We start from the raw sequence: 53,443 nt of genomic DNA on the forward strand, positions 1-53,443 counted from the left end.
GACCGGAAGCGGTCGGGGGCCAACTGGAACAGCCTGGGGGAGTGGGATCAGTCCTTGAGGACGACCACGCGCCGCGAGGGCTCGGCGCCCTCGCTCTCGCTCGACACGCCCTCGACGCTAGCGACCGCGTCGTGCACGATCTTGCGCTCGAACGGCGTCATCGGCGAGAGGGACTCACGGTCGCCCGACTCGAGCACCCGCTTGGCCGCAGCCAGACCGATCTCGGTCAGTTCGGCGCGGCGGCCGGCCCGCCAGCCCGCGATGTCGAGCATCAGGCGGCTGCGCTCTCCGGTGGACTGCTGCACGGCCAGCCGCGTCAGCTCCTGCAGGGCATCGAGCACCTCGCCCTTGCGGCCCACCAGCTTGCTCAGGTCGTCTCCGCCGTCGATGCTCACGATCGCCCGATCGCCCTCGACGTCGAGATCGATGTCGCCGTCGAAGTCCAGGACGTCGAGCAGCTGCTCGAGATAGTCGCCGGCGATCTCGCCCTCCTCGACCAGCTCGTCCTCGACATCGTCGGTGTCCGGCTCGACGTTCACCGTCTCCGCCTTGGTTTCGACCGCCACGACCTCGTCGTCTCCGTCCCGTCCGGTATCCGGATCATTCGCCATCGTCGTTCTCTTTTCCTTGAGTCAGCGTTGCGTCGGTCAGCGCCGCTTGCGCTTGGGGTTCTTGCCCCGGTTGGCCGCGGGGCGCGCCCCGGGCTTCGGCGTCTGACCCGGACTGTCGTCCTCGGTCTCCACGACCTCCGCGGGGGAGTCGTCGGCAGCCGCCGCCGCGGGCGTCGCCTTACGCTTCTTCGCCTGATCCGGGCGAGCCCCGGGCTTCGGCGCATTCTCCGCGCGTCGCTCGAGTGCGAGCTTCTTCTTCTCCTCTTCCTCGGCGTCGATGCGGCGGAAGACGAGATGCTGCTGCGCGTAGGTCCAGATGTTGTTGGCCACCCAGTAGAGCAGGATCGCGATCATCAGGAACGGGCCACCGACGAGCACGCCGAGCGGGAAGACCCACAGCGCGAGCTTGTTCATGATCGCCGACTGCGGGTTCGCGGCCGCGGCGGCGCTCTGGCGGGCCACCGACGCACGGGAGTTGAAGTGGGTCGCGATCGACGCGATCACCATCAGCGGAATCGCGACCGCGGCGATGGTCCACACCGTCGGGATCGGCTGACCGAAGGCCTCGAGCTGGGCCTTCGGCGTGGTCATCGCCGCGGAGATCGGGGCACCGAACAGTCGGGCGTCCAGGAACGACTGAACGTCCGCCACGCTGAAGAAGTAGTTCGGGGTGTTGGCGTTCTGTTCGATCGACATGCCGAGCTGACCCACGCCGGTACCGGTGCGGTTGAACGAACGCAGCACGTGGAACAGGCCGATGAACACGGGGGCCTGCAGCAGCACCGGCAGGCAACCCATGACCGGGTTGAAGCCGTGCTCCTTCTGCAGCTTCTGCATCTCGAGCGCCATCCGCTGGCGGTCGTTGCTGTACTTCTTCTGCAGGGCCTTGATCTGGGGCTGCAGTTCCTGCATCTGGCGGGTGGTGCGCACCTGCTTGACGAAGGGCTTGAAGAGGATGGCGCGCAGGGTGAACACAAGGAACATCACCGACAGTGCCCAGGTGATGCCGCTGTTCGGCCCGAGGAACGGAATCGCACCGAAGACCTTGTGCCAGACCCAGAGGATCCCGGACACCGGATAGTAGATGAAGTCGAGCACGGCTCTAGGTACTCCTCTGTTCGTTCACGTCCACCAGAGCGTGGGGTTGCTTGCCAGTATCCCTACCGGCTCGCTCGGCGTCGGCGGCGCGGTGGTCGTGGCCGCGACGGGACTTGCGCGGCGGTACCGGATCCCAGCCTCCAGGGTGCCACGGTGCGCACTTGAGGAGGCGCACAACGGTCAACCCGAGGCCGATCACGACGCCGCGCTCGCGCAGTGCATCGACGGCGTACTCGCTGCAGGTCGGTGTGAATCGGCAGGTCGGAAGGCGCAGCGGTGAGACGTAGGAGCGGTAGAGCTCGATACAGAAGATCAGCGCACGGGCCGGGGCGCGTCGAATCGACGCCGCCAACCCGGACGGCACCTCGCCGCGACTGTCACTCATACCCGATTGCCCACGGGGACAAGGAGATCGAGCTTGCGAAGACCGGACCGAAGTTGCCGGTCCAGGTCCTTCGACGACGCCGTGGCGGCGCCGGGCAGAGCACGAATGACCACGTTGGTGCCCTCGGGCACCTCGGGTACGAGGCTCACACAGATATGACGAAGCCGGCGTGCGACTCGATGTCGAATCACCGCCGGCCCGACAGCTTTGCTTACCACCAAACCGAAACGCGGACCCGGGTCGCTGATCAGCGACTCGTCCTGAGTTCCCGCCAAGGCATGGACGACCATGTCCCGGCGGGCCGCACGGTGGCCGCGACGAACGGTGGACGAGAAGTCCGACCGTCGACGCAACCGGTGCGGCTCAGGCAACACCCCGAGCTCCCGCGCCCGGAATCAGGCGGTGAGGGAGGCGCGGCCCTTTTGGCGACGCGCCGAAACGATGGCGCGACCCGCACGGGTACGCATCCGGAGACGGAAGCCGTGAACGCGCGCGCGGCGGCGATTGTTCGGCTGGAACGTCCGCTTGCCCTTGGCCACGGTCAACACTCCTCGAGATCATCGGCGCCGTTCGACGCCATCTGTAGCTGAAAATTGGTGGTCCCCGACGAACTCGCGACGACTCCGCTGACGCCGACAGAATTCAGCCAGCACGAAACCGCCACCTCGAATTCAGGTGACTGTACGAGAGTACGCAGCGCCGTCGGTGAGGTCAAACCAGGATGCCCACGGACACGCGAGGTGTGCCGTGGTGCTTGCTTCCGGCCACCGATTGTGCCGCACCGGCCGAGCTGTAAGCCGGGTAACAGTCGCGGCGACCACCGCGGCAACCGGCCGATCGCCCCGAGGACACCATCGCGGGGTCCGTCTTCGCAGGTGAACCGCGTGACACCGCGTTCCCGGCACTCGAGTCGGCAGGTCGACTGACATCCCTGTGCTTTATCCACACATGTGGATAATTGTGTGGAAATACAGATCAGGTGGCATATTCGTAGCCTTGTGCGGGGAAGTTATCCCCAGGGGTGGAGACCACGGCCAGCTGACGTGACCGAGAGCTGTCCGGACTTCGCTCTGCTGCACTGACCTGGGAGGACCGACGTTGAACGAGGAATCAAACACCCTGGCAGAGGTATGGGTGGATGTCCTCGCTGAGCTGACGGCCGCCGAGTCCGGACCACCGCTGACCAAGGCGCAGAAGGCGATGCTCGCGCTGGTGCGCCCGCTCACCCTCGCGCAGGGCTTCGCGCTGCTGTCCGTCCCCTCCTCCTTCGTCCAAGAGGCGATCGAACGCGACCTGCGCGAGCCGATACTTCAGGCTCTCAACCGACACCTCACTGAGGACGTCGAAGGACTCGGGGTGCGGATCGCGCCGCCCGCCGACGAGGTTCTCGACCCGGAACCGGTCGCGGTCGCGACGCGTCCTCCCGAGCAGTCGTTCGCCGAGCCCTCCGCCGCGAGTCGTCCGACCTTCCGGCGCCGCCGGCCCGGAGCAGGCGACGCCGACCTGCCGGAACCGGAACCGGTCGACCACGAGGAGATCGACGAGGACCGCGAGGCGATCGCCAGCGTGCACGAGTCGTGGCCCTCGTACTTCACCAAGCCGCCCACCACCACGCCGGCCGCGTCCGGCGGCAACAGCCTCAACGCGAAGTACACCTTCGACACGTTCGTCATCGGCGCCTCGAACCGCTTCGCCCACGCCGCCGCGGTCGCCATCGCCGAGGCCCCGGCACGGGCGTACAACCCGCTGTTCGTCTGGGGCTCATCGGGTCTCGGCAAGACACACCTGCTGCACGCCGCCGGGCACTACTCGCAGCGGCTGTTCCCCGGCATGCGCGTCAAGTACGTCTCCACCGAGGAATTCACCAACGACTTCATCAACAGCCTCCGCGACGACCGGAAGGTCGCGTTCAAGCGCCGGTACCGCGAGACGGACGTGCTGCTCGTCGACGACATCCAGTTCATCGAGGGCAAGGAGGGCATCCAGGAGGAGTTCTTCTACACCTTCGAGGCCCTGCACAACGCCAACAAGCAGATCGTGATCACCTCCGATCGCCCGCCCAAGCAGCTCGCGACCCTCGAGGAGCGCCTGCGCACCCGCTTCGAGTGGGGCCTGATCACCGATGTCCAGCCGCCCGAGCTGGAAACGCGCATCGCGATCCTCAGCAAGAAGGCACGGATGGATCGGCTCGACGTGCCGCACGACGTGCTCGAGTTGATCGCCAGCCGGATCGAACGCAACATCCGCGAACTCGAGGGCGCCCTCATCCGCGTCACCGCGTTCGCCTCGCTCAACCGCCAGGCCCTCGACCTCACCCTCGCGGAGGTCGTGTTGCGGGACCTGATGCCGGACTCGTCGACCCTCGAGATCAACGCCGCGACGATCATGGCCGTGACCGCGGAGTACTTCACCACCAGCATCGAGGACCTCTGCGGCCCCGGAAAGGCCCGCCCGCTCGCGCAGGCCCGGCAGATCGCGATGTACCTGTGCCGCGAGCTCACCGACCTGTCGCTGCCGAAGATCGGCCAGACCTTCGGCCGCGACCACACCACCGTGATGTACGCGGACAAGAAGATCCGCAAGGAGATGACCGAGCGCCGGAAGGTCTACGACCAGGTGCAGGAGTTGACCGCGCGGATCAAGCAGCGATCCAAGCGCTGATCCGGTCGAACCCGACGTCCCGTGTCGTGCGAACGCACGACACTCCGCGTGGGGTCGCACTCGCGGCTCCCGCCGCATAGCCGTCCGGACCTGCGACGACGCCTCGAGCGGCACCCGGGATGCACGGCCGATCGCGACGACCGGTGCGACAGGGTCCGCCGATGCGACCACCATGTAGCCAGAGGTGGGGGCGTGCGTCGCAGGGGGTCGCACGCCCCCACCTCTGCTCCGTGCACTCGTGAGTGACGGCGTCCGCGCGAACACTCATCCGATCCGCGCGCCACCGAATCGGGCCACTTCTGTGATTCCTCGAAACCTATACACATCTGTGGATAACCATGTGGACAACCCGAACAATCTGTGGATGACTCGAGGATCGTCGCGAACGACAACTTCTTCGTCCACAGCGACGCCGATCTGTCCTCGAGCCGCTCCTCGAGCGATCCCCACGCCGCCACACCGACGGACCTGCGAATTGTCGGCTTGGTCCACAGAATCCACAGTGCCTATTACTACTGCTGATCTCTACTTGTAATTAATCCTCTGAAAACAGGTCCTGTGGACTGCGGCTGTTCACACCCGACCGGGGCCGCTACCGCGGCCGCCGTTTCGGCTTTCAACTTCGGCCCTGAGGGCATACGGTGTGCTTCTGCCGCCTGTTCACACAGGCGCGGCATGTCGTCGATGCCTACGGAGAGGATCAACCCAGCGATGGAGCTCGGGAGTATGAAGTTTCGGGTCGCTCGGGAAGATTTCGCGGATTCCGTCGCGTGGGTGGCCCGAAGCCTTCCGTCCAGGCCTCCCGTGCCAGTTCTCGGTGGCGTCCTCATCTCGGCCGACGAGCAGGGTTTGACCGTTTCCGGATTCGACTACGAGGTGTCCGCGCAGGTCCGGATCTCGGCGGAGGTCTCCACTCCCGGTCAGGCCCTCGTCTCCGGCAAGCTCCTCGCGGACATCACCCGATCGCTGCCCGCCAAGCCCGTCGACGTGACCGTCGACGGCACCCGCGTGCTGATCGCCTGCGGCAGCGCCAAGTTCTCGCTGCCGACGATGCCGGTCGAGGACTATCCCCAGCTCCCCGAGCTTCCCCAGCAGACCGGCTCGCTTCCCGGCGACGTCTTCTCCGAGGCGATCGGCCAGGTCGCCGTCGCTGCCGGCAAGGACGACACGCTGCCCATGCTCACCGGTATCCGGGTCGAGATCGAGGGCACCAACGTGGTCCTCGCGGCCACCGACAGGTTCCGTCTTGCGGTTCGCCAGATCGAGTGGACGCCCGCCAACCCGGATACCAGCGCCGCCGTTCTCATTCCCGCCAAGACGCTCTCCGAGTCTGCGAAAACCCTTGGTAGCGGATCGAATTCGCCGGTGGAGCTCGCGTTCGGTTCGGGTTCGTCGGTCGGTTCGGACGGCCTGCTCGGCATCGTCGGAGAGGGCAGGCGCACCACCACGCGACTCCTCGACGCCGAGTTCCCGAAGTTCCGTCAGCTGCTGCCGCCCGAGCACACCGCCATCGCAACGGTCGAGGTCACCCCGCTGGTCGAGGCGATCAAGCGCGTCGCCCTGGTCGCCGAGCGCGGCGCCCAGGTCCGGATGCAGTTCTCCGAGGACGGGCTGCTGCTCTCCGCCGGTGGCGAGGACGCCGGTCGCGCCGAGGAAGCCCTCGAGGCGCAGTTCCAGGGCGAGGCTCTGACCATCGCGTTCAACCCTGCCTACCTGACCGAGGGGCTGAGCTCGCTGCACAGTGACCGGGTCACCTTCGGGTTCACCACCCCGAGCCGGCCCGCGGTCCTGCGGCCCGCCGCCGAGGAGGAGCCCCAGCCCGGCGAGAACGGCACCTTCGCCGCACCCGACAGCGACTACACCTACCTCCTGATGCCGGTCCGCCTCCCCGGCTGACCCTCGAGCGCCACACCCGTCTTTCCGAGCGAAGGGACTTCCACATCATGCAACTGGGACTGGTCGGCCTCGGCAAGATGGGCTTCAACATGCGCGAGCGCCTGCGCGCGCACGGTCACGAGGTGGTCGGGTTCGACCCGCGACCCGAGGTCACCGACGTCGGGTCGCTGGCCGATCTCGCCGGTGCCCTCGAGGGCCCGCGGGTGGTCTGGGTGATGGTCCCGTCCGGACACATCACCCGTGACACGATCGCCGAACTCGCGACCGTCCTCGAGGCGGGCGACCTCGTCATCGACGGCGGAAACTCGCGTTTCACCGAGGACAAGCCGAACGCGGACCTGCTCGCGCAGCACGGGATCGGCTATCTCGACTGCGGCGTCTCCGGCGGTGTCTGGGGCCTCGAGAACGGATACGGCCTGATGGTCGGCGGGTCCGAGGCCGACGTGGCGAGGGCCATGCCGATCTTCGACGCGCTGCGTCCCGAGGGCGACCGGGCCGACGGTTTCGTGCACGCGGGCCCGGTCGGAGCCGGCCACTACGCCAAGATGATCCACAACGGCATCGAGTACGGGCTGATGCACGCCTACGCCGAGGGCTACGAGCTGCTCGAGGCGGAAGACCTGGTGACGGACGTGCACGGGGTGCTGCGCGCCTGGACGAAGGGCACCGTGGTGCGGTCCTGGCTGCTGGACCTGTTGGTCAAGGCGCTGGCCGAGGACCCCGAGTTCGCCGACATCTCCGGGTACACACAGGATTCCGGCGAGGGCCGCTGGACCGTGGAGGAGGCCATCAACCACGCCGTGCCGGCTCCGGTGATCTCCGCCGCGCTGTTCGCCCGGTTCGCCTCCCGGCAGTCGGACTCGCCCGCCATGAAGGCGGTGTCCGCACTGCGCAACCAGTTCGGTGGGCATGCGGTGCAACGGGTTTCGGAATCAGGCTAAGTGTTCGTTCGAAAATTCTCGCTCCGGGACTTTCGGTCCTGGGATGCCGTCACCCTCGAGCCGGGCCCCGGGACCACGCTGTTCCTCGGCCCGAACGGGCACGGAAAGACCAACCTGCTCGAGGCGCTCGGCTACCTCGCGACGCTGTCCTCGCACCGGGTCTCGACCGACGCGCCCCTGATCCGGGCCGGCGCGGGTCAGGCCCAGATCGGTGCCGTGGTCGTCAACGACTCCCGCGAGCTGGCGGTCGACATCGAGATCAACGACGGCAGGGCCAACCGGGCCCGGATGAACACCTCGCCGGTGCGCCGCCCCCGGGAGATCCTCGGCGTGTTGCGCGCGGTGCTGTTCGCGCCCGAGGACCTGTCGCTGGTTCGCGGCGATCCGGGCGATCGACGCCGCTTCCTGGACGAACTGCTGTGTTCACGAATTCCGCGGATGGCCGCGGTCCGGGCGGACTACGAGAAGGTGCTGCGGCAGCGCTCGGCCCTGCTCAAGACCGCCGGTGGCGCGTTGCGTCGCGGCACCAGGTCCAGTGACGGCACGAGTGCTCTTGCGACACTTGATGTCTGGGACGGTCATCTGGCCGCACACGGTGCCGAGTTGCTCGCCGGGCGACTGCGTCTGGTCGACGAGCTCGGGCCGCACGTGGCGAGCTCCTATGCCGACATCGCGCCGGAGTCGCGCCCGGCGTCGATCGGCTACCGCAGCAGCCTGGGCGGGTCGCTGCCGCCGGAACTGCTCGAGCGGGGCCGCGCCTGGGTGCGCGAGGACGTCGAGCTGCTCGAGGCGAGTTTCCTGGTCGAGCTCGCGCAGGCCCGCCAGCGCGAGATCGACCGCGGCGTCTGTCTGGTCGGCCCGCACCGCGACGACCTCGAGCTGCGACTGGGCGATCAGCCGGCGAAGGGGTTCGCCAGCCACGGCGAGTCGTGGTCGTTCGCCTTGTCGCTGCGGCTGGCCGCGTTCGCGCTGCTGCGCTCGGACGGCACGGACCCGGTGCTCATGCTCGACGACGTGTTCGCCGAGCTGGACCGCAAGCGCCGCCGCGCGCTGGCCGTGGTGGCCGCGGACGCCGAACAGGTGCTGATCACGGCGGCGGTGGCCGAGGACGTGCCGCCGGAACTCGAGGCGGCACGATTCTCCGTCGAGGCGGTCGACACCCCGTCCGGACGGATCTCCAAGCTCGGCTGACCGGATCTATCATCGAGCCGGACCGAAGGGAACGCGAATGGCAGACGAGCCGACGGGCGGTACCGCGCCCGAACCGGAGCTTCGCGGTATCGACCTCGCCCGGCGTGCCCTCGAGGAGGCGCGGGCCGCGGCGAAGGCCAGCGGCAAGTCCGTCGGTCAGGGTCGTTCCTCGCCGCGGGCCAAGCTGCGCAGCGGCGGCAACCGGCGCAGCTGGTCGGGAGCCGGTCCGGACGGTCGTGACCCGCAGACACTCGGGTCCCTGACCGGTGCGGTCGCCAAGAGCCGGGGCTGGTCGCCGAGGGTGTCCGAGGGCACGGTGCTCGGTCGCTGGCACCAGGTGGTCGGCGAGGACATCGCCTCGCACGCCGAGCCGATCGGGCTGCGCGACGGGGTGCTGAGCATCTCCGCCGAATCGACCGCGTGGGCCACCCAGCTGCGGATGATGCAGTCCCAGATCCTCGCGAAGATCGCGGCCGCGGTCGGGAACGGCGTGGTGACGAGCCTGCGGATCACGGGACCGAGCGCGCCGAGCTGGCGCAAGGGCGAGCGGCACATTCGTGGCCGCGGGCCGCGGGACACGTACGGCTGACCACCCTGGATTTACCTATAACCCCGTGTTACGGTTACCTCCGTTCTTGTGAGTGAACCGTGTCACAGGCGACCGGTCGGTCCGGGCGCCGGAGGGGAAATCCGATGTCGACGGAAGCCGCCCACGCGCCCGCGGAGCCGGACCACATCCTGTTGCAGGCCCGTGACGTCGAATTCGACTGGTCCGGCCTGCCGATGCACTGGGTCGAGGGAGATCCGTTCACGACCCACGTCTTCAACGTGATGCACATCCTGCTGCCGGCAGGGGAGGACTGGTTCGTCGAGACCTTCAAGGAGGCGCTCCCCCTCATCGAGGACGAGAAGCTGCGCGACGACGTCGCAGGCTTCATCGGCCAGGAGGCGATGCACTCGCATGCGCACTCCGGCGTCCTCGGGCACCTCGCGGCGAAGGGCCTGGACACGACCCCGTACACCGACCAGATGAACTGGCTGTTCACCACGCTGCTCGGGCCCCGCCCCCTGACCGCTGGACGGAGCGAGAACTACCTGGTCGAACGCCTCGCGCTGATCGCGGCGATCGAGCACGTCACGGCGTTCCTCGGGGACTGGGTGCTCAACGCCCGGGCACTCGACACCGCCGGCGTGCACCCGACGATGCTGGACCTGCTCCGTTGGCACGGTTCCGAGGAGGTCGAACACCGCTCGGTGGCCTACGACGTGATGCGGTACTTCGACAAGCGGGAAAGCCGCCGGCTGCGCACCCAGCTGGTGGCGACCCCCGTCCTCGTATACCTGTGGATCCGGGGCACCCGGTTCCTCATGGCCAACGATCCCGAACTCGCGCACTGGGCGCCGTCCCGGCGCCGTCCGCGCCTGTCGGACTTCCGGGCCGCCGGGCGACGGGGCGTGCTGCCGACATCGACCGACCTGGTCAAGCGGATGAGCCGGTACTTCCGGCGGGACTACCACCCCTCCCGCGAGGGGTCGACCGCGCAGGCCGTGGCGTACCTCGCGTCGTCGCCCGCCGCGCAGGCCGCGCTCCGCTGACCTCGACATCAGGAAACGAAAATCCATGCTGCCAACCATGATTCGTCGACCCCGCCAGTCCCGCGCCGCGGTTCCCACCGATCTGCGCGGCCGACCTCGACGGGACCGGGTGATGACCGCGCTCGAGGCATTCGCGGACCGGTACGTCGGCGCAGTCGCCCGCCACGACTACGACCCGGGCCACGCGGGCCACAACCCGGACTCCGCGATGACCCTCGTGGTGACCGACCGGACCATCGTGGCCGAGGACGAGAACGTCGCCGCGCTGACCTTCGGCGCCCCGGACGGCGGTGAACTGCCTGCCTGGCAGCCGGGGTGTCATCTCGACTTCCACCTGCCCTCGGGCCGCCGACGGCAGTACTCGCTGTGTGGGGACCCCGCCGACCGCAGCCACTACCGGATCGCGGTCCGGTCCATTCCGGACGGCGGCGGCGGGTCGATCGAGATGCACGGACTGCAGCCGGGCACGACGGTCAGCGTCCGCGGACCGCGCAACGGTTTCCCCTTCGTCGGGCACGGCAGCGCGTTGTTCGTCGCCGGTGGCATCGGCATCACCCCGATCCTGGCGATGGTGCGCGCCGCCCGCGCGGCCGGGATGGACTGGCAGTTCGTCTACTCGGGGCGCTCCCGTGAGTCCATGCCCTTCCTCGAGGAGATCGAAACCTGGGAGCAGGAAAGGGTTTTCGTCCGTCCGGACGACGAGTTCGGCGTCCCGACCGCCGACGACCTGCTCGGCCGGGCGGCGGCGGGGGGCGCCGTGTACTGCTGCGGGCCGAGCCCGATGCTGGACCTGGTGCGGGAGAACTTCCCGGCCACGCCGGCCACCGCGTTGCACTTCGAAAGGTTCGGTGCCCCACCGGTTCTCGACGGGACCGAGTTCGAGGTCGAACTGGCGAGCACCGGTGAGGTGCTCACCGTGCCCGCCGACGAGTCGGCCCTGTCGGTGATCAAGGAACTGCTGCCCGGCGTCGGGTACTCCTGCCAGCAGGGCTTCTGCGGTACCTGCAAGGTCCGGGTGCTCGCCGGCGAACCGGACCATCGCGAGACCCGGTTGACCCCGGCCGAACGCGAGACCGAGATGTTGATCTGCGTGTCCCGCTCCGCCGGGCCGCGACTGGTCCTCGACCTGTGACCCGTGAAGGAAGAGCGAATGAACAACAGCACCAACAGTTCCCGATCCGATACGCCGGCCGTCGCGACCACCGTCGTCAACGGCGATGTCAGCCTCGCCGTGTTCGAGCAGGGCAACCCGACCGGTCCGACGCTGGTGCTGGTGCACGGCTGGCCCGACACCCACCAGCTCTGGGATCGGGTGGTCCCGCTGGTGTCCGACAAGTTCCGGGTGATCAGGTACGACAGCCGCGGCGCAGGCCAGTCCACGGTGCCGGCGGCGGTCGCGGACTATCGGCTCGCGCTGCTCGCCCAGGACCTGTTCGCGGTGATCGATGCGGTCAGCCCGGGGGAGCCGGTGCACGTGCTGGCGCACGACTGGGGATCGGTGGAGGCATGGGAGGCGGTGTGCGAGCCGGACGCGCGCCGCCGCATCGCCTCGTTCACCTCGGTCTCCGGACCGAATCTCGACCACCTCGGTACCTGGACCCGGCGGGGGTTCGTCGACCCCACCCCGGGCAAGGTGTGGAAGCGGCTCACCCAGGCGGTGGCCTCGGCGTACACGGTGCTCTTCCAGACGCCGGTGCTCGGACCGCTGCCCTTCCGGCTCGGCATGGACCGGATCTGGCCGCAGTTCCTGCGCTTCTTCGAGGGCCAGGATCCGAAGGCGGTGCACTCGGCGCCGACGCTGCGGGCGGACATGGTCAACGGTCTCAAGCTGTACCGGGCGAACATCCGGGCGAAGCTGGGCAACCCCGCGCAGCGACGCACCGACGTCCCGGTGCAGCTGATCCTCGGACTGCACGACAAGGCCGTGCGCCCGGTCGGATACGAGGACACCGAGGAATGGGTCAGTGACCTGCGGCGACGGGAGATCCCGTCGGGCCACTGGTCGCCGATCTCGCACCCCGAGGACCTCGCTCGGCTGACCACCGAGTTCGTGACCTCGGTGATCGAGCGCGGCGCGAGCGAGGAGTCCGCCGCCATTTCCTGACGGGCGCGGGCAGGTCCGGACCTACCCGGGCGGCCGAAATCGCGTCTACGGCCAGCTCAGGGGTGTCGTACACGTCCTCGGTCTCGTCCGTGCCAGTAGGATGGGCAGGTACCTCGCGGCCGCTCGACCGGCCGCGATCGCCATGCCGATGAGACCGTCGTGCAGATGAGAAGGAGAGCACCCCTCCCGTGGCTGCCCAGAAGTCAGACAAGAGCACTGGAAACAAGGAGTACGGCGCCTCCTCGATCACCGTCCTCGAGGGTCTCGAGGCGGTCCGCAAGCGGCCCGGCATGTACATCGGTTCCACCGGCGAGCGAGGACTGCACCACCTGATCTGGGAGGTCGTGGACAACTCCGTCGACGAGGCGATGGCCGGCTACGCCACCACGGTCGGGGTCACGATGCTCGCCGACGGCGGCATCCAGGTCGTCGACGACGGCCGTGGCATCCCGACCGGCATGCACGCCTCCGGTGTCCCCACCGTCGAGGTCGTCATGACCCAGCTGCACGCGGGTGGCAAGTTCGACTCCGACGCGTACGCGGTCTCGGGTGGCCTGCACGGCGTCGGCATCTCGGTGGTCAACGCGCTGTCCACCAAGGTCGAGGTCGAGATCGACAACGACGGACACCACTGGAATCAGACCTACACCAACGCGGTGCCCGGTGAGTTGGTCAAGGGCGAGGCGACGAACCGGACCGGCACCACCGTCCGATTCTGGGCCGACCCGGACATCTTCGAGACCACCACCTACAACGCGGAGACCGTCGCCCGCCGCCTGCAGGAGATGGCGTTCCTCAACAAGGGCCTGACCATCACCCTGACCGACGAGCGGATCACCGACGAGGAGGTGGCCGCGGACGCCGAGTACGAGACGGGCGAGACCAAGACTCCTGAGGTCCAGTCGGTCCGCACCCGCACCTACCACTACCCCGGCGGCCTCGAGGACTACGTGCGGCACATCAACCGCACCAAGCAGTCGATCCACAACTCGGTGGTCGGGTTCACCGCGAAGGGCACCGGGCACGAGCTCGAGGTCGCGATGCAGTGGAACTCCGGGTACTCGGAGTCCGTGCACACCTTCGCCAACACCATCAACACCCACGAGGGCGGCACCCACGAGGAGGGCTTCCGCGCGGCCCTCACCGCGACCGTCAACAAGTACGCGCTCGACAAGAAGCTGCTCAAGGACAAGGACCCGAAGCTCACCGGCGACGACATCCGCGAGGGTCTCGCGGCGATCATCTCGGTAAAGGTCAGCGAGCCGCAGTTCGAGGGCCAGACCAAGACCAAGCTCGGCAACACCGAGGTCAAGTCCTTCGTGCAGAAGTCCTGCAACGAGCACCTCGGGCACTGGTTCGAGTCCAACCCGGCCGACGCGAAGACCATCGTGAACAAGGCCGTCTCCTCGGCGCAGGCCCGCGTCGCGGCCCGCAAGGCCCGCGAGCTGGTCCGTCGCAAGAGCGCCACCGACCTCGGTGGCCTGCCCGGCAAGCTGGCGGACTGCCGCTCGAACGACCCGAGCAAGTCCGAGATCTACATCGTGGAGGGCGACTCGGCCGGCGGCTCGGCGAAGTCCGGCCGCGACTCGATGTACCAGGCGATCCTGCCGCTGCGCGGCAAGATCATCAACGTCGAGAAGGCCCGGATCGACCGCGTCCTCAAGAACGCCGAGGTCCAGTCGATCATCACCGCGTTCGGCACCGGCATCCACGACGAGTTCGACATCGCCAAGCTCCGGTACCACAAGATCGTGCTCATGGCCGACGCCGACGTCGACGGTCAGCACATCGCGACCCTGCTGCTGACCCTGCTCTTCCGCTTCATGCGGCCGCTGGTCGAGCACGGGCACGTCTACCTCGCCCAGCCGCCGCTGTACAAGCTCAAGTGGCAGCGGTCGGAGCCGGAGTTCGCGTACTCCGACCGGGAGCGCGACGGCCTGCTCGAGGAGGGCCTCAAGTCCGGCAAGAAGATCAACAAGGACGACGGCATCCAGCGCTACAAGGGTCTCGGCGAGATGAACGCCAAGGAGCTGTGGGAGACCACGATGGATCCGAGCGTCCGGGTCCTCCGTCTGGTGACGCTCGACGATGCCGCGGCCGCCGACGAGCTCTTCAGCGTCCTCATGGGTGAGGACGTCGAGGCACGCCGCAGTTTCATCACCCGCAACGCGAAGGACGTCCGTTTCCTCGACGTGTGAGTGAGTTGCTACGCCGAGCGGGCAAACTGTGATGTAGATCACTTTCTCTGCCTGCTCGGCGTATAACGGTGAAGCTGGTGAGGCGGGGTGACATCACTGTGACTGCTGCGTCCGGTCTGGCCGGCGCTGACGAACCTACGATCACGGCCCGATAACAACTTGGGAACGGTAAGACTTCTGTCTCGGGCCTCGGAGCCTCTACACTCCGGTACCGCCCAGGAGTCTGTTCTCGACTCCCCGCGGAACACTCGTTCAGTGATCCCGGAGAGCGGCGCGAGCGCGGGGCCTCGCACGGGCCTGGGTGGAAAGTGAGCTAGGAAGATGAAGACCCAATCGCCGCCTGTCAACAGGTCGTGGAGACTCGAGGGCTGGAGTCTGCGCTGGAAGGTCACCGCGGTGGTCGCCCTCCCGGTCACCGTTGCGGTGTTCCTCGGTGGCCTGCGCGTGCAGGACGAGCTCACCACCGCCTCCCACTTCAGCGACGCCGCGGACCAGACGTCGATCGTGGCGCCGCTGCTGGCGATGGACACCGCGTTCGGTCTGTACGTCGGCGGCGCCATCTCCCACACGGGTTCCCCCGCGGACGCCGACCAGGTCGACCAGACGATGGCGGCGATGCGCGAGACGGTGGCGAATCCAGACCTCGACCCCGCCGTGGCGACCAACGTCAACCGGATCATCGCCGCGACAGAGTCGCTCCGCGGGCAGATGCCGAAGATGGGCGTCCAAGAGGTCACCTCCCGCACGACCGCGATCCAGAACGACGCCGCCAAGACCGTCGCGGACGTCATCTCCCCGATCGGCGACGACACGATCCTCAAGGAGGGAAACCGGCTCGTCGACGCCTGGGCCGCACAGCGCCGCCTGTTCGACCAGACGATGGCCATCCTCGCGCTCGTCGAGAATCCCAAGGCCCCCATCACCGCGCTGATCTCGGCCAACGGTTCCGAGCTGGCCCTGATCGACGTCCTGGCGCGCTACTTCCCCGACAACGACCCGACCCTGACCACGCTGCGCCAGGCGGTCAAGGACCGCACCGACATGGTGTCCGCGGCGCCTCCGGGGCAGCCGCCGCTGTTCGACCTGCGCGACTCGATGATCTCCAGCCAGCAGATCTACACCAACCTGATCAAGAACTCGACGACCTCGATCACCAACAAGGTCGCCGCGAAGGCGAGCGAGACCCGGTCCGCGGCGCTGCGTGACGCCGTCGTGGTGCTCGCCACGCTGATCGCGACGATCCTGCTGGGCCTGTTGGTCGCACGGTCGCTGGTCCGCCCGATCCGCCGACTGCGGCACGGGGCGCTCAAGGTGGCGAACGAGGACCTCCCCGAGGCGATCGAACAGATCAAGGTCGGCGACGCCTCGGCGGTGACCGAGTTCGAACCGATGCCGGTGCACACCAACGAGGAGATCGGCCAGCTCGCGCGCGCCGTCGACGACATTCACGGTCAGGCACTCAAGCTCGCCGGCGAGCAGGCGCACCTGCGACTGCAGATCGGCGACATGTTCGAGACCCTCGCCCGGCGCAGCAAGTCGCTGGTCGACCAGCAGCTCGGCCTCATCGAGAACCTCGAGTTCGAGGAGAAGGACCCCCGGCGGCTCGAGAGCCTGTTCCGGCTCGACCACCTCGCCGCCCGCATGCGTCGAAACGGCGACAACCTGCTGATCCTCTCCGGCAACCGGGTCCGCCGCGCCCAGTCCGCCCCGGTGCAGCTCGGCGACACCGTGCGCGCCGCGATGTCCGAGGTCGAGGACTACCAGCGGGTGCAGGTCGGGTCCACCCCGCAGGGTGCGTTGAGCGGTGCCGTCGCGACCGACGTCGTGCACCTGCTGGCCGAACTCGTCGACAACGCGCTGCGGGCCTCCCCGCCGGAGAGCAAGGTGAAGATCGGCTTCACCCGCGCGGTCGACGGAGGCGTGGTCCTCGAGATCGCCGACGCCGGAATCGGCATTCCGGCCGACCAGATGGCCGAGATCAACGATCGACTCGCCTCCGGCGGTGAGGTCAGTCCGGAAACGGCCCGGCACATGGGCCTGTTCGTGGTCAGCCGTCTCGCGGCGCGCCACGGACTCACCGTGCGGCTACGGCGGACGTTCGAGACCGCGCGCGATCAGGGTGTCACCGCGAGCGTGCACATTCCGGACGCCCTGCTGGTCTCGCCGCTGGAGATGACCCAGACCGGTCCGATCCAGCGCGTCGACACCGCGGGCCTGCCGCAGGTGGCCGGCGTCCGGTCCGGCGAGATGCCGCAGGTGACCGTCGTCCGGTCCGGCGAGATGCCGCAGTTGGTCACCGAACCCGCCCGGCAGGAGCAGGCGCCCGTGCCGAACCCGGCCGGATCGCTGCCCCGGCGTACTCCCGGCGCGACGGAGCTGCCGCAGCGCATGCCCGGTGCCGCGGTTCCCGCTCCGCTCCCGATGACCCCGGAGCCCGTGCAACACACGCCCGCGCCACAGATTCAGGTGCCGACGACGCCGGTGCCGCCGCCGATGCCCGCTGCGCCGGTCTTCGGAAGCGTCGGAATCTCCGAGCCTGCGGGTGCCGAGTCGTTCGACGACTCGCCTCGGGCGACGCGTCACCGCTACCGGACCAACGCCGCCAAGACTGCGTCGTTCTTCCAGGCGCGTCCGAATGTCACTGCGTCCCAGGATGTTACGACCACCGGAACGCCGATCTTTTCCGGCATGGTCACCGACTGGCTCACGGATCCGATCTCGTCGACGGACAACGGAAACCGCGAGTGGACGTCCGCGGCGGACCAGGGCTGGACCGCCGCGCACCGGGCCAGCGAGGCGCCGGTGGAGGCCAGGACCGAATCGGGTCTGCCACAGCGCAGGCCGGGACATCGGCTGGTGCCGGGTGGCGTCGACGCCAACGGCGGGGGTGCAGCCCGCCCTCGGCTGCGTGATCCGGAGGCCGTCCGGGACAATCTGAGCCGCCACCAAAAGGGAATTCGCGAGGGCCGCGCAGCGAGCTCGGCCGAGCGCGCCAGCATCGGAGGAGACAGATGAGCATCGATCAGGGAATCGTGTCGAACGGGGAGCAGGGCTCCGGCGGCGCCCGCCCTCTCGACTGGTTGGTGTCGAATTTCGCCAGGGAGATCGCCGGCGTGTCGCACGCCGTGCTGGTGTCCGCAGACGGCCTCCTGATGGCGGGCAGCGCCCACCTCCCGCTCGACCGAGCGGAGCAGCTCGCGGCGGTCACCTCCGGACTCGCGAGCCTGTCGGCCGGGGTGTCGAACCTCTTCGACGGCGGCGGGGTCCTGCAGTCGGTCGTCGAGATGCAGCGCGGCTACCTGTTGCTGATGAGTGTCGGCGACGGTTCGCACCTGGCCACGCTGACCTCCTCGTCGTGCGACATCGGGCAGGTCGGCTACGAGATGGCGCTTCTCGTGGAGCGGGTCGGCAGCTCGGTGCAGGCCACGCCGCGAGCGCCGCTCGGAACCTGACCGGGATGTGGCCATGAACGACGAGCACGACGAGGCGAGCGAGCGCGGACCGAGCCTGGTTCGCCCGTACTCGCTCACCTCGGGACGGACGAAGCCGGCAGTGGAACTGGCCCTCGAGGCCCTGATCCAGACGATGCCGCTCCGGGACAACCAACCCCCCGACCTGGGGGACATCGAGGCGACGATCGTCGCGCTGTGCGCACAGTCGCCCTCGGTGGCCGAGATCGCCGCCCGGGTGGGCGTGCCGATCGGAGTGGCGCGGGTCCTCGTCGCCGATCTCGTCGAGGCGGGCCATCTGCGGATCCTGGCAACGCTGCAAGACGACTCGAGCGACAGTGAACGTCGTGAACTTATCGAAAGGGTCCTCGGTGGACTACGCAACATCTAGCCCCAAGCGCGACCGGGTGACCTCGACCAAGATCGTCGTCGCCGGTGGCTTCGGCGTGGGCAAGACCACCCTCGTCGGCGCGGTGTCGGAGATCGTCCCGCTGCGGACCGAGGCGCTGGTCACCAACGCCTCCGACGGTGTGGACAACCTCAGCGCCACCCCGCAGAAGGCGACCACGACCGTGGCCATGGACTTCGGCCGGATCAGCCTCGCACCCGACCTGGTCCTGTACCTGTTCGGCACGCCGGGCCAGCAGCGGTTCTGGTTCATGTGGGACGACCTGATCCGCGGTGCCATCGGTGCGATCGTGTTGATCGACACCCGTCGGCTCGACGAGTCGTTCGCCGCAGTCGACTACTTCGAGGCCCGCAACCTGCCCTTCGTGGTCGCGGTCAACGAGTTCGACGACGCGCCGCGATACCCGCTCGAGGAGATCCGGCAGGCCCTCGCGGTGCCCGCGCACGTGCCGATCATGTCCATCGACGCCCGCAGCCGGGAGTCGGCGAAGGGCGCATTGGTCACGATCACCGAGTACGCCCTCACCCGACTCGGCCAGCCGGTCGGCTAGAACGTCACCACCCTCGCCGGCCGACCCGACTCGACGCGGAAAGCCGGACAATCAGCGAGTGCTGCCGGGTCTGGCTGACCTGCACCTATAGACTTGACGGGTTGCGCGTGCCTGGCATCGGAGCCTTCGATCTTCGACGCTTCGCGCGCCCCGGGTCCGCAGGCTCTACCAGGACCGTTCGCTGAGAAGAAGAGGAGCCGATGACTGACACCACGTTGCCGCCGGAGGAACCGGGGCACGACCGCGTCGAGCCGGTGGACATCCAGCAGGAGATGCAGTCCAGCTACATCGACTACGCGATGAGCGTGATCGTGGGGCGTGCCCTGCCGGACGTGCGCGACGGGCTCAAGCCCGTGCATCGCCGCGTGCTCTACGCGATGTACGACAACGGCTACCGCCCGGACCGCGGCTACGTGAAGTCGGCGCGCCCCGTCGCGGACACCATGGGTAACTACCACCCGCACGGCGACACCTCGATCTACGACACCCTGGTCCGGATGGCGCAGCCGTGGTCGCTGCGGTACCCGCTCGTCGACGGCCAGGGCAACTTCGGTTCCCGCGGCAACGACGGCGCCGCCGCGATGCGTTACACCGAGTGCCGCCTGACGCCGCTGGCGATGGAGATGCTCCGCGAGATCGACCACGACACGGTCGATTTCACGCCGAACTACGACGGCAAGACCCAGGAACCGACGGTCCTGCCGAGCCGCATCCCGAACCTGTTGATCAACGGTTCCGGCGGCATCGCGGTCGGCATGGCGACCAACATCCCGCCGCACAACCTGGGCGAGGTGGCCGAGGCGATCTACTGGGCGCTCGAGAACTACGAGGCCGACGAGGAAGCCACCCTCGACGCCGTCATGGAGCGGATCAAGGGACCGGACTTCCCGACCTCGGGTCTGATCGTCGGTGGGCAGGGTATCGGCGACGCCTACCGGACCGGGCGCGGTTCGGTGCGCATGCGCGGTGTGGTCGAGATCGAGGAGGACGCCAAGGGGCGCACCACGATCGTCATCACCGAACTGCCGTACCAGGTCAACCCCGACAACCTGATCACCTCGATCGCCGAGCAGGTGCGCGACGCGAAGATCGCGGGCATCTCCGACATCCACGACGAGTCCTCGGACCGCGTCGGCATGCGGATCGTCGTCACGGTCAAGCGTGACGCGGTGGCCAAGGTCGTGCTCAACAACCTCTACAAGCACACGCAGCTGCAGACCAGCTTCGGCTGCAACATGCTCTCGATCGTCGACGGCGTGCCGCGCACCCTGCGGCTCGACCAGATGATCCGGCTGTACGTCAACCACCAGCTCGAAGTCATCGTCCGGCGCACCCGCTACCTGCTGCGCAAGGCCGAGGAGCGGGCCCACATCCTGCGCGGCCTGGTCAAGGCGCTCGATGCGCTCGACGAGGTCATCGCGCTCATCCGGGCGTCGCAGACCGTCGACATCGCGCGCGCGGGCCTGATCGAGTTGCTCACCGTCGACGAGATCCAGGCCGACGCGATCCTGGCGATGCAGCTGCGTCGCCTCGCGGCCCTCGAGCGGCAGAAGATCATCGACGAGCTCGCCGAGATCGAGCGCGAGATCGCCGACCTCGAGGACATCCTGGCCAAGCCCGAGCGTCAGCGCGCCATCGTCCGCGACGAGCTCAAGGAGATCGTCGACAAGTACGGCGACGACCGCCGCACCCGCATCATCGCGGCCGACGGGGACGTCTCGGACGAGGACCTGATCGCCCGCGAGGACGTGGTCGTCACGATCACCGAGACCGGCTACGCCAAGCGCACCAAGACCGACCTCTACCGCTCGCAGAAGCGTGGTGGGAAGGGCGTCCAGGGCGCGGGACTCAAGCAGGACGACCTGGTCAAGCACTTCTTCGTCAGCTCGACCCACGACTGGATCCTCTTCTTCACCACCAAGGGCCGGGTCTACCGGGCCAAGGCGTACGAGCTTCCCGAGGCCAGCCGCACCGCCCGCGGTCAGCACGTCGCGAACCTGCTGGCGTTCCAGCCGGACGAGCGGATCGCGCAGATCATCCAGATCAAGACCTACGAGGATGCGCCGTACCTGGTGCTCGCCACCCGTAACGGCCTGGTCAAGAAGTCCAAGCTCACCGATTTCGACTCCAACCGCAGCGGCGGCATCGTCGCCGTCAACCTGCGGGGAGAGGACGAACTGGTCGGCGCGGTGCTCTGCTCCTCCGAGGACGACCTGCTGCTGGTCTCCGCACAGGGGCAGTCGATCCGCTTCTCCGCCACCGACGAGGCGCTGCGGCCGATGGGTCGCGCCACCTCCGGCGTGCAGGGCATGCGGTTCAACGGTGAGGACGAGCTGCTCTCGCTCAACGTCGTGCGGGAGGGCACCTACCTGCTGGTCGCGACATCGGGCGGCTATTCCAAGCGCACCCCGATGGAGGACTACCCGGTCCAGGGTCGTGGCGGAAAGGGCGTGCTCACCATCCAGTACGACAAGCGCCGTGGCACCCTGGTCGGAGCGCTCATCGTCAACGACGACGACGAGCTCTACGCCATCACCTCCGGCGGGGGTGTCATCCGTACCGCTGCGAAGCAGGTCCGGAAGGCCGGCCGCCAGACCAAGGGCGTGCGTCTGATGAACCTCGGGGACGGCGACACCCTGCTCGCGATCGCGCGCAACGCCGACGAACCGGACGAGTCCGACGCCGCCGCGACCGACGCACCGAAGGAGTCGTAAGTGACCACTCCCCATCAGCCCGGCAGCGACCGCGTGGCACCCGCCACCGGCCCCGCCGAGCAGGCGCCGAGTGCGCCGGCGCAGGGGGACCGGCCGGGCGGGGCACCCACCCCGAACCCGAGTCCCGCGCAGGCGGAGAAGTCACCGGCCCAGGGCGCTCCGGCGCCCCAGGGGGGTGCCGCGCAGCCCGCCGGCGGATCCCCGAAACCGGTCACCCCGCCGTCCGCTCCGGCTCCCGCCGCACCGCAGTCGGCTCCCGCGAGCGGCGCGCAGTCGGGCGCCCCGGCCCCGCAGTCGGGCGGACCGTCGCAGCCTCCCCAGACGGGTGCTGCGCGGCCCTCCGCCCCGGCTCCCGCCGCGGCACCGGCGAAGTCCGCCGAGCCCGCCGGTGCGGAACGGCCGGCAGAGCCCCCGAAGTCCGCGCCCGCGACGCCGAATGCGCCCACCGAGGCGCCGAAGTCGGCTGCCGCGCCGAAGTCGGCGCCGGCACCGCAGCCGAAGTCGCCCGCGGCGCCGCAGCCGCAGAACGGCCGTCCCGCGGGTGCACAGCCGCCCACCCAGCGACCGGCCGAGCCGGTTGCCGGCAAGCAGCCGCCCGCCGCCCCCACCGGACGGCCCGCGCAGCAGCCGCCGGCCGCCGGCACCCGTCCGGCGCAGCCCGGCCCCGCCCGGCCGCAGGATCCCGCCGGTCCGGTCACCCGACCGGCCGCGGCGGCAGGGAAGGGTCAGACCCCGCCCTGGCAGCGCGGTACCCAGGTCAACGGCGGACCGGCTGGTGCCGCGCAGCCGGCCGCCGCGCCGGCCGCCACGCGTCCGCCCGCGGTCGACCCGGCCGCCCGGGCCGCGCAACGGGAGACCGCCAAGGCCAAGGCCGCCGTCATCGACGGCCCGACCCGGCACATCGACCGGACCGACCTCGCCAAGGATCTGCCGGACCTCTCCGAGGTCAAGCACCCGATCCCGGCGGAGCCGGTCCAGGCGCCCGGCACCGGCAAGCAGCCGTCGCTGGTGGTCGCCGCGACCACCCCCGTCGGCGATCCGCTGCGGGCTTCCGTTCAGATCCGCAAGATCGATCCGTGGTCCACGCTCAAGGTGTCCCTCGTGCTCTCGGTCGCGCTGTTCTTCGTCTGGATGTTCGCGGTCGGGTTCCTCTACATCGTGCTCGACGGCATGGGCGTCTGGGACCGGCTGAACAACGCCTTCACCGACATCGTCTCCGAGTCCGGCAACAGCGGCCTCGTCACGGCGGGGCAGGTGTTCGGTTACTCGGCGCTGATCGGTGTGGTCAACGTCGTGTTGTTCACCGCGTTGGCGACCGTCGGCTCGTTCATCTACAACCTCTGCACCGACCTGGTCGGCGGCGTCGAGGTGACGTTGGCGGACCGCGACTGACCTGGCATTTCGATTCCCCACCGGCCCGATTTTGGTGGCCGCGGGTCGGTGGGGTAATCTCATGCCTCGGTTCGAGAGACAAGTTTTTCGTACCGAATACGGGCCTATAGCTCAGGCGGTTAGAGCGCTTCCCTGATAAGGAAGAGGTCGGAGGTTCAAGTCCTCCTAGGCCCACTCCCCGTGCCGACGAAGGGTTCGAGCATGAAGGTTCTGCTACTCGCAGCAGCCGTTGTGACGGTGCTCTTCGGACTGACCAAGCTGCGGTCGCAGCACCGCAGCGCGGACGTCTGGCACGAGGTCACCAGCCGCTGACGCGGACGGGGCCTTAGCTCAGTTGGTAGAGCGCTGCCTTTGCAAGGCAGATGTCAGGAGTTCGAATCTCCTAGGCTCCACAAAGTTCTGAACTGCACGACAGAGCCACTTTCTCGCTGACGAGGAAGTGGCTCTCTCTCGTTCGCCCCCACGCCCCGCGTACTGTCGGCGGCATGGCGCTCATCCACCAGGCCCGGTTGGTTCCGTCGAAGATCGAACTGCTCCGGAATTGGGTTCCCGAGCAGCCCTGGACCGGTGACGCCGACACGACCGCGCTGCAGGTCGTCGGCGCGTATCGATTCGACGACCCCGCCGGGGCGGTGGGGATCGAGACGCACCTGCTCGGCACCGGTGACGGGCAGGTGCTGCAGGTCCCGCTGACCTACCGCGGATCCCCGTTGGCCGGCGCCGAGTCGGCGTTGATCGCAACCATGGAGCACTCCGTACTCGGGCGCAGGTGGGTGTACGACGCGGTCGCGGACCCGGTGTACGTGCACGCCGTGCTCACGGCCATCCTGACCGGTGGTGCGCAGGCGGAGCTCGAGTACGCGACACCGGCCGAGGCCGCGGGTCGCGAGGTGACCACCCGGGTGCGGGGCAGCGGCAGCGCCGGCATCGCGGTTCCCGTGCCGGAGACGGTCGTTGCTGCGAACGGGGGAGCGGGGACCACCGTGTCCGCGGAAACGGTGGTCCTGGACCTCGTCCGGGTGGTCGACGGGAGCCGGGGAGGCGACGCGCGGTACACGCTCACCGGCACCTGGCCGGGTCGGGACGAGCCGGCCCTTCTGGCCTTCGCGTGCTCGGCCTAGGCGAGCGTCGCAGCCAACCGAGCGACCGCTTGGGTCGGCCTGCCTGTGGAATTGTGAACAAACCTGTGTAGCAATCGAATTCGGTCACCCCCGGTTCACGATGGGTGCGTGAGTTGTTGTGCTGCAGTACATCTGACGAGTCATGCCGGCAGGCGCCGGGCCCGCGAAACAGGTCTTACCGGTCGGTAAGAGCCTGTGCTACCGTCCCCTGCACCCGGTACTAGGGGTCACAGTAATCGTCGCGGTGGGGGTCACAGGTGTTGAAAAGCAAGCAGGCCGCAGGGCAGCGGACGACGCGGGGAGCGGTCGCCGCCGCCGCGGCGCTCACCCTCGTCGCGCTGGTGGGTCCGCCCGCGTCGGCGGCGCCCGACTTCTACGCCCCGCCCTTCCCGCTCGCCTCCGGCGCGGCCGGCGACCTCATCCGCACCGAACCGGCCGCGCTGGCGGTCCGGCTGCCCAACGCCACGGGTGGGTTCCCCGCCGACGCCACCCGCATCATGTACCGCTCGGCGGATGCGAACGACGCCCCGATCGCCGTCACCGGCACCTACCTGAATCCGCAGACTCCGTGGACGGGCACGGGTGCCCGCCCGCTGGTCAGTCTCGCGGTCGGCACCCACGGCCAGGGCGACCAGTGCGCGCCGTCCAAGCTCCTGGGCCAGTTGGTCTCGATGGAACCCGGGCACGGTCCGATGCCCGAATACGAGTTGCTCGCGATCAACGCCCTGCTGCTGCAGGGCATCGCCGTGGTCGTCACCGACTACGAGGGCCTGGGAACCCCGGGCGTGCACACCTACGTCAACCGGGCGGCCGAGGCGCACGCGGTGCTCGACGCCGCCCGGGCCGTGCAGCGCCTCCCCGGAACCGCGATCACCCCACACGGACCGGTCGGGTTCTGGGGATACTCGCAGGGCGGCGGCGCGGCGGCGGCCGCGGCCGAACTGGCGTCGAGCTACGCGCCGGAACTGGACGTCAAGGGCACCTACGCGGGCGCTCCTCCCGCGGACCTGGCGGCCACGCTGGCCCAGATCGACGGCTCGTCCCTCGTCGGCGCCATCGGCTACGCGATCAACAGCCTGCTGCAGGCCTATCCGGAGCTGCACGAGACCGTCGACGCGCAGATCAACGATCGCGGACGGGCGATGCTGGCGGAGGTGGCGAACCAGTGCGTGACCGAAACCGCGGCAGCCTTCGGCTTCCAGAAGACCAGCGACTACACCCGGTCCGGAGAACCCCTCGGCGTCGTTCTCGCGCGTCTGCCGCTCGCCAACGAGTTGATCGACCGGCAGCGGATCGGTCGGCTGACGCCGTCGGCGCCGGTTCTCGTGCAGTCGGGCGTCCGGGACGACGTGGTGCCGTTCGGTCAGGCCCGCGAGCTCGCCGCGGACTGGTGTGGCCGTGGGGCGACGGTCCAGTTCACCGAGAATCCGTTGCCGGCGCTGGCTCCCGGCCTCGGCGTCAACCACGCCGCCCCGATGGTGCTCGGGCTGCCCGAGGCGACGAGCTTCGTGCTTGACCGGTTCAACGGCCGGCCCGTGACGGGGAACTGCGCGGGCTGACGACGGCGGTCGGGGACGGCGAGCAGGCCGACCCCGACCGCTCGGTCAGGAGTTCTCGAGATCCCGCAGGCTCGGCGGGGCGTCGGCCACCGGCGGCGCCTCGGTGCGCTGCTTCTTGATGATGACGGCGACGGCGGCGACGGCTGCGCCGGTGACGAGCACCAGGACCACCCGACGGCCCCGCCGCTTGCCGCGCACGGCCTTGGTCGCGTCGGCGACCGTCTGCTCGTCCACCAGGGCCAGCACCGGCGCGTTCTGGCGCTGCGATCGCGCGGACTTGACGAGCGAGACGCCCTTGCCGAGCAGGTACATGCTCACCGCGCCGGTGCCCTTGGCGAGGCCGCCGGTGCCCTTGGCCAGCCCCAGGGCGGCGCACTGTGCGAACCGGAGTGCGCTGGTCAGCGCGACCGATTCGCCCGCGGGCGACGAGGCCTCCACGACCGGCGGGGCTTCGGTCTCGACTCGGGCAGGGACGGGTGCGTTCTTCGTCGCGCGGGTCATCTGTCCACTGTCGCACATGCGCACCGGAGGTGAATGGCACGATGGTGGGGTGACTTCACCGAATCAGACCGCAACCGCAACGCTGCACACCAACCGCGGCGACATCAAGATCGCCCTGTTCGGCAACCACGCGCCGAAGACCGTCGCGAACTTCGTCGGCCTCGCCGACGGCTCGAAGGACTACAGCACCGAGAACGCCTCCGGCACCAAGACCGGACCGTTCTACGACGGCGCCGTGTTCCACCGGGTCATCGACGGCTTCATGATCCAGGGCGGCGACCCGACCGGCACCGGTCGCGGCGGCCCGGGCTACAAGTTCGAGGACGAGTTCCACCCGGAGCTGCAGTTCGACCGCTCGTACCTGCTCGCGATGGCGAACGCAGGCCCGGGCACCAACGGCTCGCAGTTCTTCATCACCACCGGTCCGACCCCGCACCTGAACCGTCGCCACACCATCTTCGGCGAGGTCGTGGACGCGGAGTCGAAGAAGGTCGTCGACGCCATCTCCGGCACCCCGGTCGACCGCACCGACCGCCCCGTCGAGCCGGTCGTGATCAACAGCGTCACCATCTCCTGAGCGGGAAGCACTCGAGATGACGAACCCCGGTTGGGGTGGCGGGCCCGGCGACGGGACGCCGCCCCAACCGCGGTGCGTGCGACACCCGGACCGCCCGACCGGGCTGTCCTGCACGCGCTGCGGACGCCCTGCCTGCCCGGACTGCCTGCGCGAGGCCTCGGTCGGCTACCACTGCGTGGATTGCGTCGCCGCCGATCAGCGAGACGTCCGGCCCGTCCGCGGCGTCGCCGGCAACACCGTGACCGCCACCCGGCCGACGCCGGTCGTGACCTACGCCCTGATGGGCGCCAACATCCTCGTCTTCCTGGTCACGGTGCTGCAGGCGAAGTCCCTGATGAACAACGGCGCCGGCACGATCAACCGGTTCACGGGCGCGGCCACATTCGACTCGCCGCTGTTCGGCTGGTGGGTCCTCTCGCCCGACGACGTCGCCCAGGGCGACTGGATCCGCCTGGTCGGCAGCGGCTTCCTGCACTTCGGCCTGATGCACCTGGCCGTCAACATGTTCGCCCTGTACATCCTCGGTCGCGACACCGAGCTGATCCTCGGGCGGTCGCGCTACCTCGCGGTGTATGCAATCTCGCTGCTCGGCGGCTCCGCGTCGGTGATGGCTTTCGGTGGGAGCAGCTTCACCGCCGGCGCCTCGGGCGCCATCTTCGGGATCATGGGTGCCGAGGCGGTCATCCTGCTCAAGCTCCGCCGGAGCCCGGCTCCGATCATCGGGGTGATCGCGCTCAACGTGGTCATCAGCGTCACGCTGCCGGGAATCTCGTTCTGGGGCCACCTGGGCGGTCTGGTCGCCGGCGCCGCCGCGACCGCCGCGCTGCTGTACGCGCCGCAGTGGCTCGGTGCCGGTCAGGACCGTGCGAAGGCCGTGCGGATCGGGTGGATCGGGCTGGTCGTCGTTGCCGTCGCGACGCTGGGCGTCGTCGGTGTGCGCGTCGTGCAACTGCGCAGCGAACTCGGCCTCTAGCCCCCTCCCACCGGGGTGACGGGAACCATCACTCGGTCTGACTGGCTGATGGTTCCCCTCACCCGGAGGCGGAGGTTCCCCTGCGGTCGGGCGGCACCAGGCCCCGGAGGGTGAGGGCGTCGAACACGTCGGTCGGGTCGGTACCGAGATCCCAGCGGCCGAAGATCATCAGCCGGTCGTCGTCGGCGCCCGGCGGTCGCACGTCGATCTCGAGCATGGGAACCCGTCGACCGAAGCGCGGGTAGCGCACGATCCGCACCCGGGCCAGGTCGGTCCGGTCGAACTCGACCCGGCCACGCAGCCGCCGGACCGCGATACCGCGGCCGCCGTCGAGCACCGCGAGGCGCGGCCGCTGCCGCAGCCCGAGCGCGGTGACCACCAGCAGTCCGACCGCGGCGAGACCGATGAGGAACCGGCCCGCCGGGTCCGAGGGCAGCAGCGCCGCCGCCAGAGCCATCGCCACCCCGCCGACACCCGTCGCGACGAGCGCCGGGGTGGGTGTGGACCACGTCGGATCGGGGCTATGCACACGTACTCCCGAGGTTATCCACAGGTCTTATCCACACTGGGGATGAATGACACCGATGTAATTGGAAACCGTCGCGCGATGAAAAGGCGTGGTCAACGCCATCTCATCGTCATGACGAGGCCGACGACCATGAAGCCGAAGCCGATCAGGAAGTTGTACGCCCCCAGGCTGTTCATAAACTCGATCTGGTCCGCGGCGAGGTAGTACACGATCAGCCAGGCGAGCCCGACCAGCATGAAACCGAGCATCACGGAGACGTACAACGCGCTCGACGGTCCGGCCTTCACCTTCACCGGGGTGCGGTTCGCGGGATTGATCGTGTAGTCGGTCTTCTTGCGGACCTTCGACTTGGGCATGACGTCCTCGTGTGGATTGACTCGTGGATGAACTGACTTCAAACGGATGACACGTGCCACCGCGGCAGCCGTCGTCGTCGACGCCTACCAGGTATCTTCGAACCTACCGGTCGCGGGTACACGCTAACCCAGCACCGACGTCGTCGGCCAAGGACCGAGCACCGAAATCGCCCCGCCGGCCGCATCCGCGGCGGGGTCCGCGCGCCGAGAGGAGGCACCGCAGATGACCGAGAACGAACACCGTCGCGGTCGGCGGTCGACGTTCTGGATCGTGTGCGTCCCCCTGGTCTGCCTGATCGCCGGTCTGCTGTTCGCGACGACCCGTGAGGTGTCCGCCGGAAACGAACTGCGGCGCGGCGACACCACCCGACTGTCGGACCTGGTGCGCGGCGCGCAGAACGACGTCGACCGCGCATCGGGCGAGCGGGACGCGCTCGCCGCCGAGGTCGAGTCGCTGCAGGCGACCGCCGCGCACTCCGACGGCGGCGTCGCGGCGACCCTCGACCGGGTGCACGCCCTCGAGGCGGACGCCGGTCTGTCCGAGGTCAGCGGGCCGGGCGTGCGGGTCACGCTCACCGATGCGCCGCGGGACTCGGACGGCAAATACCCGGCCGACGCCCGGCCCGACGACCTGGTGGTGCACCAGCAGGACGTGCAGTCGGTCCTCAACGCGTTCTGGGCGGGCGGGGCCACCGCGGTCGGGATGCAGGACCAGCGGGTGGTCGGGACCACCGCGCCGCGGTGCATCGGCAACACGCTGCTGCTGCACGGTCGCACGTACAGCCCGCCGTACGTGATGACGGCCATCGGCGACCCGGCCCGCATCGCGGTGGCCCTGGACGCCGAGCCCGGCGTTCGGACGTTCAAGCAGTACGCGGTCCGGTACGGCCTCGGCTACACCCAGACGGCGTCGGATTCGCTGACGGTCCCGGCGTACAGCGGCCAGCTGCGGACCAAGTTCGCCCGCTGAGCGGCTCCGCCGCCCGTACGCGTCCCGTGCCCCGCCAGGGGTGCCGGTCACGCACCGTCGCAGCGGCGCATATCCTGGGCCGATGCGCATTCTCGTGGTCGACAACTACGACAGTTTCGTCTTCAACCTGGTCCAGTACCTCGGCCAGCTCGGAACGACGGCCACCGTCTGGCGCAACGACGACCCCCGGCTCGACGACCGCGCCGCCGTCGCGGCCGAGTTCGACGGCATCCTGCTCAGCCCCGGCCCTGGCACCCCGCAGCGGGCGGGCGCGAGCATGGATCTCGTGAGCGCTTGCGCGCAGGCGCGGACCCCGCTGCTCGGGGTCTGCCTCGGCCACCAGGCGATCGGCGCGTCGTTCGGCGCGACCGTCGACCGCGCTCCGGAACTCCTGCACGGCAAGACCAGCATCGTCCACCACAACGGCGGCGGCGTGCTCGCCGGCCTGCCCGACCCGTTCACCGCCACCCGGTACCACTCGCTGACCGTGCTCGAGGACACCATCCCCGACGAACTCGAGGTCACCGCCCACACCGACAGCGGCGTCGTGATGGCGATGCGGCACCGCGAGCTGCCCATTCACGGGGTTCAGTTCCACCCGGAGTCGGTGCTCACCCAGGGCGGGCACCGGATGCTGGCGAACTGGCTCGAGGTGTGCGGTCAGCGGCCCGCGGAGGCGCTCGTCGAGACCCTCGAGTCGGAGGTCGCGCGCGCCCTCGGGGACGCGCTCACCCATCCCTGACCCCCTGGCCGCCCCTAGCCTGACCTCCCCAATGTCACATTGATTCGGCTCGAGCGAACCCGTGTGACATTGGGGAGGACAGAGCGGTTGGTCAGCGGGGGCCGGTGGGGATGCCCAGCTGGCCGATGCCGACGGACACCGTCGCGGTCTTGGACATCTCGGATCCGGGCGGCTGGGCCTGGGTCACGACCTTGCCCACCTGATCGGCCTCGAGGGTCGCCTCGGGGTGCTGCGACAGCTGGCTCGACGACCCGGTCCAGCCGGCCCGCCGCAACGCGTCCAGCGCCTGCGACACCGTCAGGTTGCTCAGGTCCGGCATCTGGATCATGTTGCCGTTGGACACCTTGAGCGTGATGGTTGTGCCCCGCGCCGCGGAGGTACCGCCGGTCGGGTCGGTGGACACGACCTGGCCCTTGGTCTTTCCCGAGTCGACGTTCTCGACCTGCACCTTGAACCCGGCGCCCTCGATGTTCGGCTGCGCCACCTCGAGCGTCTGGCCGACCACGTTCGGGACCCGCACCTGCTCCGGGCCGCTGCCGAGGGTGAGCTTGACGGGGCCGTTGATCTCGACGTTCGCGCCCGCCGCGGGGTCCTGCGCGGTCACCTTGTCCAGTTGGTCCGTCGTCGACGGCGCTCGGTCGACCGCCGGATCGAGGGTCAGACCGACCGCGTTGAGCGCCTGCGAGGCCTGCGCCTGGCTCATCCCGGTCAGCTTCGGGACCTCCACCTGTTCCGGACCGCTGGACACGTCGAGGGTCACCGTGGTGCCCTCGTCGGCCTTGCTTCCGGCGACGGGAATGCTGGCGATGACGTTGCCCTTGGCCACGACGGCGCTCGGCTTCGGCTGCGTCTGCACGCGGAAACCATCGTTCTGCAGCGTGGTCTGGGCGGCCTGCGCCGACTGGTTGGTGACGTCGGGCACGGTCTTCTGCGCGGCCTTCGAGCCCGGGCCGAGCGACCACAGGAAGGCGCCGATGATGCCGACGACGACGAGCGCGCCGACGGCCAGCAGAACCGTCCGCACGGCCTTGCGCTTGGCGGGCGGTGCGTTCTGGGGTGCCGGCGCCGCGGCCGCGGCCGGGACGGGTTCGGCGGCGGGGGCCGCCGCGTACCGGCCCGACGAGTCCATCGCGCCGAGGATCGTGGTGCGGTCCTCGTCGTTCATCACCATCGGCGCGCCGGGGCGCTGACCGCCGAGCACCCGCACCAGGTCGCTGCGCATCTCGGCGGCGCTCTGGTAGCGGTTCGCCGGGTTCTTGCTCATCGCCTTGAGGATGATCGAATCCAGTTCGCGCGGGATGTCGGGGTTGACCGACGACGGCAGCGCCGGGTCCTCCCGGACGTGCTGGTACGCGACCGCCACCGGTGAGTCGCCCTTGAACGGCGGTTCGCCCGTGAGGATTTCGAACAGCACACAGCCCAGCGAGTACACGTCCGAGCGCGCGTCGACCTGCTCGCCGCGGGCCTGCTCCGGGGAGAGGTACTGGGCGGTGCCGATGACCGCGGCGGTCTGCGTCATCGGGCTCGAGCTGTCCGAGATGGCGCGGGCGATGCCGAAGTCCATCACCTTCACCGCGCCGGCACGGTTGATCATGATGTTGGCGGGCTTGATGTCTCGGTGCACGATGCCGTTGCGGTGGCTGAAGTCCAGCGCCGCACACACGTCGGCGATGACCTCCATCGCCCGGCGCGGGGGCATCGGGCCCTCGCCGCGGACGATGTCGCGCAGCGTGACGCCGTCGACGTACTCCATCACGATGTACGGCAGCGGCCCGCCGTCCGTCTCGGCCTCGCCGGTGTCGTAGACGGCGACGATCGCCGGGTGGTTCAGCGCGGCCGCGTTCTGCGCCTCACGCCGGAAGCGCAGGTAGAACGTGGGGTCGCGGGCGAGGTCCGCGCGTAGCACCTTGATCGCGACGTCACGACTGAGGCGCATGTCGCGCGCCAGGTGCACCTCGGACATGCCACCGAAGCCGAGAATCTCGCCCAGCTCGTAGCGGGAGGAGAGTTTGCGCGGTGTGGTCATGGCTGTCCTTGGGGGGCTGGGCTCGTGGTCTCGCCCGGCGTGGTGGCGGTCGTGGTCGGGTGCTTCGTGGTGGTGACGGCCTTCGTCGTGGTGGTCGTCGGAGGCTCGGTGGTGGTGGTCGTGGTGGGTGGTTCGGTGGTGGTCGTCGTCGGTTCCGTCGTCGTGGTGGTCGGTGGTTCGGTGGTGGTCGTAATCGGCGGTTCCGTCGTCGTTGTCGGCTGCCTGGTGGTCGTCGGCACGTGGGTGGTCGTGATCGGGGGCCTGGTGGTCACCGGGGTGGTCGACGGCGCCTCGCCGCCACCGAACAGCAGCATTCCCGCGCCGATCAGCAGTGCCGCCAGCAGCAGGCCGCCTCCGCCCCAGGCCATCACCTTCTGCCCGGTGGTCAATCCCGACGGCGCCGCCGGTACCGAACCCGACTCGGGGCCAGCATATTCGGACTGGGACGACGGGAGCATCTGGGTCCCGGCGGCGGGCGGCACGACCACCGTGGTCGCGGCGGTCTGGCGCCCGGCGCCCGGCAGCGGCGGCCGCAGACCCGAGCGAACCGCCGCGACGGCGTCCGCGAACTCGCCGCCGCTGCCGTACCGGGCGGCGGGGTCCTTCGCCATCGTGATGTCGATCAGTTCGCGCACGTTCGGCGGCAGGTCCGCAGGCAGCGGGGCCGGGACCTCCTGCACGTGCTTCATCGCGACCGTCAGGGCCCCGTCGCCGGAGAACGGACGGAACCCCGCCAGCGCCTCGTAGCCGACGACGCCGAGCGAGTACACGTCGCTGGCAGGCGACGCGTCCTGGCCGAGGGCCTGTTCGGGGGCGATGTACTGGGCGGTGCCCATGACCATCCCGGTCCGGGTGACCGGCGACGCCTCGACGGCCTTCGCGATCCCGAAGTCGGTGATCTTCACCTGGCCCGTGGGGGTGATCAGGATGTTGCCCGGCTTGACGTCGCGGTGCACCACGCCGGCCGCGTGCGCGACCTGCAGTGCGCGGCCCGTCTGCTCGAGCATGTCCAGCGCGTGCGGCAGCGACAGCCGGCCGACGCGGGCCAGCACCGCGTTCAGCGGCTCGCCGTTGACCAGCTCCATCACCAGGTAGGCGGTCGCCTGGCCGGTGGCGTCCCGGGTCTCGCCGTAGTCGTAGATGCCGGCGATCCCGGGATGGTTCAGCTGCGCGGTGGTGCGCGCCTCGGTGCGGAACCGTTCGAGGAACTCCGGGTCGGTGGAGAACTCCGACTTGAGCACCTTGACCGCCACCCGCCGGTGCAGCCGGTTGTCGGTGGCCTCCCAGACCTGGCCCATGCCCCCGGTGGCGATCAGGCGCAGCAGTCGGTAGCGGTTCGCGATGACGCCGCCGTTGTTGAGGGTCACGGTTCAGCCCCCCTGCTTCAGTGCGGCCGAGATGACGGCCCGGCCGATCGGGGCGGCCACGGAGCCGCCGGTCGCGGCGAGCGCGCGGTCGCCGCCGTTCTCCACGATCACGGCGATCGCGACCTGCGGATTCTGGGCGGGGGCGAAACCGATGTACCAGGCGTGCGGCGGGGTGTTGCGCGGGTCGGTGCCGTGCTCGGCGGTGCCGGTCTTCGACGCGATCTGCACGCCGGGGATCTTCCCGCCGCCGCCGGTGTTGTTCTCCGATCCGACCATCAGGTCGGTGAGCGTCGCCGCGACCTGCGGTGAGACGGCCTGCCCCTTGGACTCGGGGTTGGTGGTGGCCAGGTTCGACAGGTCGGGGCTCTGCAGCTGCGCGACGAGGTGCGGCTGCATGCGGACGCCGCCGTTGGCGACGGTCGCGGCGATCACCGCGTTCTCGAGCGGGCTCAGCGCCACGTCGCGCTGGCCGATGCTGGTCTGGCCGAGGGCGGCGTCGTCGGGGATGGAACCGACGGTGCCGTCGGCGACCGGGATCGGGATACCGGGCGAGTCGGGTTCGACGCCGAACGCCGCGGCCTTGTCCTTGAGGGCGTCGGCACCGGTCTTGATGCCCAGTTCGACGAAGGCGGTGTTGCACGAGCGCGCGAACGCCTCCCGCAGGGACGCGGTCGGGCCGCCGCCGCAGGTGGTGCCGTTGTAGTTCTCCAGCGTGGTGCTGGTGCCGGGCAGGGTGATGTTCGGCGCGGCGGTCAACTGCTCGTCCGGCGTCGCGCCCTTCGACAGCGCGGCCGCCGTGACCACCACCTTGAACGTGGAGCCGGGCGGGTAGGTCTGCGACACCGCGCGGTTGAGCAGCGGCTTGTCCGGGTCGGCGTTGAGGGACTCCCACGCCTGCGTGCTCACGGTGCCGTCGTGGCTGGCCAGCAGGTTGGGGTCGTAGCTGGGGGTGCTCGCCATCGCCAGGATCTCCCCGGTGCTCGGCTTGATCGCGACGACGGATCCGGTGTAGCCCTTCGCGGTCAGCTGGTCGTACGCCACCTGCTGCACGACCGGGTTGATCGTGGTGACCACGTTCCCGCCGCGCGGGTCGCGACCGGACACCAGGTCGAAGAAGCGCCGGCCGAACAGCCGGTTGTCGGAGCCGTTGAGCACCGCGTCCTCGCTGCGCTCGAGGCCGGTGTTGCCGTAGAGCATGGAGTAGAAGCCGGTGACCGGGGCGTTCGCGAACGGGCTCGACGGCGCCGCCGGGTTCGGCGGATAGGTCCGCAGGTACTTGTACCGGTCGTCGGTCGGGACCGAGGCCGCCAGCACCTGACCGCCCGCCGAGATCTGCCCGCGCTGACGGGAGTACTCGTCGAGCAGGACCCGCGAGTTGCGCGGGTCGGTACGCAGGTCGTCAGCCTTGATGACCTGGACGTAGGTGGCGTTGGCGAGCAGAGCGACGACCATCACCATCACCGCCATCGCGACGCGCCGCAGCGGGGTGTTCATGGGCGCCTCAGCATTTCGGTCGGTGCGTCCGCGATGGGCGCGGGTCCCTTCTTCTTCGGTTCGGGTGGGGTGCGGGCGGCGTCGGAGATCTTCATCAGCAACGCCAGCAACAGGTAGTTGGCCAGCAGCGAGGATCCGCCGTAGGACATGAACGGCGTGGTCAGGCCGGTCAACGGGATCAGCTTGGTGACGCCGCCGACGACGACGAACACCTGGATCGCGACGGTGAACGCGAGCCCGGCCGCGAGCAGCTTGCCGAAGCTGTCACGCACGGCGAGCGCGGTCCGCAGCCCGCGGATGACGAAGATCAGGAACAACATCAGCACCGCGGCCAGGCCGATCAGCCCGAGCTCCTCGCCGATGGTGGCGACGATGAAGTCGGTCTTGGCGAACGGCACCTGCGAGGGCCTGCCGCTGCCGAGTCCGGTGCCCGCCAGCCCGCCGGTGGCGAGCCCGAACAGCGACTGGGAGATCTGGAATCCGGTGTTGTTGTAGTCGGCGAGCGGGTCCAGCCAGGTGTCCACCCGGACCCGGACGTGCCCGAACACCTGGTACGCGAAGACGAACCCGATCGCGAGCAGGCCGACGCCGATGAGCAGCCACCCGACCCGCTCGGTCGCGATGTAGAGCAGCACCAGCACCGTGCTGAACAGCAGCAGGCAGCTGCCCAGGTCGGTCTCGAGGACCAGCAGGCCGATGGAGACCACCCAGGCCATCAGGATCGGGCCCAGGTCCCGCGCGCGCGGGAGGTCGACGCCGAAGAGGTGCTTGCCCGCGGTGGTGAACAGTTCGCGCTTGGACACCAGCACGGACGCGAAGAAGATGATCAGCAGGATCTTCGCGAACTCGCCGGGCTGGATGCTGAAGAACGGCAGCTTGATCCAGATCTTCGCGCCGTTGACCTCGGACATCGAGGCCGGCAGCACCGCCGGGATCGCCAACAGGATCAGGCCGGCCAGGCCCAGCGTGTAGCTGTACCTGGCGAGCAGGCGGTAGTCCCGCAGGAACACCAGGACCGCGATGAAGCCGGCGATCGCCAGCGCGGTCCACATCACCTGCTGGTTCGCGTCGGGGGAGGGGATGGCCCGGCCGAAGTAGGCGGCGGTCGCGGCGTCCGCGAGGTCGAGCCGGTGAATGAGCACCAGGCCCAGACCGTTGAGCAGCGCCACGATCGGCAGCAGCAGCGGGTCGGCGAACGGGGCGAAACGGCGCACCGCGAGGTGCGCGATCAGGAACAGGGCGGCGTACGCGAGCGCGTACTTGGCCAGGTCCCAGGTGATGGACTGCTCCTGGCTGGCCTCGACCAGTACCAGCGAGATCGTGGTGATGACGATCGCGCAGCAGATCAGCGCGAGTTCGACGCCGCGTCGGTTCGACTGTTGCGGCGCGGGCGCGAATCCTCCGGGCGGGCTGGGGAAGGAGGCGCCCGACGGTGCGGCGGACACTGACATCAGCGACCGGTCCTGCAGTTCTGCCCCGGAATCAGGGCGGGAGTCGTCGGCGCGGACACAGGCTCGGTGGTGGGGGCCGGTTCGGGGGCGGGTGCCGGGCCGGGCGTCGGTGCGGGCGCCGCCCCGGGTGTCGGCGTGGGCGCCGGTACCGGCGCGGGCACGGGTGCCGGTGCCGGTGCCGGGGTCGGGGTGGTCGCGACCTCGCAGACCGGCAGCAGGTCGCCGACGGTGAGCCGGGTCATCTGGCTCTTGGCGTCGTCGAGGGAACCGGAGGGCAGCCCGGCGCGGACCTGTTCGCGGGCCGAGGGCTGCAGGTCGTCGACCATCAGCACCGAGCACGTCGCGGGCTTGGCGTCCGGCGGCACGAGGCTCAGCTTGCCTGTGTCGGTGACGCACCCGACGAGGTCGACGTCCTGCAGCGAGTACCCGAGCACCGAGCCGGGTACGCCCTGCAACACCGCGACGCGACCGTCGCTGGCGCCGACGTAGTAGTTGTGCCGGATCAGCACCCGGCCGATCACCAGGCCCGCGACGACGACCGCAATCAGGCCCAGAGACAACAGGATCCAGCGCAACCGGTGGCTCTTCTTCGCGGGCTCCGGGTCGGCCGGCACGGCGACCCGGCGCGGATTTGCGCGCGGCGGACGCATCGCCGCGGCACGGCCGGCGGCGGTGTCGGGCGGCGGCGCGTCCTCCTCGTCCTCGGTGGACGCGGCGCCCGCGACGATCGGGTGGCTCTGGCCGTAGTCGACGTCGACCACGTCGGCCACCACCACGGTCACGTTGTCCGGTCCGCCGCTGCGCAGGGCGAGTTCGATCAGCCGGTCCGCGGAGTCGCCGGGCTCGCCGTCGCTGAGCACCTCGGTGATGGTCTCGTCGCTGACCACGTCGGACAGCCCGTCGGAGCACAGCAGGTAGCGGTCGCCGGTGCGGGCCTCGCGGACGGTGAGGGTGGGTTCGATCTCGTTGCCGGTCAGCGCCCGCATGATCAGCGAGCGCTGCGGATGCGTGTGCGCCTGCTCGGCGGTGATGCGGCCCTCGTCGACGAGGGACTGCACGAACGTGTCGTCGCGGGTGATCTGGGTGAGCGCCGCGTCGCGCAGCAGGTAGGCGCGGGAGTCGCCGATGTGCACCAGGCCGAGTTTGCTGCCCGCGAACAGGATTGCGGTCAGGGTGGTGCCCATGCCGTCGAGTTCGGGCTCCTCCTCGACCTGCTCGGCGATGGCGGCGTTGCCGTCGCGGGTCGCTGCCTCGAGCTTGCCGAGCAGGTCGTCGCCGGGCTCGTCGTCGTCGAGATGGGCGAGGGCGGCGATCATCAGCTGCGAGGCGACCTCGCCGGCGGCGTGACCGCCCATTCCGTCGGCCAGCGCGAGGAGTCGGGCGCCCGCGTACACGGAGTCTTCGTTGTTCGAGCGCACCAGGCCGCGGTCGCTGCGGGCCGCGTAGCGGAGGACGAGGGTCACGGGCGCAGCTCGATCACGGTCTTGCCCACTCGAACCGGGGTACCGAGCGGCACTCGAACCGCGGTGGTCACCTTGGCGCGGTCCAGATAGGTGCCGTTGGTGGAGCCGAGATCTTCGACGTACCAATCGGTTCCGCGCGGCGAGATGCGGGCGTGGCGGGTGGAGGCATAGTCGTCGGTGAGGACGAGCGTGGAGTCGTCGGCCCGGCCGATCAGCACCGGCTGGGTGCCGAGCGTGATCCGGGTGCCGGCGAGCGCGCCCTGGGTGACGACGAGGTTCTTGGCGACCTTCTGCTTGCCGAAGGTCGGCAGGACGGAGGAGCTGCGCGAGTAGCGGGTCGGCACCCGTACACCGGACGCGGCGTACACATCACTGCGCAGCGTCCGGAGGACCGCCCACACGAACAACCACAGCAGCAACAGGAAGCCTGCCCTGGTCAGCTGCAGGATGAGTCCCTGCACAGCGGTCCACCTCCTCCTCTGGCGAGCGGGTTTCCCCGTGTACTCCGGCGTTTGCTGGCAGCATCCTATGGCGATGCGGCCGAGGTCGATCGCGATATGGGCGTGCCCAACCACAATACGGAACTCGCAGGGAATTCCGGCGGTGCGGCTCTGAGATTGTCGATCGTGGCGACTAGATGATGCGCACCAGGATCTCCGAGTGACCGGCGCGGATGACGTCGCCGTCGGCGAGCTGCCAATCCTGCACGGGCGCACCGTTGACGGTGGTCCCGTTGGTGGAGCCGAGGTCGGAGAGCATGGCGACCTGGCCGTCCCAGCGAATCTCGATGTGCCGACGCGAGACGCCGGTGTCGGGAAGCCGGAACTGCGCCTCCTGGCCACGACCGATCACGTTGCGACCCTCCCGCAGCTGGAAGTTGCGGCCGCTGCCGTCCTCGAGCTGCAGGGTGGCGGTGAGGGTGCGGTTGGGGTCGAAGCCGCCGTACTCGGAGCCGTACGGCTGGGCGTAGGCCTGCTGCTGCCCGTAGGCGGGGTACTCCTGCTGCGCGTACGGGTTTGCCGGGTAGTCGCTGGGCGGGTACGGGTTCGCCGCGTAGTCGGCCGGCGGGTAGGGGTTCGCCGCGTAGTCGGGCGCCGGGTAGTCGCTCGGCGGGTAGGGGTTCGCCGGGTAGTCCGCCTGCTGGTAGTCGGCCTGCGGGTAGTCGTAGCCCTGCGCCTGAGGCTGAGCCGGCGGGTACGCGGGGGACTGCTGCTGCGCGCCGGCGCCGCCGGTCGGGTACTCGCTGCCGTTGCGGTGCCCGTTGTGGGCGTACCCGTTGTGCGGACCGGCCTGGTCGTAGCCGGTCTGCGACGCCGCGCCCGGATATGCCGGGTAGCTGCTGCCGTTCTGTGCGTATCCGTTGGCCGGATAGTCCTGCTGGTACCCGGACCGACCCTCGCCGCGGTCGTCCGCGGGCTCACGATTGGGGTCGAAGCCTGAGTTCTGCGTCATGTAGCCAGCTCCTGGGTTCAAGGGTGCGGAGGGTCGTGCCTGCGCGGGCGGTAACGGTACTGCCTGCCCCCGGTCGGGGTGGGAAGTTGCGCCCACGTCCGGGTTCACCGCTCCGCTGGTCCGGAACTGACCGGTGTGCAGCGTGGGTGACGACTCGAACCGAACGGTGATCGGTCCGTATGTCTGCCATCCCTGGTCGCGGATGAAGCCCTCAAGGTGTCGGGCGAATGCCTTCACTGTCAAGTCTCGGTCCGCGGCCAGTTCTTCGTGGTCGGACTCGTTGATGGTGATCACGTAGGAGTTCGGGGCCAGCAGGTGTCCGCCGTCGAGGTGTTCGACCCGGTCGGCGGCCTCGCGCTGGAGCGCGGCTTCCACCTCCTGGGGGACGACTCCGCCGCCGAACACCCGGGCGAAGCCGTCGCCGACGGCGCCCTGGAGCCTGCGCTCGAATCGCTGGACGATCCCCATGGTGCCTCCTCTCCCACGTTCTCCGCGTGTCGCAGCCTCGGGGCCGCCTCTGCATGATATCTACCTTTCCCGCGGGGCGGTGGGGGCTCGGTGCTCCACCGCAGGTGAGGGGGGCGAATCGTGATTCAAGGGCGGGTCGTGTTAGTGTTTCCAGCGTCGCTCGGGCGAGTGGCGGAATGGCAGACGCGCTGGCTTCAGGTGCCAGTGTCCTTCGGGACGTGGGGGTTCAAGTCCCCCTTCGCCCACCATCAGCAGTTCCACGAACTGCACAGAACGAGGTCACGAACTCGAAAGAGGTCGTGACCTCGTTCTCGTTGGGCGGTCGGTTGCCCAGTTCCGGATAGATTCCAGCCCAGCCCAGCCCAGGCGGCGGCTCGCTCGGCTGTGTTTTGGTTGGTGCGGCTCCACCGCACTCCCGGCCCCAGGGGCCGCCGTAGCGGAGCTGTCTCAATCCCCAACCCGCGCAGGTGTATCGGAAGGTCGCCCCACCACTGGCATCCGGATGAAGGTCGATCCGACTCGCCCCTCGCGACGCCCGCGGGGACGTGCTCGTTCATCACCGAACCCGGTGTCACCAACACGCTGTTCGAGGCGGCCCATCCGGACGCGCCGGCGGTCGACCACTCCACCCTGCGCTCGAGTCCGCAGGCCGCGGTGTGGATCGTCGAGCAGCTCGCGCGCTGACCGTCGATGGGCCCCGGATCCCTACTCTCGTGGTGACCTTCACCACAACGCCCTGGGATCACGATCCGGTCACGCTATGGTTACCGCAACACTGACCGCAGCTGACTCGATCGCTGCGGTCAGTAGTCATTTCAGGGCCTTTCGCCGTCATCGGCGCATTGTCACGAGCCCGAGCGCCCCGTCCCGCACCCGTCGTCCTCGTCCGGACGTGGCCACCCGCGCCATCGTCGCCGACGCGCACACGAGCATGCGGGTGCGAAGGCGGCGAGCCCGGTCGTAGCGACGCAGGGCGGTCCCGACGTCCGGACTCTCGCTCAGTGCCCGTCCCAGTGCCGCCCCGTCGACGATCGCCTCGCAGGCGCCCCGGCCGAGGTTCGGCGCCATCGCGTGCGCGGCGTCGCCGACGAGTGCGACGTTCCCGCGCACGTAGGACGGCATCGCGGGGGAGTCGTACAGGTCGTGGTGGAGCAGGGCGGCGGGGTCGAGCCGGTCGAGGATCTCGCGGACCCGGGGGTGCCAGGCGCTGAACCTCGAGCGCAGGAACTCGATCCCGCCGTCGGCGCCGCCCGGTTCGGTGCGGACGGCGGCGAAGAAGTTGGTGAGGTCACCGTCGCGCGGGGTGATCCCGAACAGCGCGCCGTCGCCCCAGGTTTCGCAGGCGCCGGCGGCGGTTCCCGGTGTCCACCCGCGCCAGGCGGCCATCCGCAGGGGACGCGGGCGGTAGCCCTCGCCGAACACCGCGTCCCGGATCCGGCTGTTGATGCCGTCCGCCCCGATCACCACATCGGTCGTGTCTCCGGCCGGACCGGTGACGGTGCTGTCGTAGTGCACGGCGGACGACGGCACCGACTCGGCGAGGATCCGCAGCAACGCCGGGCGGGAGATCAGGTGGGTCGTGCCCCCGCGTACCGCGACGCGCGCGATCGTCGAACCGTCGGGGCGCAGGATGGTTCCGGACGACTGGGGCACTCCGCGTGCCCGGACCCGGTCGCCGAGGCCGACGTCGTCGAGGGCGGCCAGCGCCTGCGGCCACATGCCGAGCGCCGTCCCGGTCGTCGGGGGGCCGTCGGCGCGCTCGTGGACGTGCACGTCCCATCCCGCTCGCAGCAGGTAGTTCGCGACGGTGAGCCCGCCGATGCCGCCGCCGATGACCGTCGCTGTTCCTCGCATGAACCGAACCTACTACCGATGTAGTGAATTTACTACCGATGTAGTGTGAGGGCATGTCGGACAAGCGCGAACGGGTCCTGGACGCCGCGATCGACCAGCTCGGCACTCGCGGCCTGCGCGGGTTGACCCATCGTGGGGTCGACGCGGCGGCCGGAATGCCGGAGGGATCCACGTCGAACTACTTCCGGACCAGGGCCGCCCTGATCGAGGCACTGATCCTGCGACTGGTCGAGTGCGACCGCGAGGACTGGCGGCTGCTCGGCGCACAGCCGGTCCCGGCCACAGTCCGCGACCTGGCCGACGGGCTTACCGGATACGTGTTTGTCGCCACAGGCGCGAACCGGGTGCGCACCGCCGCCCGGATCGCACTGTTCGCCGAGGCGGTGTCGGTCCCGGGGCTCGCCGAGCCGCTCGCCGCGGCCCGTGCGGACCTGGTCGAGTGGGGCGCGCGGATGCTCGCCGCGCTGGGTTCGGCCGAGCCCGCCACGGGCTGCCGGATCCTCGTGGACTACCTCGACGGCGTCATCTTTCACCAGTTGTCCACCCCCGCAGCGGAATTCGATCCGGGCCCGGGGATTGTGACCGTACTCGGCGCGCTCGTGCCCGGTGGCGGCGCGACACCGGTGCCGGGGTAGCGCACCCGTCGGCCTGCCGGGGTGCCGACAGCGCGGCACCGTCCGGCCGCCCCCGCCGGCCGGACTTCGTTACGCGATCGACGACGCCGCCGAGCCCTCTCGCGGGCCGACCGGTCGCCGCTCGAACCCGAGGTCAGAAGGGGTGGCAGGCTACCCTAAGTTGGCGCGAACGTGGGGTCCTGAATTATCGTTTTCGGAACATGCTGGACACACAACCGTCCAGATAGTCAGTCAACGACGTCGCCGGAGGCGGGATCACATCCCGACCGCCGTCCGCCGCCGCCGTTGACGAGGCGCGCTGACCCGACGCTGTGTCGGCGCTTGTATTGCCACGTGATGGCCATCAGCGTTGCTGGTCGTCTGTGCATCTGACGCACACGAAGGCTAGGTATGAAGCAACTTCCAGGCCACAGGTCTCCCGGACCCCAGGGCCTCTACGACCCCGCGAACGAGCACGACGCCTGTGGTGTCGCGTTCGTCGTCGACATGCACGGTCGGCGCAGCCGCGACATCGTCGACAAGGCGATCACCGCGCTGGTCAACCTCGAGCACCGCGGCGCGGCCGGATCCGAGCCGAACACCGGCGACGGCGCCGGAATCCTGCTCCAGGTGCCGGACTCGTTCTTCCGTGCCGTGGTCGACTTCGAGCTGCCCGCCGAGGGCGCGTACGCCACCGGCATCGCGTTCCTCCCGCAGGCCCACGACGACCTCGACGAGGCCGTCGCGGCGGTCGAGAGGATCGTCGTGGAGGAGGGCCTGCAGGTCCTCGGCTGGCGCGAGGTCCCCACGGACGACTCCTCGCTCGGCGCCCTGGCCCGCGACGCGATGCCGACCTTCCGTCAGCTCTTCGTGGCGGCGGCGGACGCGGCCGTCGCCGGCATGGACCTCGAGCGCCGCGCCTTCGTGATCCGCAAGCGCGTCGAGCACGAGCTCGGCGACGAGGGTGCCGGTCAGGACGCTCCCGGCCGCGAGTCGGTGTACTTCCCGAGCCTGTCCGGGCAGACCTTCGTCTACAAGGGCATGCTCACCACGCCGCAGCTCAAGGGCTTCTACCTGGACCTCCAGGACGAGCGGATGGAGAGTGCCCTCGGCCTGGTGCACTCGCGCTTCTCCACCAACACCTTCCCGTCGTGGCCGCTGGCGCACCCGTTCCGTCGCGTCGCGCACAACGGCGAGATCAATACCGTCACCGGCAACGAGAACTGGATGCGCGCGCGTGAGGCGCTCATCTCGTCCGACGTGTTCGGCGACGGCGCCCTCGACAAGATCTTCCCGGTCTGCACCCCCGGCGCCAGCGACACCGCGCGCTTCGACGAGGTGCTCGAGATGCTGCACCTGGGCGGCCGCAGCCTCCCGCACGCCGTGCTGATGATGATCCCGGAGGCCTGGGAGCGGCACGAAACGATGGACCCGGCCCGCCGGGCGTTCTACGAGTACCACTCCACCCTCATGGAGCCCTGGGACGGACCGGCGTCGGTGTGCTTCACCGACGGCACCGTCGTCGGCGCCGTGCTGGACCGCAACGGTCTGCGCCCGAGCCGCATCTGGGTCACCGAGGACGGCCTGGTCGTCATGGCCTCCGAGGTCGGCGTCCTCGACATCGACCCCGCCAAGGTGGTCAGCAAGACCCGCCTGCAGCCGGGCCGGATGTTCCTGGTCGACACCGCGCAGGGACGCATCGTCAGCGACGACGAGGTCAAGTCCCAGCTCGCGGCCGAGCACCCGTACCAGGAGTGGCTCGACGCCGGCCTGGTGAAGATGGAGGACCTGCCGGCCCGCGAGGTCGTGCACATGAACCACGAGCGCGTGCTGATCCGTCAGCAGGTGTTCGGGTACACCAACGAGGAGCTGAACGTCCTCGTCGCGCCGATGGCCAAGACCGGGGCCGAGGCCCTCGGCTCGATGGGCACCGACACCCCGATCGCCGTCCTCTCGTCCCGTCCGCGACTGCTGTTCGACTACTTCTCGCAGCTGTTCGCTCAGGTGACGAACCCGCCGCTGGACGCCATCCGCGAGGAGGTCGTCACCAGCCTCGGCGGCAGCCTTGGACCGGAGGGCGACCTGCTCAACCCCGGCCCGGAGTCCTGCCGGCTGCTGGCGCTGCCGCAGCCGATCCTGCACAACGACGACCTCGCGAAGCTGGTTCACGTCAACGACGACGGTGAGTTCCCCGGTTTCCGCTCGGTCGTCATCCCCGGCCTGTACCGGGTCGCGGACGGCGGCGAGGGCCTGCGCAAGGCCCTCGACGACATCCGCTTCCAGGTTTCCGAGGCGATCGCCGGTGGCGCACGCATCATCGTGCTCACCGACCGCAACTCCAACGAGACCTTCGCCCCGATCCCGTCGCTGCTGCTGACCTCGGCGGTGCACCACCACCTGGTGCGCGAGCGTTCGCGGACCAAGGTCGGCCTGGTTGTGGAGGCCGGTGACGCCCGCGAGGTGCACCACATGGCCACCCTGGTCGGCTTCGGCGCGGCCGCGGTCAACCCCTACATGGCCTTCGAGACCATCGAGGACATGATCGAGGGCGGCGAGCTCACCGGCATCACCTTCGACGTCGCGGTCAAGAACTACATCAAGGCGGCGGGCAAGGGCGTGCTCAAGGTGATGTCCAAGATGGGCATCTCCACGCTCGCCTCCTACACCGGCGCGCAGCTGTTCCAGGTCATCGGCCTGTCGCAGGAGCTCGTCGACGAGTACTTCACCGGCCTGAACTCGAGCCTCGGCGGCATCGGGCTCGACGAGCTCGCGGCGGACATCGCGGTCCGCCACGCCTCGGCGTACCTGCCCCGCAAGGAGGAGCGCGCGCACCGCGAGCTCGAGGTCGGCGGCGAGTACCAGTGGCGTCGCGAGGGCGAGTACCACCTGTTCAACCCGGACACGGTGTTCAAGCTCCAGCACGCGACCCGCACCGGCCAGTACTCGATCTTCAAGGAGTACACCAAGCTCGTCGACGACCAGTCCGAGCGGCTGGCCTCGCTGCGTGGTCTGTTCGAGTTCAAGCAGGGTGTGCGCGAGCCGGTCTCGATCGACGAGGTCGAGCCGGCCTCGGAGATCGTGAAGCGGTTCTCCACCGGCGCCATGAGCTACGGCTCGATCTCGGCCGAGGCGCACGAGACCCTCGCCATCGCGATGAATCGTCTTGGTGCGCGGTCGAACTCGGGCGAGGGTGGCGAGCACCCGTCCCGCTTCGAGGTCGAGGAGAACGGCGACTGGCGACGGTCGGCGATCAAGCAGGTCGCGTCGGGACGCTTCGGCGTCACCTCGCACTACCTGTCCAACTGCACCGACATCCAGATCAAGATGGCGCAGGGCGCCAAGCCGGGTGAGGGTGGCCAGCTGCCGCCGCACAAGGTGTACCCCTGGGTCGCCGAGGTGCGTGGCTCCACCCCGGGCGTCGGCCTCATCTCGCCGCCGCCGCACCACGACATCTACTCGATCGAGGATCTCGCGCAGCTGATCCACGACCTGAAGAACGCCAACCCGCAGGCCCGCATCCACGTGAAGCTGGTCTCCGAGATCGGCGTCGGCACCGTCGCCGCGGGCGTCTCCAAGGCGCACGCCGACGTGGTGCTCATCTCCGGTCACGACGGTGGCACCGGCGCCACCCCGCTGACCTCGGTCAAGCACGCGGGCGCGCCGTGGGAGCTCGGCCTCGCCGAGACCCAGCAGACCTTGCTGCTCAACGGTCTGCGCGACCGCATCGTCGTGCAGGTCGACGGCCAGCTCAAGACCGGCCGCGACGTGGTCATCGCCGCGCTGCTCGGCGGCGAGGAGTTCGGTTTCGCGACCGCGCCGCTGGTCGTCTCGGGCTGCGTGATGATGCGGGTGTGCCACCTGGACACCTGCCCCGTCGGTGTTGCGACCCAGAACCCGGTGCTGCGCAAGCGTTTCGCGGGCAAGCCCGAGTTCGTGGAGAACTTCTTCATGTTCATCGCCGAGGAGGTGCGTGAGCTCCTCGCCGAGCTCGGTTTCCGCACCCTCACCGAGGCGGTCGGACAGGTCGGCGCACTGGACACCACCAAGGCGCTCGAGCACTGGAAGGCCTCCAAGCTCGACCTGTCGCCGATCCTGGCGCAGACCGAGTCGGCGTTCATGGACCAGGACCTGTACTGCACGGGCAGCCAGGACCACGCGCTGGAGAAGGCGCTCGACCAGCAGTTGATCGCACAGAGTCGTGCGGCCATCGATGACGGCGTGCCGGTGCAGTTCGAGTCGAAGATCACCAACGTCAACCGGACGGTCGGCACCATGCTCGGCCACGAGGTGACCAAGGTGCACGGCGGTGCGGGCCTGCCCGAGAACACCATCGACATCACGTTCACGGGCTCGGCGGGCAACAGCTTCGGTGCGTTCGTGCCGAGCGGTATGACGCTGCGGCTCCACGGCGATGCCAACGACTTCGTCGGCAAGGGCCTGTCGGGTGGACGCATCGTCGTTCGCCCGCCGCTGGAGACCTCGGCAGGGTTCGTCGCCGAGGAGAACATCATCGCGGGCAACGTGATCCTGTTCGGCGCCACCGGCGGCGAGGCCCTGATCCGCGGCATCGCGGGCGAGCGCTTCGCGGTCCGGAACTCGGGCGCGACCGCGGTGGTCGAGGGCGTGGGCGACCACGGCTGCGAGTACATGACCGGTGGCCGGGTGGTGATCCTGGGCACGACGGGACGCAACTTCGGTGCCGGCATGTCCGGCGGGGTCGCGTTCGTCTACAACGCCGACAAGTCCTTCGAGGCGAACCTCAACACCGAACTGGTGGATCTCGAGGATCTCGAGCACGAGGACTTCGTCTGGCTCAAGGGTGCCATCGAACGGCACCGGGACGAGACCGGATCCGAGGTTGCCGCGCGCATCCTCGCGGACTGGTCTCAGCAGGTCAATCACTTCGCGAAGGTGATGCCGCGCGACTACAAGAAGGTGCTCGTGGCGATCGACACCGCGAAGAAGAACGGAACTGACGTGGACGAGGCGATCATGGAGGCAGCTCGTGGGTGACCCGACAGGCTTCCTCAAGCACACCTCGCGTGAACTGCCGGTCCGGCGGCCGGTGCCGCTGCGGCTGATGGACTGGAAGGAGGTGTACGAGGACTTCGATTCGAAGACCCTCCGCACCCAGGCCAGCCGATGCATGGACTGCGGTGTTCCGTTCTGCCACAACGGTTGTCCCCTCGGGAACCTGATTCCCGAGTGGAACGACCTGATCCACAAGGATCGCTGGCAGGACGGCATCGACCGGCTGCACGCGACGAACAACTTCCCGGAGTTCACCGGGCGGCTGTGCCCCGCGCCCTGCGAGGCGTCGTGCGTCCTCGGCATCAATCAGGACCCGGTCACCATCAAGCAGGTCGAGGTCGAGATCATCGACCGCGCCTTCGACGAGGGCTGGGTCAAGCCGGTCCGCACGTCCAGCCTGACCGGCATGAAGGTGGCGATCGTGGGCTCCGGCCCGGCGGGTCTGGCCGCCGCGCAGCAGCTCACGCGGGCCGGCCACACGGTGACGGTGTTCGAGCGCGAGGACCGCATCGGCGGCCTGCTGCGCTACGGCATCCCCGAGTTCAAGATGGAGAAGCGCCACATCGACCGGCGCCTGGTCCAGATGGAGTCCGAGGGCACCGTCTTCCGCACCGGCGTCAACGTCGGCGTCGACATCTCGGTCGAGCAGCTGCGCGCCGACTTCGACGCGGTGGTGCTGGCCGGCGGTGCCACCGAGGCCCGCGACCTGCCCATCCCGGGCCGCGAGCTCGACGGCATCCATCAGGCGATGGAGTTCCTGCCGATCGCGAACCGCGTGCAGAACGGTGACCTCGACGCCCCGACCATCACGGCCGAGGGCAAGAAGGTCGTCATCATCGGCGGCGGCGACACCGGCGCGGACTGCCTCGGCACCTCCCTGCGTCAGGGCGCCGAGATCGTGCACCAGTTCGAGATCATGCCGCGTCCGCCGGAGGCCCGCGCGGACTCCACCCCGTGGCCCACGTACCCGCTCATGTACCGGGTGTCCTCGGCGCACGAGGAGGGCGGCGAGCGGGTCTTCTCGGTCAACACCGAGGAGTTCGTCGGCGAGAACGGCAAGGTCACGGCGCTCAAGGCGCACGAGGTCGAGATGAAGGCCGGCCGTTTCGAGCGGGTCGAGGGCTCCGAGTTCGAGCTCGAGGCCGACCTGGTGCTGCTGGCGATGGGCTTCGTCGGCCCGGAGAAGCCGGGTCTGCTCACCGACCTGGGCGTCGACCTCACCGACCGCGGCAACGTCGCCCGGTCGAGCGAGTGGGCGACCAACGTCCCCGGCGTGTTCGTCGCCGGTGACATGGGCCGCGGTCAGTCGCTGATCGTGTGGGCCATCGCGGAGGGTCGCTCGTGCGCGGCCGCCGTCGACGCCTTCCTCGAGGGCGGCACCACCTCGCTGCCGTCGCCGATCAAGCCGACGGATCTTCCTCAGCGCTAGTTCGCGAGCCGGTGAAGGCCGGCGCACGCTCGGCAATACCCGCCGTCCGGCCAGTCCGGACGGCGGGTTTGTCGTTTTCGGGGTCTCGCCATGCGCACTGTCGGTCAATTGGACGAATGTCCGGGTGAAATTGGACGGATGTTCAGTCAATCCCTTCCGTTTCCTTGTCGTGACCATTACCCTCCGCGGTGAGATGTGACTGTAATCACAGACGCAGGTCACCTTCTCTTGGGTGACCCCACAGGAGGTAGTTGTGCGCCTTACCCTTCAACGTCGCTTGGCGACACCCCTCGTCGCGGCCGGTGCCGCGATGGCACTGATGCTCGGCGGTGCCGGTACCGCCGTCGCAGATCCGCCACCGCCCGCGTCGTCGGGCGACCAGTCGGCCGACAATCTGCGCTGGAACCTGAGCCTGTCCGGCGTGAACGGCGCCGCGGTCGACAGCTCCCAGCCGGGCGTCAACGTCGTCCACCCGGGCGACACCGTGACCTACAGCGCGAAGATCTGGAAGACCGCCGGCATCGGCCGGTACATCACCGCGATCCGGCAGATTCAGCCCGTCGGCTTCCAGTACCTCTCGCACACGGTGAGCAAGCAGTCGAACATCTCCAACGACGGCGCTGCCGGAGTCAAGGCGACGTGCACGGGCGGCGGCTGCAGCTCGGTGCCGATCCTGGGCAACAAGGGCTACCTCGACAACGTGAACTTCGACGTCACCTACAAGATCCCCACGACCCAGGCCTTCGGCGACTACAACGCCGGCTTCGTGTTCGACGTCTACGCCTTCAGCACGCAGTCGGGCGCCAACCCGGCCGGCGCGTGGGTGCGCGTCGTCGACCCCGCCGTCAACACCACCACCGACCTGCAGGTCCCGGCGACGGCCAAGACCGGCGCCTCGGTCAACCTGACGGCGAACGTCGGACCGGCGAACGCGGTGGGCACCGTCCAGTTCAAGGACGGCGGCGCGAACATCGGTAACCCGGTCACCGTCGCCGGCGGCAGCGCGAGCCTCCCGCACACCTTCGACACCGTCGGCGCGCACAACATCAGCGCCGCCTTCACCGCCGGTGCGGGCTTCCACGACTCGGTCTCCGGCGTGAAGACCGTCGACGTGACGGCCGACACCAACACCGCGATCCAGGTCCAGGCCACTGCGCTGGTCGGTGACGACGTGCAGGTCACCGCGACGGTCACCCCCGCGACCGCGGTGGGCACCGTGCAGTTCAAGGACGGCGCGACCAACGTCGGCGAACCGGTCCAGGTGGTCAACGGCACCGCCTCGATCACTCGCAAGTTCGACGAGGCGGGCACGCACAGCTTCGTCGGCGTGTTCACCGGCACCGCCGGCTACACGGACTCGGTGTCCCCGCCGGCCCCGCTGACCGTCAAGGACGCCGACTGGGGCACCACCACGACCGTGCTCGAGCCGGTCACCGCGGTCGTCGGCACCCCGGTGAACCTGTCCGCCACCGTCGGCCCGATCCCGAACGGCGGTGACGTGAAGTTCCGCGTCGACGGAGTCGAGGTCGGCACCGCGCCGGTCGGCACCGGCGACGGCGTCGCGATCCTCTCGCACACCTTCACCACCCCGGGTACCGCCAAGGTCGTCGCCGAGTTCACCGGCACCACGGGATTCACCGGTTCCACCTCGACCGAGTTCGACGTGACGGTCAAGGCGCCGGACACCCGTGAGGCCACCACCACCGCGCTGGCGGTCACCGGCACCTCCACCGTCGGGCAGGCCATGACCTTCAAGGCCACCGTCGCCCCGGCCGGAGCCAACGGCACCGTCCAGTTCAAGACCGGCACCACCGCGATCGGCGCCCCCGTGCCCGTCGTCAACGGCGTCGCGACCCTGACGCACACGTTCGACCAGGCGGGTACCTACGGCGTCACCGCCAGCTTCGTCGGTGGCGACGGGTTCAAGGACTCCGTCTCCGGCCCGACCGTGGTCAACGTGAGCGCTGCCGGCACCCCCGGCGGCGGAGGCAGCCTCGACACCGGTTCGCTGTCCAGCCTCTTCGGCAGCTAGCCCAGCCCCACCCACAACCGTGCCCCGGGGCGTGAGCGACTCACGCCCCGGGCCGGGTGGGCCACTGACTTTCCCTCATTCGTAGGAGAATTCATGCAGAACAAGAGAGTTCGCCGGTTAGCGACTCCGATCACCGCCGGTGCCGTCGTCGGCATCACCCTGCTCGGCGGGGTTCCCGCCCAGGCCGCGCCGACCACCACCTCGTTCAACAACAGCTGCCGGATCACCCCGTCCGCCGTCGCTTCCCCGACGACCGAGACGAAGGATGCGTCGGTCACCGTCGACGCGCCGGAGACGGTCAACGCCGGAGACACCTTCGACGTGACGATCATCCCGCCGCCGATCACCTTCCCGAACTCGAGCTCGGGTGCGAGCGTGCAAAACGTCTCGCGCATCAAGATCGACGTGGCCGTCCCGGACAACGCCGACTACCTCGGTGCGGACATCCTCCCCAACACGAGCAGCGGCCTCAGTGGTGTTGCACCGAACCTGTTGCGCGTCAACGAGAACGGGAACCCCGATCCGAACGGCACTGTGCTGCGCCTGTCGGGTAACAACGCGACGATCGGAAACGGTCCCAGCTCGAGCAAGAACAGCGAGGGCGGCATCGTCGCCAAGGCCTCGTCGGGTTCGGAGACCACCTTCCAGCTACCCCAGGTGAAGGCACATCTACGCGCCCGCAACGCGGGTGACGTCAACGTCAAGCTTCGCACCGCCGGTGCTGCCGGAACGTTCGGGAACGATGCGAACTTCCTCACGTTCCTGCCGAAAGCGACGCTGATCATCACCGCCTGGGCGCCGACCCAGTGCAGCCCCCGCGACGGCGAGACCGCACCGCTCAACGCCGGCGCCGGCCCGCTGGCCACGACGAGGATCGTCGAGGCCGACAAGGCGACCACGACGACGATCGTCGGACCCGCGGCCGCGAAGAACGGCACCCCGATCACGTTGACCGCCAACGTCGCTCCGGGAGCCAACGGTGGCACGGTGCAGTTCAAGGACGGCGGCGCCCCGCTCGGTGCCCCGGTGACGGTCGCGGGCGGCAGCGCCGCCATCTCGCCGACGTTCACGACCGATGGGGATCACTCGATCACCGCCGAGTACTCCGGTGCCACAGGGTTCCTGGCGTCCACCTCGGCGGCCAAGGTGGTCAAGGTCACCACCGACGCGCCGCCGGACGCGGTCACCACCACCACGGTGACGGCACCGAACAATGCCAAGGTCGGTCAGGACGTCAACCTCACCGCGAAGGTCGATCCGGCCGGCAGCGGCGGAACGGTGAACTTCGTCGTCGACGACGGCGCGCCGATTCCGGGCATGGTCGGCACCGACGGTGTCGCGGTCGCGCCGTACACCTTCACCACCACCGGCACGCACAAGGTGGTGGCGAAGTTCACCGGTACAACGGGATTCGCGCCCTCCACCTCACTGGCCTTCCCGGTGAGCGTCACCACGCCCGCGCCGGCGGATGTGGACACCACCACCACGCTGGCTCCGGTCGGCACGGTGGCGAAGGGGGTGCCGGTGGTGCTCAAGGCGACGGTCGATCCGGCCAATGCAAAGGGCAAGGTGCAGTTCAAGATCGGTGACGTGCTGCTCGGCGGGCCGGTCGATGTTGTCGACGGTGTCGCGACCCTGCCCACGACGTTCGCCAACTCCGGCACCTACAACGTCACCGCGGAGTTCACCGGTGCCGCCGGGTTCACCAGCTCGGCCGCGGCGCCGCAGACGCTGACCGTGCCCGGTGCGACCGATCCCGGAAACGGCGGCGGGCTCGGTAGCCTCGCCAACCTCTTCGGATCCTCGGGCTAGCGACAGGTTGCTCGAAACGGAGTGCGCCGCCGGCACACGGCCGGCGGCGCACTCTGCGGTTCGGGGCACCATCGCCCCGCAACGACATTCGGGGCAGATGTCCTGAGGACCCGATCGAGTGCCCCTGACAGTCTTCGATCCGGTCACCGATGTACCACAGTTGTCACCAGCGTCGCGTTGCGACGAGAATTGGGAGAACTACTCGTGCGTCCAACAATTCGTCGCATCGCGACACCCTTCCTCGCGGCCGGTGCCGCGATGGCACTGATGCTCGGCGGTGCCGGTATCGCCGTCGCGGATCCGCCGCCCGCGTCGTCGGGCGACCAGTCGGTCGACAATCTGCGCTGGAACCTGAGCCTGTCCGGCGTGAACGGCGCCGCGGTCGACAGCTCCCAGCCGGGCGTCAACGTCGTCCACCCGGGCGACA

The 53,443-nt window shown here is 69.3% G+C and carries 44 protein-coding genes and 3 tRNA genes; 31 read left to right on the forward strand and 16 right to left on the reverse strand.

What is annotated here, in order from left to right:
- Positions 1 to 47 precede the first annotated feature (47 nt).
- Genes ACFXGJ_RS08125 through rpmH form a run of 5 tightly spaced genes read right to left on the reverse strand, consistent with a single transcriptional unit; the run spans position 48 to position 2,633 of the window.
- Positions 48 to 611, reverse strand: a complete 564-nt coding sequence (locus tag ACFXGJ_RS08125) for a protein jag (RefSeq protein WP_378617841.1) — start codon at positions 609 to 611, stop codon at positions 48 to 50.
- A 36-nt stretch (positions 612 to 647) separates the two neighbouring features.
- Positions 648 to 1,709 (reverse strand): membrane protein insertase YidC, encoded by a 1,062-nt coding sequence (gene yidC / locus ACFXGJ_RS08130; RefSeq protein WP_378617842.1) that lies wholly within the window; start codon positions 1,707 to 1,709, stop codon positions 648 to 650.
- A 4-nt stretch (positions 1,710 to 1,713) separates the two neighbouring features.
- Positions 1,714 to 2,094 (reverse strand): membrane protein insertion efficiency factor YidD, encoded by a 381-nt coding sequence (gene yidD / locus ACFXGJ_RS08135; protein ID WP_378617843.1) that lies wholly within the window; start codon positions 2,092 to 2,094, stop codon positions 1,714 to 1,716.
- Positions 2,091 to 2,468: a ribonuclease P protein component gene (gene rnpA, locus ACFXGJ_RS08140; RefSeq protein ID WP_378617844.1), complete on the reverse strand. Its 378-nt coding sequence runs from the start codon at positions 2,466 to 2,468 to the stop codon at positions 2,091 to 2,093. The genes yidD and rnpA overlap by 4 nt, the downstream gene beginning before the upstream one ends.
- A gap of 21 nt (positions 2,469 to 2,489) precedes the next feature.
- Complete coding sequence (gene rpmH, locus ACFXGJ_RS08145) at positions 2,490 to 2,633, reverse strand: 50S ribosomal protein L34 (RefSeq protein WP_072754329.1); 144 nt, start codon at positions 2,631 to 2,633, stop codon at positions 2,490 to 2,492.
- A 559-nt stretch (positions 2,634 to 3,192) separates the two neighbouring features.
- Here rpmH and dnaA point away from each other — a divergent pair.
- The 20 genes from dnaA (at position 3,193) to ACFXGJ_RS08245 (ending at position 25,875) form a co-directional block, all read left to right on the forward strand.
- The gene (dnaA, locus tag ACFXGJ_RS08150) at positions 3,193 to 4,755 is read left to right on the forward strand and encodes a chromosomal replication initiator protein DnaA (RefSeq protein ID WP_378617845.1); all 1,563 of its coding nucleotides are present in this window, start codon (positions 3,193 to 3,195) and stop codon (positions 4,753 to 4,755) included.
- Between the two features lie 711 nt (positions 4,756 to 5,466).
- Positions 5,467 to 6,651 carry a DNA polymerase III subunit beta gene (gene dnaN / locus ACFXGJ_RS08155; protein ID WP_378617846.1) on the forward strand — a complete coding sequence of 395 codons (1,185 nt, stop codon included), beginning with the start codon at positions 5,467 to 5,469 and terminating at the stop codon, positions 6,649 to 6,651.
- A 47-nt stretch (positions 6,652 to 6,698) separates the two neighbouring features.
- Entirely contained in the window at positions 6,699 to 7,592 is an 894-nt protein-coding gene (gnd, locus tag ACFXGJ_RS08160) for a phosphogluconate dehydrogenase (NAD(+)-dependent, decarboxylating) (RefSeq protein ID WP_378617847.1), read from the forward strand.
- Entirely contained in the window at positions 7,593 to 8,783 is a 1,191-nt protein-coding gene (gene recF, locus ACFXGJ_RS08165; protein ID WP_378617848.1) for a DNA replication/repair protein RecF, read from the forward strand.
- A 37-nt stretch (positions 8,784 to 8,820) separates the two neighbouring features.
- On the forward strand, positions 8,821 to 9,372 hold the full coding sequence (locus ACFXGJ_RS08170; protein ID WP_378617849.1) for a DUF721 family protein: 552 nt from the start codon (positions 8,821 to 8,823) through the stop codon (positions 9,370 to 9,372).
- 104 nt (positions 9,373 to 9,476) lie between these two features.
- A complete protein-coding gene (locus ACFXGJ_RS08175; RefSeq protein WP_378617850.1) occupies positions 9,477 to 10,379 on the forward strand; it encodes a metal-dependent hydrolase in 903 nt (300 codons plus the stop codon).
- 37 nt (positions 10,380 to 10,416) lie between these two features.
- The gene (locus ACFXGJ_RS08180; protein ID WP_378617851.1) at positions 10,417 to 11,511 is read left to right on the forward strand and encodes a PDR/VanB family oxidoreductase; all 1,095 of its coding nucleotides are present in this window, start codon (positions 10,417 to 10,419) and stop codon (positions 11,509 to 11,511) included.
- An 18-nt stretch (positions 11,512 to 11,529) separates the two neighbouring features.
- A complete protein-coding gene (locus tag ACFXGJ_RS08185; RefSeq protein ID WP_378617852.1) occupies positions 11,530 to 12,483 on the forward strand; it encodes an alpha/beta fold hydrolase in 954 nt (317 codons plus the stop codon).
- Positions 12,484 to 12,671: 188 nt separating this feature from the next.
- The gene (gyrB, locus tag ACFXGJ_RS08190; RefSeq protein ID WP_378617853.1) at positions 12,672 to 14,681 is read left to right on the forward strand and encodes a DNA topoisomerase (ATP-hydrolyzing) subunit B; all 2,010 of its coding nucleotides are present in this window, start codon (positions 12,672 to 12,674) and stop codon (positions 14,679 to 14,681) included.
- A 321-nt stretch (positions 14,682 to 15,002) separates the two neighbouring features.
- Entirely contained in the window at positions 15,003 to 17,696 is a 2,694-nt protein-coding gene (locus ACFXGJ_RS08195; RefSeq protein WP_378617854.1) for an ATP-binding protein, read from the forward strand.
- A complete protein-coding gene (locus ACFXGJ_RS08200) occupies positions 17,693 to 18,133 on the forward strand; it encodes a roadblock/LC7 domain-containing protein (RefSeq protein WP_378617855.1) in 441 nt (146 codons plus the stop codon). The genes ACFXGJ_RS08195 and ACFXGJ_RS08200 overlap by 4 nt, the downstream gene beginning before the upstream one ends.
- A 13-nt stretch (positions 18,134 to 18,146) precedes the next feature.
- The gene (locus tag ACFXGJ_RS08205; protein ID WP_378617856.1) at positions 18,147 to 18,521 is read left to right on the forward strand and encodes a DUF742 domain-containing protein; all 375 of its coding nucleotides are present in this window, start codon (positions 18,147 to 18,149) and stop codon (positions 18,519 to 18,521) included.
- 16 nt (positions 18,522 to 18,537) lie between these two features.
- The gene (locus ACFXGJ_RS08210; RefSeq protein WP_378617881.1) at positions 18,538 to 19,089 is read left to right on the forward strand and encodes an ATP/GTP-binding protein; all 552 of its coding nucleotides are present in this window, start codon (positions 18,538 to 18,540) and stop codon (positions 19,087 to 19,089) included.
- 200 nt (positions 19,090 to 19,289) lie between these two features.
- The gene (gene gyrA, locus ACFXGJ_RS08215; RefSeq protein WP_378617857.1) at positions 19,290 to 21,803 is read left to right on the forward strand and encodes a DNA gyrase subunit A; all 2,514 of its coding nucleotides are present in this window, start codon (positions 19,290 to 19,292) and stop codon (positions 21,801 to 21,803) included.
- Entirely contained in the window at positions 21,804 to 23,195 is a 1,392-nt protein-coding gene (locus tag ACFXGJ_RS08220; RefSeq protein WP_378617858.1) for a DUF3566 domain-containing protein, read from the forward strand.
- 100 nt (positions 23,196 to 23,295) lie between these two features.
- Positions 23,296 to 23,369 (forward strand) — tRNA-Ile (locus ACFXGJ_RS08225).
- Between the two features lie 27 nt (positions 23,370 to 23,396).
- A complete protein-coding gene (locus ACFXGJ_RS08230; protein ID WP_378420696.1) occupies positions 23,397 to 23,507 on the forward strand; it encodes a DLW-39 family protein in 111 nt (36 codons plus the stop codon).
- Between the two features lie 7 nt (positions 23,508 to 23,514).
- Positions 23,515 to 23,587: transfer RNA gene (locus ACFXGJ_RS08235), tRNA-Ala, on the forward strand.
- A 93-nt stretch (positions 23,588 to 23,680) separates the two neighbouring features.
- Positions 23,681 to 24,316 carry a hypothetical protein gene (locus tag ACFXGJ_RS08240; protein ID WP_378617859.1) on the forward strand — a complete coding sequence of 212 codons (636 nt, stop codon included), beginning with the start codon at positions 23,681 to 23,683 and terminating at the stop codon, positions 24,314 to 24,316.
- Positions 24,317 to 24,573: 257 nt separating this feature from the next.
- Complete coding sequence (locus ACFXGJ_RS08245) at positions 24,574 to 25,875, forward strand: lipase family protein (protein WP_378617860.1); 1,302 nt, start codon at positions 24,574 to 24,576, stop codon at positions 25,873 to 25,875.
- A gap of 45 nt (positions 25,876 to 25,920) precedes the next feature.
- Here ACFXGJ_RS08245 and ACFXGJ_RS08250 read toward each other — a convergent pair whose 3' ends face one another.
- Positions 25,921 to 26,376 carry a hypothetical protein gene (locus ACFXGJ_RS08250; RefSeq protein ID WP_378617861.1) on the reverse strand — a complete coding sequence of 152 codons (456 nt, stop codon included), beginning with the start codon at positions 26,374 to 26,376 and terminating at the stop codon, positions 25,921 to 25,923.
- Between the two features lie 49 nt (positions 26,377 to 26,425).
- Here ACFXGJ_RS08250 and ACFXGJ_RS08255 point away from each other — a divergent pair, with 49 nt between their 5' ends.
- Both ACFXGJ_RS08255 and ACFXGJ_RS08260 read left to right on the forward strand, forming a co-directional pair.
- Positions 26,426 to 26,953 carry a peptidylprolyl isomerase gene (locus ACFXGJ_RS08255; RefSeq protein WP_378617862.1) on the forward strand — a complete coding sequence of 176 codons (528 nt, stop codon included), beginning with the start codon at positions 26,426 to 26,428 and terminating at the stop codon, positions 26,951 to 26,953.
- 16 nt (positions 26,954 to 26,969) lie between these two features.
- Positions 26,970 to 27,926 (forward strand): rhomboid family intramembrane serine protease, encoded by a 957-nt coding sequence (locus ACFXGJ_RS08260; protein WP_378617863.1) that lies wholly within the window; start codon positions 26,970 to 26,972, stop codon positions 27,924 to 27,926.
- Between the two features lie 58 nt (positions 27,927 to 27,984).
- On the opposite strand, the gene ACFXGJ_RS08265 is transcribed toward ACFXGJ_RS08260, so the two are convergent.
- Together ACFXGJ_RS08265 and crgA are read right to left on the reverse strand one after the other, a co-directional pair.
- Positions 27,985 to 28,455, reverse strand: a complete 471-nt coding sequence (locus tag ACFXGJ_RS08265; protein WP_378617864.1) for a PH domain-containing protein — start codon at positions 28,453 to 28,455, stop codon at positions 27,985 to 27,987.
- Between the two features lie 92 nt (positions 28,456 to 28,547).
- On the reverse strand, positions 28,548 to 28,811 hold the full coding sequence (crgA, locus tag ACFXGJ_RS08270) for a cell division protein CrgA (RefSeq protein WP_378617865.1): 264 nt from the start codon (positions 28,809 to 28,811) through the stop codon (positions 28,548 to 28,550).
- A gap of 223 nt (positions 28,812 to 29,034) precedes the next feature.
- On the opposite strand from crgA, the gene ACFXGJ_RS08275 reads away from it, so the two are divergent.
- On the forward strand, positions 29,035 to 29,781 hold the full coding sequence (locus tag ACFXGJ_RS08275) for a DUF881 domain-containing protein (protein WP_378617866.1): 747 nt from the start codon (positions 29,035 to 29,037) through the stop codon (positions 29,779 to 29,781).
- 82 nt (positions 29,782 to 29,863) lie between these two features.
- Complete coding sequence (locus ACFXGJ_RS08280) at positions 29,864 to 30,523, forward strand: aminodeoxychorismate/anthranilate synthase component II (RefSeq protein WP_378617867.1); 660 nt, start codon at positions 29,864 to 29,866, stop codon at positions 30,521 to 30,523.
- A 91-nt stretch (positions 30,524 to 30,614) separates the two neighbouring features.
- Here ACFXGJ_RS08280 and pknB read toward each other — a convergent pair whose 3' ends face one another.
- The 7 genes from pknB to ACFXGJ_RS08315 all read right to left on the reverse strand — a co-directional run bounded on the left by pknB (position 30,615) and on the right by ACFXGJ_RS08315 (position 40,244).
- A complete protein-coding gene (pknB, locus tag ACFXGJ_RS08285; RefSeq protein ID WP_378617868.1) occupies positions 30,615 to 32,549 on the reverse strand; it encodes a Stk1 family PASTA domain-containing Ser/Thr kinase in 1,935 nt (644 codons plus the stop codon).
- Positions 32,546 to 33,916: a serine/threonine-protein kinase gene (locus ACFXGJ_RS08290; RefSeq protein ID WP_378617869.1), complete on the reverse strand. Its 1,371-nt coding sequence runs from the start codon at positions 33,914 to 33,916 to the stop codon at positions 32,546 to 32,548. Before ACFXGJ_RS08290 ends, pknB begins: the two co-directional genes overlap by 4 nt.
- 3 nt (positions 33,917 to 33,919) lie before the next feature.
- Positions 33,920 to 35,410, reverse strand: a complete 1,491-nt coding sequence (locus ACFXGJ_RS08295) for a peptidoglycan D,D-transpeptidase FtsI family protein (protein ID WP_378617870.1) — start codon at positions 35,408 to 35,410, stop codon at positions 33,920 to 33,922.
- Positions 35,407 to 36,861 (reverse strand): FtsW/RodA/SpoVE family cell cycle protein, encoded by a 1,455-nt coding sequence (locus tag ACFXGJ_RS08300; RefSeq protein WP_378617871.1) that lies wholly within the window; start codon positions 36,859 to 36,861, stop codon positions 35,407 to 35,409. The genes ACFXGJ_RS08295 and ACFXGJ_RS08300 overlap by 4 nt, the downstream gene beginning before the upstream one ends.
- Complete coding sequence (locus tag ACFXGJ_RS08305; RefSeq protein ID WP_378617872.1) at positions 36,861 to 38,324, reverse strand: protein phosphatase 2C domain-containing protein; 1,464 nt, start codon at positions 38,322 to 38,324, stop codon at positions 36,861 to 36,863. The genes ACFXGJ_RS08300 and ACFXGJ_RS08305 overlap by 1 nt, the downstream gene beginning before the upstream one ends.
- Positions 38,321 to 38,785 (reverse strand): FHA domain-containing protein, encoded by a 465-nt coding sequence (locus ACFXGJ_RS08310; RefSeq protein WP_378420724.1) that lies wholly within the window; start codon positions 38,783 to 38,785, stop codon positions 38,321 to 38,323. Before ACFXGJ_RS08310 ends, ACFXGJ_RS08305 begins: the two co-directional genes overlap by 4 nt.
- Positions 38,786 to 38,957: 172 nt before the next feature.
- Positions 38,958 to 40,244 carry an FhaA domain-containing protein gene (locus ACFXGJ_RS08315; protein WP_378617873.1) on the reverse strand — a complete coding sequence of 429 codons (1,287 nt, stop codon included), beginning with the start codon at positions 40,242 to 40,244 and terminating at the stop codon, positions 38,958 to 38,960.
- Positions 40,245 to 40,406: 162 nt separating this feature from the next.
- On the opposite strand from ACFXGJ_RS08315, the gene ACFXGJ_RS08320 reads away from it, so the two are divergent.
- Positions 40,407 to 40,492: transfer RNA gene (locus tag ACFXGJ_RS08320), tRNA-Leu, on the forward strand.
- Positions 40,493 to 41,075: 583 nt separating this feature from the next.
- Here ACFXGJ_RS08320 and ACFXGJ_RS08325 read toward each other — a convergent pair.
- Complete coding sequence (locus ACFXGJ_RS08325; protein WP_378617874.1) at positions 41,076 to 42,098, reverse strand: FAD-dependent oxidoreductase; 1,023 nt, start codon at positions 42,096 to 42,098, stop codon at positions 41,076 to 41,078.
- A gap of 53 nt (positions 42,099 to 42,151) precedes the next feature.
- On the opposite strand from ACFXGJ_RS08325, the gene ACFXGJ_RS08330 reads away from it, so the two are divergent.
- The 6 genes from ACFXGJ_RS08330 to ACFXGJ_RS08355 form a co-directional block, all read left to right on the forward strand.
- Positions 42,152 to 42,733: a TetR/AcrR family transcriptional regulator gene (locus ACFXGJ_RS08330; protein WP_378617875.1), complete on the forward strand. Its 582-nt coding sequence runs from the start codon at positions 42,152 to 42,154 to the stop codon at positions 42,731 to 42,733.
- Between the two features lie 390 nt (positions 42,734 to 43,123).
- The gene (gltB, locus tag ACFXGJ_RS08335; RefSeq protein ID WP_378617876.1) at positions 43,124 to 47,725 is read left to right on the forward strand and encodes a glutamate synthase large subunit; all 4,602 of its coding nucleotides are present in this window, start codon (positions 43,124 to 43,126) and stop codon (positions 47,723 to 47,725) included.
- Positions 47,718 to 49,172, forward strand: coding sequence for a glutamate synthase subunit beta (locus tag ACFXGJ_RS08340; protein WP_378617877.1), 1,455 nt, complete (start codon positions 47,718 to 47,720; stop codon positions 49,170 to 49,172). Before gltB ends, ACFXGJ_RS08340 begins: the two co-directional genes overlap by 8 nt.
- Before the next feature lie 277 nt (positions 49,173 to 49,449).
- On the forward strand, positions 49,450 to 51,204 hold the full coding sequence (locus ACFXGJ_RS08345; protein ID WP_378617878.1) for an Ig-like domain repeat protein: 1,755 nt from the start codon (positions 49,450 to 49,452) through the stop codon (positions 51,202 to 51,204).
- A gap of 93 nt (positions 51,205 to 51,297) precedes the next feature.
- Positions 51,298 to 53,016 (forward strand): Ig-like domain-containing protein, encoded by a 1,719-nt coding sequence (locus ACFXGJ_RS08350; protein WP_378617879.1) that lies wholly within the window; start codon positions 51,298 to 51,300, stop codon positions 53,014 to 53,016.
- 204 nt (positions 53,017 to 53,220) lie between these two features.
- Positions 53,221 to 53,443, forward strand: a 223-nt coding sequence (locus ACFXGJ_RS08355) for a hypothetical protein (protein ID WP_378617880.1), incomplete at its 3' end; no start/stop codon positions are given.

Origin of the sequence: Rhodococcus sp. NPDC059234 (assembly GCF_042754225.1) — a bacterium.
Taxonomy (GTDB): Bacteria; Actinomycetota; Actinomycetes; order Mycobacteriales; family Mycobacteriaceae; genus Rhodococcus_G.

Coding starts and splice junctions, on each gene's coding strand:
- yidD (WP_378617843.1), bottom strand. CDS start 2,094: ATGAGTGACAGTCGCGGCGAGGTGCCGTCCGGGTTGGCGGCGTCGATT.
- ACFXGJ_RS08350 (WP_378617879.1), top strand. CDS start 51,298: ATGCAGAACAAGAGAGTTCGCCGGTTAGCGACTCCGATCACCGCCGGT.
- ACFXGJ_RS08325 (WP_378617874.1), bottom strand. CDS start 42,098: ATGCGAGGAACAGCGACGGTCATCGGCGGCGGCATCGGCGGGCTCACC.
- ACFXGJ_RS08185 (WP_378617852.1), top strand. CDS start 11,530: ATGAACAACAGCACCAACAGTTCCCGATCCGATACGCCGGCCGTCGCG.
- ACFXGJ_RS08205 (WP_378617856.1), top strand. CDS start 18,147: ATGAACGACGAGCACGACGAGGCGAGCGAGCGCGGACCGAGCCTGGTT.
- crgA (WP_378617865.1), bottom strand. CDS start 28,811: ATGCCCAAGTCGAAGGTCCGCAAGAAGACCGACTACACGATCAATCCC.
- ACFXGJ_RS08200 (WP_378617855.1), top strand. CDS start 17,693: ATGAGCATCGATCAGGGAATCGTGTCGAACGGGGAGCAGGGCTCCGGC.
- ACFXGJ_RS08275 (WP_378617866.1), top strand. CDS start 29,035: ATGACCGAGAACGAACACCGTCGCGGTCGGCGGTCGACGTTCTGGATC.
- ACFXGJ_RS08170 (WP_378617849.1), top strand. CDS start 8,821: ATGGCAGACGAGCCGACGGGCGGTACCGCGCCCGAACCGGAGCTTCGC.
- ACFXGJ_RS08240 (WP_378617859.1), top strand. CDS start 23,681: ATGGCGCTCATCCACCAGGCCCGGTTGGTTCCGTCGAAGATCGAACTG.
- ACFXGJ_RS08195 (WP_378617854.1), top strand. CDS start 15,003: ATGAAGACCCAATCGCCGCCTGTCAACAGGTCGTGGAGACTCGAGGGC.
- pknB (WP_378617868.1), bottom strand. CDS start 32,549: ATGACCACACCGCGCAAACTCTCCTCCCGCTACGAGCTGGGCGAGATT.
- gnd (WP_378617847.1), top strand. CDS start 6,699: ATGCAACTGGGACTGGTCGGCCTCGGCAAGATGGGCTTCAACATGCGC.
- ACFXGJ_RS08175 (WP_378617850.1), top strand. CDS start 9,477: ATGTCGACGGAAGCCGCCCACGCGCCCGCGGAGCCGGACCACATCCTG.
- dnaN (WP_378617846.1), top strand. CDS start 5,467: ATGGAGCTCGGGAGTATGAAGTTTCGGGTCGCTCGGGAAGATTTCGCG.
- ACFXGJ_RS08295 (WP_378617870.1), bottom strand. CDS start 35,410: ATGAACACCCCGCTGCGGCGCGTCGCGATGGCGGTGATGGTGATGGTC.
- ACFXGJ_RS08300 (WP_378617871.1), bottom strand. CDS start 36,861: ATGTCAGTGTCCGCCGCACCGTCGGGCGCCTCCTTCCCCAGCCCGCCC.
- ACFXGJ_RS08260 (WP_378617863.1), top strand. CDS start 26,970: ATGACGAACCCCGGTTGGGGTGGCGGGCCCGGCGACGGGACGCCGCCC.
- ACFXGJ_RS08315 (WP_378617873.1), bottom strand. CDS start 40,244: ATGGGGATCGTCCAGCGATTCGAGCGCAGGCTCCAGGGCGCCGTCGGC.
- ACFXGJ_RS08125 (WP_378617841.1), bottom strand. CDS start 611: ATGGCGAATGATCCGGATACCGGACGGGACGGAGACGACGAGGTCGTG.
- gyrA (WP_378617857.1), top strand. CDS start 19,290: ATGACTGACACCACGTTGCCGCCGGAGGAACCGGGGCACGACCGCGTC.
- ACFXGJ_RS08250 (WP_378617861.1), bottom strand. CDS start 26,376: ATGACCCGCGCGACGAAGAACGCACCCGTCCCTGCCCGAGTCGAGACC.
- ACFXGJ_RS08280 (WP_378617867.1), top strand. CDS start 29,864: ATGCGCATTCTCGTGGTCGACAACTACGACAGTTTCGTCTTCAACCTG.
- ACFXGJ_RS08330 (WP_378617875.1), top strand. CDS start 42,152: ATGTCGGACAAGCGCGAACGGGTCCTGGACGCCGCGATCGACCAGCTC.
- ACFXGJ_RS08180 (WP_378617851.1), top strand. CDS start 10,417: ATGATTCGTCGACCCCGCCAGTCCCGCGCCGCGGTTCCCACCGATCTG.
- gltB (WP_378617876.1), top strand. CDS start 43,124: ATGAAGCAACTTCCAGGCCACAGGTCTCCCGGACCCCAGGGCCTCTAC.
- ACFXGJ_RS08230 (WP_378420696.1), top strand. CDS start 23,397: ATGAAGGTTCTGCTACTCGCAGCAGCCGTTGTGACGGTGCTCTTCGGA.